This window comes from Bradyrhizobium sp. URHD0069, assembly GCF_000701345.1.
In the GTDB taxonomy this organism is placed as follows: Bacteria; Pseudomonadota; Alphaproteobacteria; order Rhizobiales; family Xanthobacteraceae; genus Bradyrhizobium.
The window spans coordinates 115,344-171,773 of the sequence record NZ_JNIJ01000012.1 but is presented as its reverse complement, the minus strand read 5'-3'; the positions used below and the strand labels follow the sequence as shown (position 1 = coordinate 171,773).

Annotated in this window: 55 protein-coding genes and 1 pseudogene (2 of these 56 running past the window's edge); 28 read left to right on the top strand and 28 right to left on the bottom strand. The window is 61.6% G+C overall.

Annotation, left to right across the window (positions count from 1 at the left end; all coding sequences use genetic code 11):
- Positions 1-859: the 3' end of a YhdP family protein gene (locus N554_RS0107420; protein WP_029582889.1), read on the top strand. The gene continues 2,855 nt to the left of window position 1, outside the view; the window shows 859 of its 3,714 coding nt (coding positions 2,856-3,714); its start codon lies beyond the left edge, outside the window; it ends in the stop codon at positions 857-859.
- 18 nt (positions 860-877) lie between these two features.
- Here N554_RS0107420 and N554_RS0107415 read toward each other — a convergent pair whose 3' ends face one another.
- Both N554_RS0107415 and tyrS read right to left on the bottom strand, forming a co-directional pair.
- On the bottom strand, positions 878-2,125 hold the full coding sequence (locus tag N554_RS0107415; protein ID WP_051677366.1) for an MFS transporter: 1,248 nt from the start codon (positions 2,123-2,125) through the stop codon (positions 878-880).
- A 54-nt stretch (positions 2,126-2,179) separates the two neighbouring features.
- A complete protein-coding gene (gene tyrS / locus N554_RS0107410; protein ID WP_029582887.1) occupies positions 2,180-3,433 on the bottom strand; it encodes a tyrosine--tRNA ligase in 1,254 nt (417 codons plus the stop codon).
- Between the two features lie 164 nt (positions 3,434-3,597).
- On the opposite strand from tyrS, the gene N554_RS0107405 reads away from it, so the two are divergent.
- Both N554_RS0107405 and N554_RS0107400 read left to right on the top strand, forming a co-directional pair.
- A complete protein-coding gene (locus N554_RS0107405) occupies positions 3,598-4,701 on the top strand; it encodes an anhydro-N-acetylmuramic acid kinase (protein WP_029582886.1) in 1,104 nt (367 codons plus the stop codon).
- 93 nt (positions 4,702-4,794) lie between these two features.
- Positions 4,795-5,469, top strand: a complete 675-nt coding sequence (locus N554_RS0107400; protein WP_029582885.1) for a glutathione S-transferase family protein — start codon at positions 4,795-4,797, stop codon at positions 5,467-5,469.
- A gap of 82 nt (positions 5,470-5,551) precedes the next feature.
- Here N554_RS0107400 and N554_RS0107395 read toward each other — a convergent pair whose 3' ends face one another.
- A complete protein-coding gene (locus N554_RS0107395; protein ID WP_029582884.1) occupies positions 5,552-6,199 on the bottom strand; it encodes an alpha/beta hydrolase in 648 nt (215 codons plus the stop codon).
- A gap of 326 nt (positions 6,200-6,525) precedes the next feature.
- On the opposite strand from N554_RS0107395, the gene N554_RS0107390 reads away from it, so the two are divergent.
- From N554_RS0107390 to N554_RS0107360, 7 genes are all read left to right on the top strand, one after another.
- On the top strand, positions 6,526-7,689 hold the full coding sequence (locus N554_RS0107390; protein WP_029582883.1) for a cysteine desulfurase family protein: 1,164 nt from the start codon (positions 6,526-6,528) through the stop codon (positions 7,687-7,689).
- A gap of 84 nt (positions 7,690-7,773) precedes the next feature.
- Entirely contained in the window at positions 7,774-9,264 is a 1,491-nt protein-coding gene (gene sufB / locus N554_RS0107385; RefSeq protein ID WP_029582882.1) for a Fe-S cluster assembly protein SufB, read from the top strand.
- Between the two features lie 123 nt (positions 9,265-9,387).
- Positions 9,388-10,140: a Fe-S cluster assembly ATPase SufC gene (gene sufC / locus N554_RS0107380; protein WP_029582881.1), complete on the top strand. Its 753-nt coding sequence runs from the start codon at positions 9,388-9,390 to the stop codon at positions 10,138-10,140.
- Between the two features lie 19 nt (positions 10,141-10,159).
- Positions 10,160-11,485, top strand: coding sequence for a Fe-S cluster assembly protein SufD (gene sufD / locus N554_RS0107375; RefSeq protein WP_029582880.1), 1,326 nt, complete (start codon positions 10,160-10,162; stop codon positions 11,483-11,485).
- A complete protein-coding gene (locus N554_RS0107370; protein ID WP_029582879.1) occupies positions 11,482-12,729 on the top strand; it encodes a cysteine desulfurase in 1,248 nt (415 codons plus the stop codon). The genes sufD and N554_RS0107370 overlap by 4 nt, the downstream gene beginning before the upstream one ends.
- Positions 12,726-13,097, top strand: a complete 372-nt coding sequence (locus N554_RS0107365) for an SUF system Fe-S cluster assembly protein (RefSeq protein ID WP_029582878.1) — start codon at positions 12,726-12,728, stop codon at positions 13,095-13,097. The genes N554_RS0107370 and N554_RS0107365 overlap by 4 nt, the downstream gene beginning before the upstream one ends.
- Before the next feature lie 67 nt (positions 13,098-13,164).
- On the top strand, positions 13,165-13,569 hold the full coding sequence (locus N554_RS0107360; RefSeq protein ID WP_036052601.1) for a HesB/IscA family protein: 405 nt from the start codon (positions 13,165-13,167) through the stop codon (positions 13,567-13,569).
- Between the two features lie 196 nt (positions 13,570-13,765).
- On the opposite strand, the gene N554_RS0107355 is transcribed toward N554_RS0107360, so the two are convergent.
- Complete coding sequence (locus N554_RS0107355) at positions 13,766-15,256, bottom strand: DEAD/DEAH box helicase (protein ID WP_029582876.1); 1,491 nt, start codon at positions 15,254-15,256, stop codon at positions 13,766-13,768.
- A gap of 1,350 nt (positions 15,257-16,606) precedes the next feature.
- Between N554_RS0107355 and N554_RS0107340 the strand changes: the two genes are divergently transcribed.
- On the top strand, positions 16,607-17,830 hold the full coding sequence (locus N554_RS0107340) for an FAD-dependent oxidoreductase (RefSeq protein WP_081851157.1): 1,224 nt from the start codon (positions 16,607-16,609) through the stop codon (positions 17,828-17,830).
- Here N554_RS0107340 and N554_RS0107335 read toward each other — a convergent pair.
- From N554_RS0107335 to N554_RS42645, 9 genes are all read right to left on the bottom strand, one after another.
- On the bottom strand, positions 17,820-18,590 hold the full coding sequence (locus N554_RS0107335; RefSeq protein WP_029582874.1) for an SDR family NAD(P)-dependent oxidoreductase: 771 nt from the start codon (positions 18,588-18,590) through the stop codon (positions 17,820-17,822). The genes N554_RS0107340 and N554_RS0107335 overlap by 11 nt on opposite strands.
- 255 nt (positions 18,591-18,845) lie before the next feature.
- The gene (locus tag N554_RS0107330) at positions 18,846-19,031 is read right to left on the bottom strand and encodes a hypothetical protein (RefSeq protein WP_029582873.1); all 186 of its coding nucleotides are present in this window, start codon (positions 19,029-19,031) and stop codon (positions 18,846-18,848) included.
- A gap of 207 nt (positions 19,032-19,238) precedes the next feature.
- Entirely contained in the window at positions 19,239-20,015 is a 777-nt protein-coding gene (locus tag N554_RS0107325) for an outer membrane protein (RefSeq protein WP_029582872.1), read from the bottom strand.
- Between the two features lie 227 nt (positions 20,016-20,242).
- Positions 20,243-21,802 (bottom strand): outer membrane protein, encoded by a 1,560-nt coding sequence (locus tag N554_RS0107320; protein WP_029582871.1) that lies wholly within the window; start codon positions 21,800-21,802, stop codon positions 20,243-20,245.
- Between the two features lie 234 nt (positions 21,803-22,036).
- Entirely contained in the window at positions 22,037-22,855 is an 819-nt protein-coding gene (locus N554_RS40865) for an outer membrane protein (protein ID WP_051677370.1), read from the bottom strand.
- 404 nt (positions 22,856-23,259) lie between these two features.
- A complete protein-coding gene (locus tag N554_RS42905; RefSeq protein WP_197033469.1) occupies positions 23,260-23,601 on the bottom strand; it encodes a hypothetical protein in 342 nt (113 codons plus the stop codon).
- Positions 23,602-23,837: 236 nt separating this feature from the next.
- Positions 23,838-24,638 (bottom strand): outer membrane protein, encoded by an 801-nt coding sequence (locus tag N554_RS0107305; protein ID WP_029582870.1) that lies wholly within the window; start codon positions 24,636-24,638, stop codon positions 23,838-23,840.
- Between the two features lie 246 nt (positions 24,639-24,884).
- Positions 24,885-26,942, bottom strand: coding sequence for a DNA topoisomerase IV subunit B (gene parE / locus N554_RS0107300; protein ID WP_029582869.1), 2,058 nt, complete (start codon positions 26,940-26,942; stop codon positions 24,885-24,887).
- Positions 26,943-27,200: 258 nt separating this feature from the next.
- The gene (locus N554_RS42645) at positions 27,201-27,332 is read right to left on the bottom strand and encodes a hypothetical protein (protein ID WP_256378724.1); all 132 of its coding nucleotides are present in this window, start codon (positions 27,330-27,332) and stop codon (positions 27,201-27,203) included.
- A 183-nt stretch (positions 27,333-27,515) separates the two neighbouring features.
- Between N554_RS42645 and N554_RS0107290 the strand changes: the two genes are divergently transcribed.
- Positions 27,516-28,046, top strand: a complete 531-nt coding sequence (locus N554_RS0107290) for a DedA family protein (protein WP_029582868.1) — start codon at positions 27,516-27,518, stop codon at positions 28,044-28,046.
- Between the two features lie 182 nt (positions 28,047-28,228).
- Positions 28,229-29,218, top strand: coding sequence for an MBL fold metallo-hydrolase (locus N554_RS0107285; RefSeq protein ID WP_029582867.1), 990 nt, complete (start codon positions 28,229-28,231; stop codon positions 29,216-29,218).
- 102 nt (positions 29,219-29,320) lie between these two features.
- On the opposite strand, the gene N554_RS0107280 is transcribed toward N554_RS0107285, so the two are convergent.
- A complete protein-coding gene (locus tag N554_RS0107280) occupies positions 29,321-30,313 on the bottom strand; it encodes an MBL fold metallo-hydrolase (RefSeq protein ID WP_029582866.1) in 993 nt (330 codons plus the stop codon).
- A 442-nt stretch (positions 30,314-30,755) separates the two neighbouring features.
- Between N554_RS0107280 and N554_RS0107270 the strand changes: the two genes are divergently transcribed.
- Positions 30,756-31,460, top strand: a complete 705-nt coding sequence (locus N554_RS0107270; protein WP_029582864.1) for an FMN-binding negative transcriptional regulator — start codon at positions 30,756-30,758, stop codon at positions 31,458-31,460.
- Entirely contained in the window at positions 31,460-32,509 is a 1,050-nt protein-coding gene (gene argC / locus N554_RS0107265) for an N-acetyl-gamma-glutamyl-phosphate reductase (protein ID WP_029582863.1), read from the top strand. The genes N554_RS0107270 and argC overlap by 1 nt, the downstream gene beginning before the upstream one ends.
- 72 nt (positions 32,510-32,581) lie before the next feature.
- On the opposite strand, the gene N554_RS0107260 is transcribed toward argC, so the two are convergent.
- On the bottom strand, positions 32,582-33,328 hold the full coding sequence (locus N554_RS0107260; RefSeq protein WP_029582862.1) for an SDR family oxidoreductase: 747 nt from the start codon (positions 33,326-33,328) through the stop codon (positions 32,582-32,584).
- Between the two features lie 135 nt (positions 33,329-33,463).
- On the opposite strand from N554_RS0107260, the gene gcvA reads away from it, so the two are divergent.
- Positions 33,464-34,375 carry a transcriptional regulator GcvA gene (gcvA, locus tag N554_RS0107255; protein WP_029582861.1) on the top strand — a complete coding sequence of 304 codons (912 nt, stop codon included), beginning with the start codon at positions 33,464-33,466 and terminating at the stop codon, positions 34,373-34,375.
- Positions 34,376-34,439: 64 nt separating this feature from the next.
- Here gcvA and N554_RS0107250 read toward each other — a convergent pair whose 3' ends face one another.
- Positions 34,440-34,838 carry an MAPEG family protein gene (locus N554_RS0107250; protein ID WP_029582860.1) on the bottom strand — a complete coding sequence of 133 codons (399 nt, stop codon included), beginning with the start codon at positions 34,836-34,838 and terminating at the stop codon, positions 34,440-34,442.
- A gap of 77 nt (positions 34,839-34,915) precedes the next feature.
- Positions 34,916-36,721: a PHA/PHB synthase family protein gene (locus N554_RS0107245; protein ID WP_029582859.1), complete on the bottom strand. Its 1,806-nt coding sequence runs from the start codon at positions 36,719-36,721 to the stop codon at positions 34,916-34,918.
- Between the two features lie 276 nt (positions 36,722-36,997).
- On the opposite strand from N554_RS0107245, the gene N554_RS0107240 reads away from it, so the two are divergent.
- The 7 genes from N554_RS0107240 (at position 36,998) to recJ (ending at position 44,422) form a co-directional block, all read left to right on the top strand.
- Positions 36,998-37,291 carry a hypothetical protein gene (locus N554_RS0107240; RefSeq protein ID WP_051677365.1) on the top strand — a complete coding sequence of 98 codons (294 nt, stop codon included), beginning with the start codon at positions 36,998-37,000 and terminating at the stop codon, positions 37,289-37,291.
- A gap of 186 nt (positions 37,292-37,477) precedes the next feature.
- Positions 37,478-38,698, top strand: a complete 1,221-nt coding sequence (locus tag N554_RS0107235) for an LL-diaminopimelate aminotransferase (protein WP_029582857.1) — start codon at positions 37,478-37,480, stop codon at positions 38,696-38,698.
- A gap of 24 nt (positions 38,699-38,722) precedes the next feature.
- A complete protein-coding gene (locus tag N554_RS0107230) occupies positions 38,723-40,042 on the top strand; it encodes a homoserine dehydrogenase (RefSeq protein WP_029582856.1) in 1,320 nt (439 codons plus the stop codon).
- A 78-nt stretch (positions 40,043-40,120) separates the two neighbouring features.
- Positions 40,121-41,119: a class II fructose-bisphosphatase gene (gene glpX, locus N554_RS0107225; RefSeq protein ID WP_029582855.1), complete on the top strand. Its 999-nt coding sequence runs from the start codon at positions 40,121-40,123 to the stop codon at positions 41,117-41,119.
- 8 nt (positions 41,120-41,127) lie between these two features.
- Positions 41,128-41,580 (top strand): GNAT family N-acetyltransferase, encoded by a 453-nt coding sequence (locus tag N554_RS0107220; protein WP_029582854.1) that lies wholly within the window; start codon positions 41,128-41,130, stop codon positions 41,578-41,580.
- A gap of 41 nt (positions 41,581-41,621) precedes the next feature.
- The gene (locus N554_RS0107215; RefSeq protein WP_029582853.1) at positions 41,622-42,341 is read left to right on the top strand and encodes a haloacid dehalogenase type II; all 720 of its coding nucleotides are present in this window, start codon (positions 41,622-41,624) and stop codon (positions 42,339-42,341) included.
- A 239-nt stretch (positions 42,342-42,580) separates the two neighbouring features.
- Positions 42,581-44,422 carry a single-stranded-DNA-specific exonuclease RecJ gene (recJ, locus tag N554_RS0107210; RefSeq protein WP_029582852.1) on the top strand — a complete coding sequence of 614 codons (1,842 nt, stop codon included), beginning with the start codon at positions 42,581-42,583 and terminating at the stop codon, positions 44,420-44,422.
- A gap of 110 nt (positions 44,423-44,532) precedes the next feature.
- Here recJ and N554_RS0107205 read toward each other — a convergent pair whose 3' ends face one another.
- The 3 genes from N554_RS0107205 to efp form a co-directional block, all read right to left on the bottom strand.
- Positions 44,533-45,768 carry a lytic murein transglycosylase gene (locus N554_RS0107205; protein ID WP_029582851.1) on the bottom strand — a complete coding sequence of 412 codons (1,236 nt, stop codon included), beginning with the start codon at positions 45,766-45,768 and terminating at the stop codon, positions 44,533-44,535.
- 198 nt (positions 45,769-45,966) lie between these two features.
- On the bottom strand, positions 45,967-47,589 hold the full coding sequence (locus N554_RS0107200) for a M23 family metallopeptidase (RefSeq protein WP_029582850.1): 1,623 nt from the start codon (positions 47,587-47,589) through the stop codon (positions 45,967-45,969).
- Between the two features lie 33 nt (positions 47,590-47,622).
- Positions 47,623-48,189: an elongation factor P gene (efp, locus tag N554_RS0107195; protein ID WP_029582849.1), complete on the bottom strand. Its 567-nt coding sequence runs from the start codon at positions 48,187-48,189 to the stop codon at positions 47,623-47,625.
- A 159-nt stretch (positions 48,190-48,348) separates the two neighbouring features.
- On the opposite strand from efp, the gene epmA reads away from it, so the two are divergent.
- The 3 genes from epmA to N554_RS0107180 all read left to right on the top strand — a co-directional run bounded on the left by epmA (position 48,349) and on the right by N554_RS0107180 (position 50,830).
- Positions 48,349-49,401: an EF-P lysine aminoacylase EpmA gene (gene epmA, locus N554_RS0107190; protein WP_029582848.1), complete on the top strand. Its 1,053-nt coding sequence runs from the start codon at positions 48,349-48,351 to the stop codon at positions 49,399-49,401.
- Positions 49,398-50,495, top strand: a complete 1,098-nt coding sequence (locus N554_RS0107185) for a lysine-2,3-aminomutase-like protein (RefSeq protein WP_029582847.1) — start codon at positions 49,398-49,400, stop codon at positions 50,493-50,495. The genes epmA and N554_RS0107185 overlap by 4 nt, the downstream gene beginning before the upstream one ends.
- A gap of 68 nt (positions 50,496-50,563) precedes the next feature.
- The gene (locus N554_RS0107180; RefSeq protein WP_029582846.1) at positions 50,564-50,830 is read left to right on the top strand and encodes a hypothetical protein; all 267 of its coding nucleotides are present in this window, start codon (positions 50,564-50,566) and stop codon (positions 50,828-50,830) included.
- Between the two features lie 88 nt (positions 50,831-50,918).
- Here the strand turns inward: N554_RS0107180 and N554_RS0107175 are convergent, their stop codons facing one another.
- The 3 genes from N554_RS0107175 to N554_RS38020 all read right to left on the bottom strand — a co-directional run bounded on the left by N554_RS0107175 (position 50,919) and on the right by N554_RS38020 (position 53,207).
- Positions 50,919-51,491 carry an HdeD family acid-resistance protein gene (locus N554_RS0107175; RefSeq protein WP_029582845.1) on the bottom strand — a complete coding sequence of 191 codons (573 nt, stop codon included), beginning with the start codon at positions 51,489-51,491 and terminating at the stop codon, positions 50,919-50,921.
- Between the two features lie 118 nt (positions 51,492-51,609).
- On the bottom strand, positions 51,610-52,647 hold the full coding sequence (locus tag N554_RS0107170; RefSeq protein ID WP_029582844.1) for a PrsW family intramembrane metalloprotease: 1,038 nt from the start codon (positions 52,645-52,647) through the stop codon (positions 51,610-51,612).
- Between the two features lie 182 nt (positions 52,648-52,829).
- Positions 52,830-53,207 (bottom strand): hypothetical protein, encoded by a 378-nt coding sequence (locus N554_RS38020; protein WP_081851160.1) that lies wholly within the window; start codon positions 53,205-53,207, stop codon positions 52,830-52,832.
- 109 nt (positions 53,208-53,316) lie between these two features.
- On the opposite strand from N554_RS38020, the gene N554_RS39695 reads away from it, so the two are divergent.
- Positions 53,317-53,838, top strand: coding sequence for a hypothetical protein (locus N554_RS39695; RefSeq protein WP_156041831.1), 522 nt, complete (start codon positions 53,317-53,319; stop codon positions 53,836-53,838).
- Here the strand turns inward: N554_RS39695 and N554_RS41810 are convergent.
- Together N554_RS41810 and N554_RS0107155 are read right to left on the bottom strand one after the other, a co-directional pair.
- On the bottom strand, positions 53,725-53,961 hold the full coding sequence (locus N554_RS41810; RefSeq protein WP_029582842.1) for a hypothetical protein: 237 nt from the start codon (positions 53,959-53,961) through the stop codon (positions 53,725-53,727). The two genes, N554_RS39695 and N554_RS41810, sit on opposite strands and share 114 nt — an antisense overlap.
- A 498-nt stretch (positions 53,962-54,459) precedes the next feature.
- Complete coding sequence (locus N554_RS0107155) at positions 54,460-54,714, bottom strand: hypothetical protein (RefSeq protein WP_029582841.1); 255 nt, start codon at positions 54,712-54,714, stop codon at positions 54,460-54,462.
- 296 nt (positions 54,715-55,010) lie between these two features.
- Here N554_RS0107155 and N554_RS0107150 point away from each other — a divergent pair, with 296 nt between their 5' ends.
- On the top strand, positions 55,011-55,247 hold the full coding sequence (locus N554_RS0107150; protein ID WP_029582840.1) for a hypothetical protein: 237 nt from the start codon (positions 55,011-55,013) through the stop codon (positions 55,245-55,247).
- A gap of 166 nt (positions 55,248-55,413) precedes the next feature.
- On the opposite strand, the gene N554_RS0107145 is transcribed toward N554_RS0107150, so the two are convergent.
- The 3 genes and pseudogenes from N554_RS0107145 to N554_RS38015 form a co-directional block, all read right to left on the bottom strand.
- A complete protein-coding gene (locus N554_RS0107145) occupies positions 55,414-55,656 on the bottom strand; it encodes a hypothetical protein (RefSeq protein ID WP_036052594.1) in 243 nt (80 codons plus the stop codon).
- Positions 55,657-55,820: 164 nt separating this feature from the next.
- Positions 55,821-56,138: pseudogene (locus N554_RS0107140) on the bottom strand (xanthine dehydrogenase family protein molybdopterin-binding subunit); the annotation flags it as partial.
- A gap of 163 nt (positions 56,139-56,301) precedes the next feature.
- On the bottom strand, positions 56,302-56,430 hold the final stretch of the coding sequence (locus N554_RS38015; RefSeq protein WP_371259466.1) for a CAP domain-containing protein. It continues 300 nt past the right edge of the window; only the last 129 of its 429 coding nucleotides appear in the window; its start codon lies beyond the right edge, outside the window; the stop codon is at positions 56,302-56,304.

The window sequence follows — 56,430 nt, the reverse complement described above, 5'->3', positions numbered from 1 at the left end:
GTTCGACGGCCGCGGCTTTCTCAAATCCGCCATTTCCGGTAAGGAGGCCGACGCCAAAAGCAAAACCAAGAACATCGATTTTGATATCGACCTGAAGCTCGGCGCCGTCGCAGGCTTCTTTGGCGAGGCGTTGCGCAGCGTCGATTGCAAATTGTCGCGGCGCAATGGGACGATCAGAAGCTTTGCGCTCAGCGGCAAGCTGGGACGCGATACCCCGCTGACAGGCGATCTGCGCGGTCGCGCGCAGGGCCGGGACGTGGTCTATCTCGAGACCAATGATGCCGGCGCGTTCTTCCGCTTCACCGATATCTACTCCAAGATGCTTGGAGGTCAGCTTGCATTGGCGATGGATCCTCCGACGGTTGAACCCAGCGCCAAAGAGGGATTGCTCAACGTCCGCGATTTCGCGGTCAAAGGCGAGGCTTCGCTTGATCGCATCGCCGCGGGCGGACAGGTCGGGGTGCAGAATGGCATTTCGTTCTCGCGATTGCGTGCGGAGTTTACCCGGCACAATGGACAGCTGACGATCCGGGAAGGCGTCGTGAAAGGCCCGGCGGTCGGCGCGACCATCGAGGGCAGCATCGACTTCCCCGGCAATCAGGTGCGGATGAGCGGCACCTTCGTGCCGATGTACGGGCTGAACAACATGTTCGGCCAGCTTCCGATTGTCGGACTGTTTCTGGGCGGCGGCAGCAACGAGGGACTGATCGGCGTGACCTACGAAGTCGTTGGTACGCCCGGCCAGCCGGTGCTTCGCGTCAACCCGATTTCGGCGATGGCGCCCGGGGTGTTGAGGAAAGTCTTCGAGTTCAATACCGGCAAGCAAAACAATCCGGTGGAGTTTCCGCCAAACAACTGACCCGCGTTTTGTTGCTGTCTAGCGCCGCAGCGCGGGCACCACCAGAAACGGGATCATTCCCAACAGCACGCTGACCAGCGAAAACGCGATCAGCGGATTATAACTGTGGGTCCAGTCGTGGATCAGGCCGCCGCCCCAGGAGCCGAACGCCGATCCCAGGCCGCTCCCGATCGAAATGGTGCCGTAGATTGTTCCGACGCGCTCGCCGCGAAAGATCTTCATGGCGGTTGCGGTCAGCAGCGGGCCGCGTGAGCCGATCATGCTGCCGAAGCAAATGACGAAACCCGTCAGCAGCCAAAAGTTCGGGTACCACTGCAACAGCCACAGCATGACAATGCCGACGATTGAAACGGCATAGCTGAACAGCACCGACGGCCTTCGGCCGACGATGCCGTCGAGCCAGGAGACGCCGAGCATGCCGAACAGCAGCACGACGCCGCTGAAACCCCAGGCGGTCGCGGCCTGCAATGGCGGGAATCCCGCATCGATCAGATAGGCGACGACTTGAGCGGCAATCGCATACATGCCGATGGCGGTGAAGAAGAACGTCGAGAACAGTGCCCAGAACGCGTGGTGGCGCATCGCGCTCAGCAAGGTCCAGCCTTCATCGATGAAGTCGCCGGACGGGCCCTTTGCCAGATGCGGCGAACCGGTGGAGAACAAGCGCCACGGCAATACCAGTAGCGGCAACAGCAGCAACAGCGCGGCGGTACCAAAGATCTGATAGGCCCCGCGCCAGCCGTAATGATCGATCAGCATTTGCGACGCAGGCAGCAGGATCAACACGCCAGCGCCGGTCGCGGAATAAACGATGGCCATCGCGGTCGGCAATCGCGGACCGAACCAGCGGCCCAACAAAATTGAATTCGGAACGTTGCCGATAAAGGCAATGCCGAGACCGACGCAAAGACCGAGGCTCAGCTGGAACTGCCAGAGGTGTTGCGCATGCGCCGCGACCAGGAGCGCTCCGCCCAGCAGGAGCAGCCCGAGCGAATAGACCGTGCGCGGCCCCGAGCGGTCGAACAGCCGTCCAACCAGCGGCGCGGCCAATCCGCCGGCGAGCGCCGACAGCGAGTAGACCGACACGACCTCGGCGCGGTCCCAGCCGAAACTTTCCGAAATGGGTTTAAGAAAAACCGTAAAACTCTCGCCGAGGCCGCGGCCGAGCACGGATAGGGCAAAGCACAACGCAAGCACGTTAAGCGCCACGCGCGCAGGTTTCAGCGGCTTGGTCGCGGGAGGTTCGCTCGCGGCGTTCTGGTCCATCACCCCAAGGAACGCTTTTCTGCCGCAAGGAGCAGGGGTCTAAAGCGAATGCGCCTATGCAGGCTTGAGCAGGACGTGGCGCTTTCTGCCGAGAGACAGCTTGATCACACCTTCCGGCGTGAGGTCGCTAAGCTTCAGCACCATCTTCTCGTCCGAGACCGCGACGTCGTTGACGCGCAGCCCACCACCCTTGATCTGGCGCCGCGCCTCGCCATTGGATGCGACAAGGCCGGCCCTCACGAACAGCGCCGGCACGCCGATGCCGGCTTGGAGTTCAGCGCGCGGAATCTCCACCGTCGGCAGATTTTCGGCGATTGCGCCTTCCTCAAAGGTTTGCCGCGCGGTTTCCGCCGCGACCTTGGCTGCATCAGCACCGTGCAGCAGCGCGGTCGCCGCATCCGCCAGCGCCTTTTTGGCTTCGTTGATCTCGGCTCCCTGCAACGCGGCCAACCGTTCGATCTCGTCCAGCGGCAGCGTCGTGAAGAGCTTCAGAAAGCGCTCGACATCGGCGTCGTCGGTGTTGCGCCAGAACTGCCAGTATTCGTAGGGGCTCTTCATGTCGGCATTCAGCCAGACCGCGCCGCTGGCGGTCTTGCCCATCTTCTCGCCTGAAGAAGTCGTGATCAGCGGCGTCGTCAGCGCGTGCAATTGGGGTGTGCCCATGCGGCGGCCAAGATCGATGCCATTGACGATGTTGCCCCACTGGTCGGACCCGCCCATCTGCAGCCGGCAGTCGTAGCGCTGGTTGAGCACAACGAAATCATACGCCTGCAGGATCATGTAGTTGAATTCGATAAAACTCATCTCCTGGTCGCGCTCGAGCCTGAGCTTGACCGAGTCCATCGCCAGCATGCGGTTGACGGAGAAATGCCGGCCGATATCGCGCAGCATCTCGATCCAGTTGAGCCTGGTCAGCCATTCGGCATTATCAGGCATGATCGCGTCGTGCTTGCCCTGGCCGAAGCTCAGGAAGCGCGAGAACACCTGCTTGATGCCCTCCTTGTTGCGCTCGATGTCCTCGATCGAAAGGATTTTGCGCGTCTCATCCTTGCCGGAGGGGTCGCCGACGCGGGTGGTGCCGCCGCCCATCAGCGCGATCGGCTTGTTACCGGTCTGCTGCATCCAGTAGAGGCACATGATCTGTACCATGGAGCCGACGTGAAGCGAGGGTGCGGTGCAGTCGAAGCCGATATAGGCGACGAGCTCGCGCCGCGCCGCCAGCGCATCCAGCGAGTCGGGGTCCGAAATCTGATGAATAAAGCCGCGACTCTGCAGCACATTGAGAAAATCAGATTTAAAGGCAGTCATTTCTGTGCGACTCTGATCATTCTTAGTTCACGCTATTCTTCTGGAAGTCGGAATAATTGGCGGAACACGCTGCCGCCGCCCGGCGCGCTGTGGCATTATAAGATGTGCTTGTTTGACACAAGCCGGGCGTCAAGGGCAGGGCGTCTCGCGAAGGCACAATGGCGATGATGATGACGGCCATCGGTCTGATGAGCGGCACCTCGCTCGACGGGGTTGACGTCGCCGTGATCGAAACCGACGGCAAGCAGGTGAAGGCGTTTGGACCGTCCGGATACCGGCCTTACACCGAAAAAGAGCGCAGTCTCTTGCGACAGGCCCTGGCCGAGGCCGTCAACCTGCCGCAGCGCGACGCGCGGCCGGGCATCCTGCGCGAAGCCGAGCGCGCTGTCACGATCGCGCATGCCGAGGCCGTCGCCACCTTTACCGCGCAGAACCGCATCTCACGCGAGGATGTCGATATCGTCGGCTTTCACGGCCAGACCGTGCTGCACCGGCCGGCACAAAAAATGACTGTGCAGATCGGCGACGCCGTCGCACTCGCGAAGACCATACATATCCCTGTCATGCATGATTTCCGCGCCGCCGATGTCGCAGCCGGCGGGCAGGGCGCGCCGTTTGTGCCGGTCTATCACCGCGCGCTCGCCCAGTCGCTGGAGCGCGAAGGGCCGATGGTCGTGGTCAATATCGGCGGCGTTTCCAACATCACCTACATCGATGGCGCCGATACGCTGATCGCCTGCGACACCGGGCCGGGCAACGCGCTGCTCGACGATTACATGTTCCGCACGATGAGCCGGCCGTTCGACTGCGAAGGCCGCGTGGCGGCCCAAGGTGCCGCGGATGAGGCGTGGATCGCGCGCGCACTGGAGCATCCGTTTTTTGCGCTGGCGCCCCCCAAATCGCTGGACCGCAACGATTTTGCATCGCTGGCGCTGCGCGAGATGCCGCCGGCCGACGGCGCGGCGACCCTCACGGCGTTTACGGCCGCGGCGATCGCCCGCGTCGTTCCGCTGCTGCCGAAGGTGCCGCGGAGCTGGATCGTTGCCGGCGGTGGCGTCCGCAATCTCACCATGCTGCGGATGCTGCGCGAGCGCCTGGCGCCGGCTAGCGTCGAGGCCGCCGATGCGCTGGGCTGGTCGGCGGACGCCATCGAGGCGCAGGCCTTCGGCTTCCTGGCGGCGCGGGGCCTGAAAGGCCTGCCGCTCAGCTATCCCGCCACGACAGGCGTGCCGATCCCGATGACTGGCGGCGTGATCGCCCGGCCCTGATCGAAGGTTCATTAATGCAGTTGCATTGATCTTGACAGTCTCATGCAGATGCATGTAAGTATATACATCTGCATGCAACTGCGAGATATTGATATGGCCGCGCCACTGCGACTGATCAGCCATAAGCTTTGTCCCTATGTGCAGCGCGCGGTGATCGCGCTGAGCGAGAAGGGCGTTGCCTTCGAGCGGATCGATATCGATCTCGCCAACAAGCCGGATTGGTTCCTGGTGATCTCTCCGCTCGCCAAGACTCCGGTGCTGCAGGTCGGCGACACCGCGATTTTCGAGTCAGCGGTCATTCTGGAATACCTTGAGGAAACCCAGCGGAAGCCGCTGCATCCCGCCGATCCGCTCGCACGCGCCGAGCATCGCGCGTGGATCGAATTTGGATCCGCGGTGCTGAACGACATCGCTGGATTCTACGCCGCGCCGGACGAGGCGACATTCAAAGCCAAGACGTTGCAACTCGAACAGCGCTTCGCGCGGTTAGAGGCGCGCGTCGCAGCCTCGCCATGGTTTGACGGCGAGAGCTTCTCGCTGGTCGATGCGGTATTCGGTCCGGTGTTTCGCTATTTCGATGTGTTCGACGAGATTGCAGACTTCGGAATTCTCGCGGGCAAGCCGATTCTTGCGCGCTGGCGCAAGGCTCTCGCGGCGCGGCCATCGGTGCAATCAGCCGTGAGCGTCGACTATCCTGCGCTGCTTCGCGATTTCCTCAACCGGCGCAATTCCTGGCTATCAGGCTTGCAGGTCCGCGCCGCCGCCTGACAGTCGGGGCGTTGCGCGAATTGTTGTCTTGACGCGTTTTCCTTACGCGAACCGTCACGCACTTCGCTCGAAAACGCTTTGGTCAGCGAACGTTGGCGAGCCGCATGTCGAGATAGCCCGTCACCGTTTCCATCAGCGGCTCCAGCTTGTCCTCGAAGAAATGGTTCGCGCCGGGAATGGTCTGCTGGTCGATCACGATACCCTTTTGGGTTTTCAGCTTTTCGACCAGCGTCGTGACGTCTTTCGCCGGAGCCACGATATCCTTGTCGCCGTGGACGATCAGGCCGGACGAGGGGCACGGCGCGAGGAACGAAAAATCGTAGCGATTGGGTTCGGGCGCGATCGAAATAAAGCCTTCGACCTCCGGGCGGCGCATCAGCAATTGCATTCCGATCCACGCGCCGAACGAAAAACCCGCGACCCAGCAGGCGCGCGCCTCCGGATTGATAGTCTGCGCCCAATCGAGCGCGGACGCGGCGTCCGAAAGTTCGCCGGTGCCGTGGTCGAACGCACCCTGGCTGCGACCGACGCCGCGGAAATTGAACCGCAACACCGAAAAGCCGCGCGCTACAAAAGCGTAATAGACCTGATAGACGATCGGATGATTCATGTTTCCGCGAAACTGCGGATGTGGGTGCAGAACCATCGCAATCGGCGCGTTCTTCTGCTTCGCCGGATGATAGCGGCCTTCGAGGCGGCCTGCGGGGCCGGTGAAAATGACTTCAGGCATCAGTGATCCTTGGCAAGATCAACCGACTTTGTGCGAGCTTCGTCTAGCTCTTGCGCTGACGGAACTCGCAAAGAAAGGGGTGATCGGGGCGACGTTGGGCGCTAAGCGAACGGCGCTCGGTGAACTGGAGGCCGGGTTCTAGCATGAGGCGAGGGGCAAAAAGCAAGGGTTTTGAACATCTGGCAGCGCATTCAAGATGTTAGGGATCCGATTGCCGGCAGGCGGGTGGATCACCAATTGCCATAAGATCAGACATGACCGACAAGTTGCCGTCAGCCGCGCTCCCGCGTTCAAAGGCAGGGGCTCTTAAGGTATTATCATACGCGATGCCTGACCGTACCTATCTCGACTGGAACGCGACCGCGCCGCTTCGCCGCGAAGCCAGGGAGGCAATGGCGGCGGCATGGGATTTGGCCGGCAATCCCTCATCGGTCCACGCGGAAGGCCGTCAGGCCCGCAGGCTGGTGGAAGACGCCAGAGTCTCGGTCGCCGGCGCCATGGGCGCCCTGCCTCGAAACGTCGTCTTTACGTCAGGTGGCACCGAAGCCAATGTACTGGGGCTGACGCCTGGGCTTCGCCGAGCTTCCGGGCCTCCGGTGAAAAGGCTGGTGGTTTCGGCGATCGAGCATGCCTCGGTTCTCGCCGGCGGCCGGTTTCCTGCCGATGCCATCAGCACCGTCGGCGTTACGCGTTCCGGCCTGCTCGATCTGGACCATTTGCGTGCCGCGCTCGAGGGTAGTCCTCCGGCGCTGGTTTCGGTGATGCTGGCCAACAACGAAACCGGCGCGGTGCAGCCGGTCATGGAAGCTGCCGAGATCGCCCATGCCGCGGGCGGATTGCTGCATGTTGATGCAATCCAGGCTTTCGGAAAAATACCCTTTGATATCAATGCGATCGGTGCAGATCTGATGACGCTTTCGGCGCACAAGATTGGCGGGCCCAAAGGCGTGGGCGCCCTGATTCTGGCCGAAGCCTTACAGGGACCTGAACCGCTGCTGCGCGGCGGCGGCCAGGAACGAGGGCACCGGGCGGGAACCGAGAATGTAGCGGGAATCGCAGGCTTGGGAGCCGCCGTAAAAGCCGCTATCGGGGCCCTGGAAGGTGATGCAATTCGGCTCGAAAGCTTGCGCAATCGGCTCGAGAGCGGCTTGCGCGAGACGCGGGGCCTGATCGTGTTCTCAGATGACGTGCGCCGGCTGCCGAATACCACGCTGTTTTCGGTTCCCGGCCTCAGGGCCGAGACGGCCGTAATAGGCTTCGACCTCGCCGGTATTGCGGTTTCCTCGGGCTCGGCCTGTTCTTCGGGGAAGGTGCAACCATCCCACGTGCTGGAAGCCATGGGATTCGGCGAATTCGCGCAAGGAGCGGTGCGGCTCAGTCTAGGCTGGTCCACGTCTGACGCGGATATCAATTGCTGTATTGAGGCTTGGCGAAAGCTCTCACGTACCTTACTTAAAGAGAACGACGAAACACAGCTTGAACGGTTCTAAGCAGGTGATTTCCTCGAAGAAACATCGTAATAGTCTTTAGGAATTGATCCACCGCGGTCCTTGAAACCGCGAGCGGAGGATGGAATGGCGGCTGTACAAGAGACCGTCGACCGGGTGCGCCGGATCGACGTCGATCAATATCGATACGGGTTTGAGACTGTAATCGAGTCCGACAAGGCCCCGAAGGGGCTATCGGAAGATACGGTCCGCTTCATCTCAGCGAAAAAGAATGAACCGGCCTGGATGCTGGAGTGGCGGCTCGAGGCCTATCGCCGTTGGCTGACCATGGCCGAGCCGAAATGGGCGCGCGTCAACTACCCGAAGATCGATTACCAGGACCTCTATTACTACTCGGCGCCGAAGAGGAAGGAACTGGCCTCGCTTGACGAGGTCGATCCGGAAATCCTGAAGACCTATGAGAAGCTCGGCATTCCCCTGCGTGAGGTCGAGATTCTCGAAGGCGTGGTGCGCAAGGACGGCGAGGGTGCCCCCGAGCGGCGCATTGCCGTCGATGCTGTGTTCGATTCGGTGTCGGTTGCGACCACCTTCCAGAAGGAACTCAAGCAGGCCGGCGTGATCTTCATGCCGATCTCGGAGGCGATCCGCGAGCATCCCGATTTGGTGAAGAAGTATCTCGGCACGGTGGTACCGACCTCGGACAATTTCTTCGCCACCTTGAACTCGGCGGTATTTTCCGATGGCTCGTTCGTCTACGTGCCGCCGGGCGTGCGCTGCCCGATGGAGCTGTCGACCTATTTCCGCATCAACGAGCGCAACACCGGCCAGTTCGAGCGTACTCTGATCATCGCCGACAAGGGCGCCTATGTCAGCTACCTCGAAGGCTGCACCGCGCCGCAGCGCGACGAAAACCAGTTGCACGCCGCTGTGGTCGAACTCGTCACGCTTGACGATGCCGAAATCAAATATTCGACGGTGCAGAACTGGTATCCCGGCAATTCCGAAGGCAAGGGCGGCATCTACAATTTCGTCACCAAGCGGGGCGATTGCCGCGGCAACAATTCGAAGATTTCGTGGACCCAGGTCGAGACCGGCTCGGCGATCACCTGGAAATATCCGAGCTGTATCCTGCGCGGCGATAATTCGCGTGGTGAGTTCTACTCCATCGCGATTTCGAACGGTCACCAGCAGGTCGATTCCGGAACCAAGATGATCCATCTCGGCAAAAACACCACGAGCCGGATCATCTCCAAGGGCATCGCCGCCGGCGTTTCGCAGAACACCTATCGCGGCCTGGTCACCGCCCATCGCAAAGCGACCGGCGCGCGCAATTTTACGGCCTGCGACTCGCTGCTGATCGGCGACAAATGCGGCGCGCACACCGTGCCCTATATCGAGGCCAAGAATTCGTCCGCGCTGTTCGAGCACGAGGCGACCACCTCAAAAATTTCCGAGGACGTGTTGTTCTACTGCGTGCAGCGCGGGCTGTCGCAGGAAGAAGCGGTCGGTCTCGTGGTCAATGGGTTTGTAAAGGACGTGCTGCAGCAGTTGCCGATGGAGTTCGCTGTCGAGGCGCAGAAACTGATCTCGATCTCGCTGGAAGGTTCGGTTGGATAACGCCTCACCCTGAGGAGGGCCGCGTAGCGACCGTCTCGAAGGGTGAGAAAGAAAAATTGTCGGATCCGTCCTTTGAGACGCGCCTTCAGCGCTCCTCAGGACGATAAAATACGGAAGAATGTGATGGCACTACTCGAAGTCAAAGATCTGCAGGTCCGTGTCGATGATCGTGAAATCCTTCACGGGCTTTCGCTCACCGTGAACAAGGGCGAAGTGCACGCGATCATGGGGCCGAACGGCTCCGGCAAATCGACGCTGAGCCACGTCATCGCCGGCAAGCCGGGCTACGAGGTCACCGGCGGCGAAATTCTGTTCAACGGCGAAGACCTGCTCGAGATGTCGCCTGACGAGCGCTCCGCAAAGGGCGTGTTCCTCGCGTTCCAGTACCCGGTGGAAATTCCGGGTGTGGCGACCATGACGTTTCTGCGCACTGCGCTGAACGCCCAGCGCAAGGCGCGGGGCGAGAGCGAATTCTCCACGCCGGATTTTTTGAAGAAGGTGCGCGCAGTGGCGGCAAGCCTGAACATTCCGCAAGACATGCTGCGTCGTGGTGTCAATGTCGGGTTCTCCGGCGGCGAGAAGAAGCGTAACGAGATTCTGCAGATGGCGCTGTTCGAGCCGAGCCTGTGCATCCTCGATGAGATGGATTCCGGCCTCGACATCGACGCGCTGCGGATTGCCGCCGACGGTGTCAATGCCCTGCGTTCGCCGGATCGGGCGATGGTGGTCATCACGCATTATCAGCGGCTGCTAAATTACATCGTGCCCGATTTCGTGCACGTGATGTCCAGAGGTCGCGTGGTGAAGAGCGGCGACAAGGAACTGGCGCTGGAACTCGAAGCTTCCGGCTACACGCAGTTCGAAGACGCGGCCTGATGCCCGAACGGATTTTACGATGAATCTTGCACTGGCAAAAACCGAGACCGGACGTGCGCTGAGCGATGCATTCGCCCTCGCGCGCGATCGGCTGCCCGGCGCGGGCAGCGTCGCCGACGCGCGTCAGCAGGCGTTCGAGGCTTACGAAGGCGCAGGCCTGCCGCACCGGCGGATAGAGGACTGGAAATATACCGATCTGCGCGTTTTGATGCGTGAGGTGTTGCCATTAGCGGCTGCACCGGATGCGGCGGCGCTGACGCGCGCGGGTGCTGCGTTGAAGCTGCACGCCATTGAAGGTGTGCGCCGGCTGGTGCTGGTGGACGGGGTGTTCGCGCCAAAACTGTCCGAAACCGCCAATCTGGAAAAAGGCCTCGGCATCCGCACGCTGCGCGAAGTGCTGCAAGCCGGCGATGCCGCGCTGCAGGCGCAATTGTTCGCACCCGACAGCTCCAATCCCCTGGTGGCGCTGAACAGCGCGATGATGACGGATGGCATCGTGATCGATGTCGCCGATGGCGCCGTGCTCACACAGCCCCTGCATATCGTCCACATCGCCAGCGGCGCCCAGTCAGCTGCGATGTTTACGCGCTCGCTGCTGAATCTCGGCCGCGCCGCGAGCGCGACGCTGGTGGAAAGCTATATCGCCGCCGATGGCGCGAAAGCCTATCAGGCCCATGACTCGCTGATCCTTTCAATCGGCGATAACGCGCGGCTCGACCAGGTGCGTTTGATCGAAGACGGCCGCGAAGCCTTCAACATTTCCTCATCCGTAGTGACGTTGGGCGCCGCCGCCTATCTCAATACCTTTGCCATCACCAGCGGATCGTATGTGAGCCGCTACCAGGCTGTTATCGCGTTTGCCGGCGAGGGCTCCCGCGTTGAGACCAACGGTGTCAACCTGCTCAATGGGCGCCAGCACGCCGACAGTACGCTGGTTCTGGATCACGCGGTGCCAAACTGCACGAGCCGTGAGATCTTCCGCTCCGTGGTCGATGACCGCGGACACTCGGTGTTTCAGGGTCGCATCATCGTTCGCCCGGACGCGCAGAAGACCGACGCCAAGATGATGACGCGGGCGCTGCTTTTGTCCGATGAGGCCGAAGCCGATAACAAGCCGGAACTCGAAATCTTCGCCGACGACGTTACCTGCGGTCACGGTGCGACCACCGGCGCGCTCGACGAGAGCCTGCTGTTTTATTTGCGGGCGCGAGGCCTTTCCGAGAAGGAAGCCCAGGCGCTCTTGATCCAGGCGTTCGTCGGTGAAGCGATTGAATCGATCGCCAATGATGCCTTGCGTGAGATCGTGATCTCCGCGGCGGAGCGCTGGCTGGAGGCAAGGGGTTGACCATGCATCCGGCAGTCTCAAACGGTGCGTATGACGTGGCCCGGGTGCGGGAAGACTTTCCAGCGCTCTCGCTCAAAATCTACGGAAAGTCGCTGGTCTATCTCGACAACGCCGCCTCCGCGCAGAAGCCCATTGCGGTGCTCGAGCGCATGACGGAAGCCTACAAGACCGAATACGCCAACGTGCATCGCGGGCTGCACTACCTCGCCAATGCGGCCACCGAGGCCTATGAGGGCGGCCGCGCCAAGGTCGCGAAATTTCTCAACGCGGGGCGCACCGAAGAGATCGTCTTTACCCGCAACGCCACCGAGGCGATCAATCTGGTGGCGTCGTCCTGGGGTGAGCCGAACATCGCCGAGGGCGACGAGATCGTGCTCTCGATCATGGAGCACCATTCCAACATCGTGCCGTGGCACTTCCTGAGGGAACGTCACGGTGCCGTCATCAAGTGGGCGCCGGTCGACGATGAAGGCAACTTCCTGATCGACGAATTCGAAAAGCTGCTGACGCCGCGCACCAAGCTCGTCGCGATCACGCAGATGTCGAATGCGCTCGGCACCATCGTGCCCGTCAAGGACGTGGTGAAGCTCGCCCATGACCGCGGCATCCCGGTGCTGGTCGACGGCAGTCAGGCCGCGGTTCACCTCGCGGTTGACGTCAGGGATATCGACTGCGATTTCTACGTCTTCACCGGCCACAAGCTCTATGGCCCGACCGGAATCGGCGTGCTCTACGCCAAGCACGAACATCTGGTGGCGATGCGCCCTTACAACGGCGGCGGCGAGATGATCCGCGAAGTCGCAAGGGACTGGGTCACCTATGGCGATCCGCCGCACAAGTTCGAGGCGGGAACGCCGGCGATCGTCGAGGCGGTGGGGCTTGGTGCCGCGATCGACTACGTCAATTCGATCGGCAAGGAACGCATCGCCGCCCATGAGCACGGGCTTTTGACCTACGCCCAGGACCGCCTGCGCGAAATCAATTCGCTGCGCCTGATCGGCACGGCGCGCGGCAAGGGACCGGTGATCTCTTTCGAAATGAAGGGCGCCCATCCGCACGATATCGCGACGGTGATCGACCGGCAGGGAATCGCGGTGCGCGCCGGTACCCATTGCGTGATGCCGCTTTTAGAGCGGTTCAATGTTACGGCGACGTGCCGCGCCTCGTTTGGAATGTATAACACCCGTGAAGAAGTCGACCATCTGGCACAGGCGCTGATCAAGGCGCGGGAACTGTTTTCATGAGCGACACCGCCGAAATCAAAATCAGCAATATGGAAACGCATTCGGCGCTGCCGCCGGAGGAGACCGAGCGGCTGGCCGGCGAAATCGCCGCCGCGCTCAAGACCGTGTTCGATCCAGAGATTCCGGCCGATATTTACGAACTCGGCCTGATCTACAAGGTCGACATCAAGGATGATCGCGCCGTCGACGTCGTAATGACGCTGACGACGCCGAACTGTCCGGCGGCCGGAGAGTTGCCGCAGATGGTGGAGAACGCGGTGGCGAGTGTTCCCGGCGTCGGCGTAGTCAACGTCAATCTGGTCTGGGAGCCGGCGTGGTCGCCCGACCGGATGAGCGACGAGGCGCGCCTCGTCCTTAACATGTGGTGAAGCGTTAGAGCATCAGGGCTTAGCTGTACGAAATGACGGGCATTGATTTGCCTTTTGGATTGACCACATGACTGACATGACACCCGCCTCACCAACACCGGCCTCCAAGCCGAAGCCGCGGCCCCGCCCGCAAGTCATGAAACTGACTGACGCGGCGGCGCAGCGCATTGCCGAACTGACCAAACGCGCCGATTCCGAGATCGTCGGCTTGCGGGTTGGCATCAAAAATGGCGGCTGCGCCGGGCAATCCTACACCGTCGAATACGCCCACGACGTCCGTCCGACCGACGAGGTCGTCGAGGACAAGGGCGTGAAGATCCTGGTCGATCCCAAGGCCGTGCTGTTTCTGCTCGGCACCGAAATGGACTACAAGGCCGACAAGATGTCGGCGCAGTTCATTTTCAACAATCCGAACCAGACCGGCGCCTGCGGCTGCGGCGAGTCGGTGCAGTTGACGGCTGCAAAGGTCTAACCACCGCGTGGTGACGGCCTCGAGCCGGGACCCCAGACCGCCATTGTTGCTTTGGCGATGGTGTTGACCACTCTGCCCAAACGAGATGACACGGCATGGCCTTATCCTGAAGGGGCGCGCTTGCGCGCGTCTCGAAGGAGGGCGACGTCAATCCCGTAACCTAATGGTTCGAGATGCGCGAGGCAGGTATCGGCGGTCAGACTCGGGCGCGAATCGGCCGCAGCAGGAATGCCGGAAGATGGGAGTGATCGCCAGGTTCTGACGATGATTCACCGGAGGGTTGCGGTGCGGGTGCCCGACCGATCGAAGGCGTGCGGGAGGCCGGAGCAGCTGATGGCTGCGCGAACGCAGTCACCGCGGCCTGCGGCTGTGGGCTGGAATTGCGACCGCCGCCCCCCGAGCGCCGCGGCTCGCGTTCACGGCGCGGCTTACGGCCGCCGCGTGAGCCTTCCCGCGATCCTTCACGTGAGCCTTCTCTTGCACCTTCTCTCGTCCGCGGCTCGCGCGGTTCTCGTGCTTCGGCAGTGGAGGGCTCTGCCGGGCTTTCGCCCGACTCTGCCCTGGCGCCGCCTTCGGCGCGCGGAATGGCTTGGCCGATCAGCTTTTCAATCGCGACGATGGATTTCTGATCGAGCGGGGTGACAATGGAGATGGCGGTGCCGGCGCGCCCGGCGCGTCCGGTGCGGCCGATGCGATGGACGTAGTCGTCGGCATGATGCGGCACGTCGAAATTGAAGACGTGGCTGACCGCCGGAATATCAAGACCGCGCGCCGCGACGTCGGAGGCGACCAGCAGCGGAATTTCGCCCTTGCGGAATTGATCGAGTGCAGCCGTGCGCGCTGATTGATCCATGTCGCCGTGCAGGGCGCCGACGCTGAAGCCGTGCTTCTGCAGTGATTTGTACAGCAGCGCCACTTCGCGCTTGCGGTTGCAGAAGATGATGGCGTTCTGGAGGTCCTTGGCGTCGCGCAGCAGGCGGCGCAGCGTGTCCCGTTTTTCGTGCGGCTCGCGGCCGACACTGACCTGGAACTGGGCCACACCCGCGGCGGTCGTCGCCGGCCTGGAAACTTCGATCTTTTCGGGATTGTGCAGGAAGGTTCCGGTGATGCGGGCGATTTCGGGCGGCATCGTCGCCGTGAAGAACAGCGTCTGGCGGGTGAACGGAACGAGCTTGCAGACGCGTTCGATGTCAGGAATGAAGCCCATGTCCAGCATGCGGTCGGCTTCATCGATCACCAGCAATTCGACGCCGGTGAGCAGCAGCCCGCCGCGCTCGGTGTGGTCGAGCAGCCGGCCGGGGGTTGCGATCAAGACGTCGACGCCGCGCGTCAACTTGGTGTCCTGGTCGCCGAACGAGACGCCGCCGATCAGCAGCGCAACGTTAAGTTTCTGCCCCACTCCGTATTTGTCGAACTGTTCCTTCACCTGGGCGGCGAGCTCGCGGGTCGGCTCGAGGATCAGGGTGCGGGGCATTCGAGCCCGGGCGCGGCCCTTTTCCAGCATGGTGAGCATCGGAAGGACGAAGGCAGCGGTCTTGCCGGTGCCGGTCTGGGCGATGCCGAGGACGTCTCGGCGGGCCAGAACGTGAGGAATCGCCTGTTCCTGAATGGGGGTCGGGGTGGTGTAACCGGTGGCCGCGACGGCGGCGAGCACCTTATCGGACAAGCCGAGATGGGAAAAAGACATTGAGCCTCTGGTAGAAACCGCCGCTTGGAATCTCGGATAAGACTGTCGCGCTCAACCCCGGAACGGCACGCAGATTTGCACGGGATTTTCGGATACGCAGGCAGGCGGCTTATCAAGATATCGCGTTTCGATACCGGGCCGCGTCAGGCCGGAACATAGGGGCGAATTGGCCAAAGTCAATGGAGCAGGCGCGGGAAGCGCCGAAAAAGCTTAATGTTTTTCCATAAATGCCGGATTGTTCCCCCTTCACCGCACCGCTGATCCGGCGTTGAAGCGAAGCCGCAGGAGCATGCGGGGTATCCAGTACGCTGCGGCTTATCGATTCCATCACTGATGTCTCTGGAATACTGGATCGTCCGCCTTCGCGGACGATGACGACTGTTTCCGTCATTGCGAGCCAACGGGTCGCGCGAATGCGCGCCCGATGACAGGCTCCGCGAAGCAATCCACGTCACGGCACAAGGAAAGAATGGATTGCTTCGTCGCTACGCTCCTCGCAATGACGGCTGGATACAGTTTCGCGATCTCGCGGCGCGATGCGCCCGAGGTTTGCATGAACCTTGTCCCTCGATGAGAGGGAGCAGGGAATGCCGGGTGCTTGCTGCACCCGCGGTCTCGCGTGCAAAGATGCACAAAAAGAAACGCACACGAGCATACAGGTACAGACGGAGCAATCCGGCATTCCCTGCGCAATGGCTTTACGGCTTATGCCGTGCTCTCCCCGGTGAGCGAATTCGTCTTGTCACCGTCATCAGCGGATCAATGGCTCGTCAATCCGGTTGGACTGATTTCGCCTCCGCGGACTTGCACCAGCAACGGGTGTCAGGACCACACGGTTTTGCCGTACGCGAGATGCGCCGTTCGTCTCGCGCGCTGCGAACCGCTCACGAGTTTGACCTCGCCCTGCGATTGCCTTGCGCGCCGACGCGCTCGCGTCCACCACATCCCGTCCCGCGTTCGTGACGACGCGCGATCGCCCCTCTTGTTGGGTCGGAACAACGCGATGGAGCCACTGATTTGGGCTGGTTGGAAAGCGTTATATCTTTGCGAGGAGGACTGGACGACCCAAATCAGCTTGAAATGGTTCAGCAATTCGCAATTTGCGCGCAACGATGTTTTGATCCCCTTGAGCCGAGTTGAGGGATTTTGAGACCGTCATTGCGAGCCAACGGGTCGCGCGAATGCGCGCCCGATGACAGGCTCCGCGAAGCAATCCAGAGGATTTAATTAATATGGCTGTTACTGGATTGCTTCGTCGCTTCGCTCCTCGCAATGACGAGAAGTGGCCTATTCTACTGGCCGTATTTTGAGTCAGACCCTCAGGTGCATTTCGGAAAAAGGGGTCGCATCATGAAAGTACGTTGCTGCATCGTCGGCGGCGGGCCCGCCGGCATGATGCTCGGTTATCTGCTCGGGCGCGCCGGAGTCGATGTCGTGGTGCTCGAAAAGCATGCGGATTTTTTTCGCGATTTTCGCGGCGATACCGTGCACCCTTCGACCCTGCAGGTGATGGACGAACTCGGGCTGATCGACGGCTTCCTGAAACTGCCGCATCAGCGCTTGCAGAAGATGCAAGGGATGTTCGGCGGGGAATTGGTGCGGATGGCCGATCTGAGCCGGCTCCATGTGAAATATCCCTTCATCGCCTTCATGCCGCAGTGGGACTTTCTCAATTTCCTGCGTGAGAACGGCAAGCGGTTTGCTTCGCTCAAAGTGATGATGTCAACGGAAGCGATCGATCTCATCCGTGACGGCGATCGCATCGCGGGCGTGAAGGCAAAGACGCCGGATGGCGTCATCGATATCGAAGCCGACCTGACCGTTGCCTGCGACGGCCGCCATTCTTTGATGCGCGAGCGTGCCGGACTCGAAGTCGAGGAGATCGGTGCGCCGATGGATGTGTTGTGGTTTCGCGCCGGCAAGCGGGAGACCGAAAGCGAGCGCCTGTTTGCGCGCGTCGATCCGGGAAAGATGATGGTGACCTTCGATCGCGGCGACTACTGGCAATGCGCCTATGTCATCGCCAAGGGGCAGTATGATGCGGTGAAGGCGAGAGGATTGCCGGCCCTGCTCGACGACGTCGCGCGCATGGCGCCGGTCCTCAAATCAGGACTCGCCGATGTGAGCAACTGGGATGACGTAAAGCTGCTGACGGTGGCGATCAATCGGCTGAAGCGCTGGACGCGCCCCGGTCTGCTCTGCATCGGCGACGCCGCGCATGCGATGTCGCCAGTCGGCGGTGTTGGCGTCAACCTCGCGGTCCAGGACGCGGTCGCGGCCGCAAATCTGCTGGCGGCGAGGCTGATGAGCGGCTGCCCAACGGAGGATGAACTCGGCGCGGTGCGGCGGCGTCGGGAATTTCCGGTACGGATGACGCAGGCCATGCAGGTCGTCGCCCAAAACAATATCGTCAGCGCCGCGCTCAAGCCGGGCAACCAGCCGCTGAAGGTCCCGCTGGTCATGCGGCTGGTGACTGCCGTGCCCTGGCTGCAGGGCATCACCGCGCGGTTTATCGGTCTCGGCGTCCGCCCCGAGCATGTGCAGTCGCCGGAGGCAACGGCGTTCAGCCCATGATGGAGTAGCCCCCGTCGATCGGAATGGCGGTGCCGGTGACGAAGTCCGACGCGCTTGATGCGAGAAACACTGCGATGCCCACGAAGTCGCCGATCGCGCCCCATCGCGCCGCCGGCGTGCGCGCCAGAACCCGGTCGTGCAAGCCGTCGATTTCCACTCGCGCGCGCTTGGTCAGATCGGTGTCGATCCAGCCCGGCAGCACCGCGTTGGCCTGAATGTTGTCGGCGGCCCAGGCGCAGGCGCAGGAGCGGGTGAACTGCACGATGCCACCCTTGCTTGCGGCGTAAGCCGGCGTGAAGCTGACGCCGAAGATCGACATCATCGAGCCGATGTTGATGATCTTGCCGCCGCCGGCGGCCTTCATGGCCGGATAGACCGCCTGCGAGCACAGGAACGCACTGGTGAGATTGGTCTTGATCACGCTGTCCCATTCCTCGATATCGAGCACGTGCGGGGGTTTTCGAATATTGATGCCGGCGTTGTTGACGAGGATGTCGATGCGCCCGAGCTCGCGCGCCACGAGCCCGGCCATGGTCACGACGGCGGCCTTGTCGGTGACGTCGGCGACGACGGATATCGCTTTGCCGCCGCATTGTCTGATGTCATCGACCGCCGCATTCGACTTCGCCTCGTTGCGCCCGACGATGGCGATATCGGCGCCGGCTTCAGCTAATCCCCGCGCCATGCCGAGGCCAATGCCGCCATTGCCGCCGGTGACGATGGCGACTTTGCCGCTGAGATCGAAGAGTTCTGATGCCATGATTGGTATCCGCTTTGAGTTGGGTGGGCAAAGGCGCGCTTCGTGCCGTGTCCGCCGTCTTTCAGAGATTTGATACGAGGCGTTGGTTGGTGGGCACGCTTCGCTTTGCCCAGCTTTTAAATCGGAGATCTACTAAAGTCTTTTCCGTTTGGTAGAATCGAAACGGGGCTGGATTCTTGATTTGACGCGTTTTCTTGACGCGAACCGGGCTCCACTTCGCTTGAAAGCGCTCTAGCCGGGTTTTCATCGTGTCCTCTAGCGCTGGCACTGCCAGATCAGGATCAGCCCGAGGGCGGCGAGCGCCGCGCCGTATCCGGCCCACTGGATCTGGCCGATCATGAAGCTCGATTGCGGCCAGGGAAGCGCACCGGTGCCTTGGCCGATCCACAATAGCCCGACGGCGAGCGCGAGAAGACCAAGGATCAAAAGCAACTTGCTCATGCTTGTCGCTCGCTCTCGCGAGGTGCGGCGCGGCAATCGCGCAACCCCGCCCAGACTGGCGTGCTTGCGCGCCGGGGGCAAGAGGGAGGGACCCTTAAGAGCAGGGACCATGCTTCTCCGTGTTGGACCTTGTCACCATCGGCCAAAGCACAAAAAAGCCCCGGACGATGCCGGGGCTTTTGAGTTGTCGGAGCGCAGCAGCAAAGATCAGTACTTCGCGACGGCGGGACCGCCCCAGTTGAAGCGGTAGACCAGCTCGGTGCGAACGGTGTGGAGGAACTTCTTGGACTCGACCGAAGCGCCGGCCAGCCCGCCGGTTGCAAAAAACCGGAGCGGATCGGTCCGGACATCATACTCCGAGAAGCGGTACTCGGTCTTCCAGAACAAGCCCGGCAGAAAGCTCAGCGCATATTCGTCGCCGGCACCTAGGAACCAGCCTTTAAAGGTTCGCTTGTCGAGGAAATAAAAGGGCGAAAGGACGCCAGGAGAGAGATTAACCCGGTCAAAGGTGGCCTCGGTATAACCACCGGAGAAATAGGTCAGGAGGCCTGGCAACGCCACCCAGCCGACCCGACCGCCGACCGACCAGGCCGAACTCATCTTCTCCTCGCCCCTATAGCCGCCGACCGGGTCTACAGTGCCCTTGAGGCTGCTGAAATCATAGTCCCCGAAGGCGCCCACGACGAAGCTCGTGCCCATCGCCGGGAACTGATAGTCGCAGCCGCCCTGCACCGTTCCGAAATAGCCGCGGCCGCCCGCAGTCGTCGTCGGGAAGAGCACAGTCCCGGGCAACGCAGCACTGAAAAGCGTGTTTTCCTGGTTCCATAGCCCATAGCCGCCGCCGCCGCCGACATAGCAGCCGGTCCAGGACGGAGCATAAGCAACGGGAGCCGCTCTCAACGGGGCTTTGGCGGCGATATCGGCTGCAAAAACCGGGGCGGTGAGGGCCGCGATGGTCGTCAATGCGATGACCAATTTTTTCATCTTGAATCTCTCAACAAAAGCGTTCGGACCCGATCTCGTGACAAGGGTGAGGTCCCGATTCCCCAAACCCATTGCGGTGACCATAGCGGGTTCCAGCCAAAAGGCTGTTGCCGGGCGGGCACACCCGAAACAATTACGCGCGCCCTTCGGCAACGCTCGGGTGCAGAGACACGCAAAAAAGCCCCGGACGATGCCGGGGCTTTTGAGTTGCTTGAGTTCAGCCGAGATCAGTACTTCGCGACGATCGGACCACCACCCCAGTTGAAGCGGTAGACCAGTGACGTGCTGATGGTCTGCACCCAGGGCTTGAAGGTAACTGCTTCGCCCGTCAGGCCCACACCGCCAAGAAAATTACCCGCTACAAAAGTCGTGGGCAGGGCAATGCGATCATAGAATGCCGAACGGTATTCGGTCTTCATGAACCAGCCCGGCGCCGTGATTCCGAAAATGTTCAGGTTGTTCTCGACGCCGCCGCCAATGAACCAGCCATCACGACGGAAGGAAGGGGTGGTGGTGAGCGCCGCGAATGGGGGTATGGCGAATGCCTGAGTAGTCCCTGACCACTCCGAACCGGAGTAACCAGCGTTGACGTAAGACAGCACTTGGGGCGCAACGAGATAACCTAGTCTCACGCCCGCGGCATAGCTGGTCCGAAGCTTTTCACGGCCTTCAGCGACGAAGGCGGGATCGATCAGGGAGCCCCGAATGTCACCGAATTGGCCATCACCGAAAATGCCGGCCACCCATGGACCGTTGAACTGCCAGTCGTAGCCGATACCGACCGTTCCGAACCAGCCGCTGCCGCCCAAGCGTTGATCGCGGGTAAAAGCAGTGCCGGCGGGGCCAAAGTTGAAAAATCCAGCGACGCCTGTGCTCTGCACGTTGCTGTCCGCATTCCACAGCCCGCCGCCGGCGCCGCCAAAGATGTGGAAGCCGGTCCAGTTGTAGGCAGGAACCACGGGGGCCTTGGAGTAGCGGACGGGAAGGTCAGCCGCCATGGCCGATCCGGTGCCACCCCCGTTGAAACGATAGACCAGCGAGGTGCTGATGGTCTGCACCCAGGGCTTGAAGGTAATGGCACGGCCGGTAGGTCCACCGGGAGCGCCAAACGGCGGGGCGAACGTCTCGGGCAAAGTCTCGCGGTCATAGAAAGCCGAGCGATATTCGGTCTTCATGAACCAGCCGGGCGCCGAGATTCCGAAAATGTTCAGGTTGTTCTCGACGCCGCCGCCAATGAACCAGCCGTCACGACGGAAGGAAGGCGTGGTAAATCTAGTCGGCCCGCCTGGGGTTTCCAAGGTCGAGAGACTGCTGCCTGACCACTCCGAACCGGAGTAACCGCCATTGACGTAGGACAGCACATTCGGCGCAACGAGATAACCCAGTCTCACGCCAGCCGCATAGCTCGTCCGAAGCTTTTCACGACCTTCACCAGCAGCGACATCGACCAGGGAACCACGGATGTCTCCGAACTGACCATCACCAAAAATGCCGGCCACCCATGGACCGTTAAACTGCCAGTCGTGCCCGATACCGACGGTTCCGAACCAGCCGCTGCCGCCCATCCGCTGGTCGCGACTAATTGCAACAGCTCCTGGGAAGGTCTCCAAATTGCTGTCGGCTGCCCACAGCCCACCGCCGGCGCCGCCGAAGATGTAGAAGCCGGTCCAGTTGTAGAGCGGAGCCACCGTGGCTGGAGCCTTGGTGTAACGGCCGGGAAGGTCGGCCGCGTTGGCTGATCCGGTGAAGGCCGCAACCGCGGTCAGCGCGAGCACCAATTTCTTCATCGTCAATTCCTCAGTATCCAAACGCGTTCGAAGTTGGGTCGCTTGATGGGGTGCGTGTGCACCGATTCCCCAAACCCTTTGCGGTAACCATAGCGGGTTCCAGTCAAAATGCTGTTGCCTGGCGGGCACACCCGAGACAATTGCGCGCGCCCTTCGGCAACCCTCGGGTGCAGGGGCACGCAAAAAAGCCCCGGACAATGCCGGGGCTTTTGAGTTGCTTGATTTCAACCGAGATCAGAACCGCGCGCCGGCCGGGCCACCCCAGTTGAAGCGGTAGACCAGTGACGTGCTGATGGTCTGCACCCAGGGCTTGAAGGTCGTCGCGGTGCCCGTCAGGCCCGCACCGCCAAAAGGATTACCCGCTGCAAACGTCTCCGGCAGGGTAATGCGATCATAGAAAGCCGAACGGTATTCGGTCTTCATGAACCAGCCCGGCGCTGTGATTCCGAAAATGTCCAGGTTGTTCTCGACGCCGCCGCCAACGAACCAGCCATCACGACGGAAGGAAGGTGTGGTAAATCTAGTCGGCCCGCCTGCGGCCAGCGCGGTCGAGAGACTGCTGCCTGACCACTCCGAACCGGAGTAACCGCCATTGACGTAGGACAGCACATTGGGCGCAACGAGATAACCCACTCTGACGCCAGCCGCATAGCTGGTCCGAAGCTTTTCACGACCTTCAATGCCGTCGCCGTCGGCCAGGGAACCACGAATGTTTCCGAACTGCCCATCACCGAAAACGCCGGCCACCCATGGACCGTTGAACTGCCAGTCGTACCCGATACCGGCGGTTCCGAACCAGCCGCTGCCGCCCAAGCGTTGATCGCGGGTCAGCGCAGTGCCGGCAGGACCGAAAACGCCGATAACACCTGTGCTCTGCAGGTTGCTGTCGGCTGCCCACAGCCCGCCGCCGGCGCCGCCGAAGACGTAGAAGCCGGTCCAGTTGTAGGCCGGAGCCACCAGGGCTGGAGCCTTGGAGTAACGGACGGGAAGGTCAGCCGCCAGGGCCGATCCGGTGCCACCGGAGTTGAAACGATAGACCAGCGAGGTGCTGATGGTCTGCACCCAGGGTTTGAAGGTAATTGCCTCGCCCGTCAGGCCCACAGGAGCGCCAAAAGGATTACCCGCTGCAAACGTCTCCGGCAGGGTAATGCGATCATAGAATGCCGAACGGTATTCAGTCTTCATGAACCAGCCCGGCGCTGTGATTCCGAAAATGTTCAGGTTGTTTTCGACGCCGCCGCCAACGAACCATCCGTCACGACGGAAGGAAGGTGTGGTAAGGACGGTCGGCCCGCCTCCGGCCACCAAGGTCGAGAGACTGCTGCCTGACCACTCCGAGCCGGAGTAACCACCGTTGACGTAGGACAGCACATTGGGCGCAACGAGATAACCCACTCTCACGCCCGCGGCATAGCTGGTCCGAAGCTTTTCACGACCCTCATCCCCCGCGACATCATTCAAGGAACCACGGATATCTCCGAATTGCCCATCACCGAAAATGCCGGCCACCCATGGACCGTTGAACTGCCAGTCGTACCCGATACCGACGGTTCCGAACCAGCCGCTGCCGCCCATCCTCTGATCGCGGGTGATCGCAAGCCCGCCGGGGTTCTCACCACGTTGCTGTCGGCTGCCCACAGCCCGCCGCCGGTGCCGCCGAAGATGTAGAAGCCGGTCCAGTTGTAGAGCGGAGCCACGGGGGCTGGAGCCTTGGTGGTGTAACGGCCGGGAAGGTCGGCCGCGTTGGCCGATCCGGTGAAAGCCGCAACCGCGGTCAGCGCGAGCACCAACTTCTTCATGGTCAATTCCTCAGTATGCAAACGCGTTCGAAGTTGGGTCGCTTGACGGGGCGCGTGTGCACCGATTCCCCAAAACCCTTGCGGTGACCATAGCGGGTTCCAGTCAAAAGGCTGTTACCGGGCGGCCACACCCGAGACATTTATGCGTGCCCTTCGGCAACCCTCGGGTGCAGGGGCACGCAAAAAAGCCCCGGACGATGCCGGGGCTTTTGAGTTGCTGAAACCTGAACGGAAGATCAGTACCGCGGGGCGACCGGCGGGCCACCCCAGTTGAAGCGGTAGACCAGCGACGTGCTGACGGTCTGCACTATTGGTTTTGCGGAAATCGCCAAACCGGTAAGACCGCCGCCGACGAAAGTTTCCGGGAGCTCGACCCGTTCATATTCAGCAACGCGATATTCGGTCTTCATGAACAAACCAGGAACGGAAAAGCCGAAGATGTCTAACGTGTTTTCCACGCCGCCGCCGACGAACCAGCCATTACGTTGGAATCTTGGAGTTGTCGCGATCGCAAGGCCAGATACGTTGTCGAGCAGCGTCGAGCCCGAGAACTCTCCATAGCTGTAACCGCCATTGACGTAAGACAGCACTTGGGGCGCAACGAGATAACCGAACCGCACGCCCGCAGCGGCGTTAGTCCTGTTCTTCAGCTGACCGGAAGTGCCAAAGGGGCCCAACAATGGATCTGTGAGCGAACCTTTTATGCTGCCGAATTGGCCGTCGGCGAACACGCCCGCCACCCAGGTGCCGCCCCACATGCCGCTGAACTGCCAATCGTAGCCGACGCCCACCGTGCCGTAAAACCCATCACCACCGTCTTTATGTCCGATCGTCAGCGGCGCGCCGCCGGGAAAGGCGTCTGTGAAATTGTGAGAGTCGAACATGCCATAGCCGCCGCCGCCGAAGATGTAGAAGCCGGTCCAGTTATAGACCGGCGCCGGCGGGGGCGCCGGAGGAGCCTTAGTGGGAAGATCAGCCGCGATCGCCGATCCGGTAACGGCGGCGAGCGCGGACAACGCGAGCACTAGTTTCTTCATGTTGAATTCCCCGGTGTTTAAGCGTTCGAACCCGACCGCATGACAAAGGTGCGTGCACCAATTCCCAAACCCCAAGTGTCGGCACTATAGCCGCTTCCGCTTAAAATGCTGTTGCGGGCCAAGCACACTCGCCGGAAAACGGTCGGGGCGAAAAGGCCATAAAAAGCCACAAAGGGCTTGGCCTCAAATCCGCTGCCCCAGGTCGCGGAACTCCCGCGGCGGCGATGCCGGCGGCCGGCCCGCGACCTAGACGTCCAGCAAATCGTCGCTGGCGAATTCCGCCTTGTCGGAAATGAAGGCAAACCGCGCCTCGGCCTTGGTGCCCATCAGCCGTTCGACGGAATCGGCAGTGCCTTCGCGCTCGTCGGCCAACAGCACCACGCGCAGCAGGGTGCGCTTGGCCGGGTCCATGGTGGTTTCCTTGAGCTGTGCCGGCATCATTTCGCCCAGACCCTTGAAGCGGCCGACATCGACCTTGGCGTTGGCGTTGAATTCGCTCTTCAGGAGCGCGTCCTTGTGGGCGTCGTTGCGCGCGTAAATCGTTTTGCTGCCGTGGGTGAGGCGGTAGAGCGGCGGCACCGCGAGATAGAGGTGGCCCTCGTCGATCAGCCGCGGCATCTGCCGGTAGAAGAACGTGATCAGAAGCGAAGCGATATGCGCGCCGTCGACATCGGCGTCGGTCATGATGATGATACGGGCGTAGCGCAAATCCTCTTCGCGATAATGCGCCCCGGTGCCGCAGCCGATCGCCTGCATCAGATCAGCAAGCTGCGCGTTGGCGGTGAGCTTGTCCTTCGTCGCGGAGGCGACGTTGAGGATTTTTCCGCGCAACGGGAGAATGGCCTGGGTTTTGCGGTCGCGCGCCTGCTTGGCGCTGCCGCCGGCGCTGTCGCCCTCGACGATGAACAGCTCGGAGCCTTCCGCGGCCGTATTGGTGCAGTCCGCGAGTTTGCCGGGCAGGCGCAGTTTCTTCACCGCGGTCTTGCGCGAGATTTCCTTTTCCGCGCGCCGGCGCAGCCGCTCGTCGGCGCGCTCGATGACGAAATCCAGCAGCTTGTTGGCCTGCAGAGGATTGCCGGACAGCCAATGGTCGAACGGGTCCTTGATCGCCTGCTCCACGATGCGCTGCGCTTCGGCGGTAGCAAGGCGGTCCTTGGTCTGGCCCTGGAATTCCGGCTCGCGCACGAACACCGAGAGCATCACGGCGGCGCCCACCATGACGTCTTCCGAGACGATGCCGGCGGCGCGCTTGCCCTGGCCGACGCGCTCGGCGTGATCCTTCAAGCCGCGCAACAGCGCGCTGCGCATGCCCGATTCATGGGTGCCGCCATCCGGCGTCGGCACGGTGTTGCAATAGGAGGATAGAAAGCCGTCCGCGTCCGCGGTCCACGCGACAGCCCATTCGCAGGCGCCGTGCGCACCGTTGCGGCCTGACTTTCCGGCGAAGATATCCGGATGCACCAGGGTATCGGCATGGATCGCGGCGCCGAGATAATCCTTCAATCCGCCTGGGAAGTGAAAGCTGTCCTCGGCGGGTACATCCTCGATGCCCTTGAGTAACGCAGGGTCGCAGCGCCAGCGGATTTCGACGCCGCCAAACAGGTAGGCCTTGGAACGGGCCATCTTGAACAGGCGCTGCGGCTTGAAGGCGGCCTTGGCGCCGAAAATCTCGGCGTCCGGCTTGAAGCGAATTCGCGAGCCACGGCGGTTGTTGATCTTGCCGAGGTCTTCGAGCTTGCCCTTGGGATGGCCGCGCTCGAACGCCATCCGATAGAGCTTCTGGCCACGGGCAACTTCCACCTCGAGCCGGGAGGAGAGGGCGTTCACGACCGACACGCCCACGCCGTGCAGACCGCCGGAGGTCTCGTAGACCTTGGAGTCGAATTTGCCGCCGGAATGCAGCGTGCACATGATGACTTCGAGCGCGGATTTCTTCGGAAATTTCGGATGCGGATCGACCGGAATGCCGCGACCATTGTCGGTGACGGTCAGGAATCCGTCGGCTTCCAATTCCACTTCGATGAAGGAGGCATGGCCCGCCAGCGCCTCGTCCATGGCGTTGTCGATGACTTCGGCGAACAGGTGATGCAGCGCCTTTTCGTCGGTGCCGCCGATGTACATGCCCGGCCGCCGGCGCACCGGCTCGAGGCCTTCGAGCACCTCGATATCCCGCGCGGTGTAGCCGGCTTCGGCGCTGGAGGCGCGCGACGCGACCTTGAGTGAGGCGCGGCCTTTCGGCTCCGAGGCGCCGAACAGGTCGTTCGCTGCTTTAGGTTTTGCGTTCGTTTTCAATGGTTTGGGCATGTCTTTTCATGTTTGGCGCGCGAGCAGAGCGCAGCGAATCGGTTTCCCTGACTATGCCACGGATGAGCTCAAAAGGTGACGGCGGGGCTGGCGTTCTGCGCTCGGCAGAGTTCCAACTCAAGGCGGGGCACGACCAACCCTGCAACCGCTCGCACCGGCGCCGCCGCGCGCGGTAAGGCCGCGACCGCCAAAACGGCTGCCGCCGCCGCAGAGCTGAGTGTCGCTCGATGGTTCAGGCGCGCGAGGTCCGGAACACGATCACTGTGAACAGTTGGGATGGGCGTGCGCCGGCGCGAGCACAAAGTTTTGCTGGATGCCCATCACGATGCCGGCGAGCATCCCGACCAGTAGAACCACAACGCTCAGGCACATGATCAGCGATCCGATCATCGGTCTTTCGCCGTTTCGGTTTGTGGGTTGAACAGCCATTCGGAAGAGCCGGAGCTCACGCACTATCCCCCGGCTTTGTGACTTGATGTCGAGGAAGGGGCTGGCTTACCTGTTCTTAGGCACGGAACCCGTTAAAAGGTTTAAGGCCTGAACGGGGGCAACGGCGGGGGAAGGGCGTTCGGAATGGAAGATTTTGCGCGCGCCCTGGCGGACTTCGTGCGCGACCACCAGGCCTGGGCCGCACCGATCGTTCTGGTGCTGGCGTTCGGCGAATCGCTTGCGTTTATTTCATTGCTGGTCCCGGCCTGGGGTGCGCTGGTGGCGATCGGCGCGCTGATCAGCGCGAGCGGCATCAGCTTCTGGCCGGTCTGGCTGGCCGGCGGACTCGGCGCCGCACTGGGCGACTGGGTTTCCTACTGGTTCGGCTTCAAATTCAAAGAACACGTCGCCGAGATGTGGCCGCTGTCGCGTTACCCGGACCTGCTGCCGCGCGGCGAAGCGTTCGTGGAGAAGTGGGGCGTACCGAGCATATTCATCGGACGTTTTTTCGGACCGCTGCGGGCTTCCGTGCCGCTCGCTGCCGGAATATTCGAGATGTCATTTTGGCGCTTTCAAATCGCCAACTTCGTATCCGCGCTGGTCTGGTCGGCGGCGCTGCTGCTGTTCGGCGACGTGATCGCGCATATCGCCGAATGGCTGTGGCGGGTGGTCTGACGCTTGCTTTCCGCGAACCCGGAATAAAGCGCGGAGGCAGGGGTTAATCCCCTCAAATGCGATCCGCAGCCGTCGCATCGGTGTCATCGTATAACGGACAAAATGCTGGTAAGAGCAGCCGCGACGAAAAGGAAGCGGGGTATGCCGCACGGAAGTCATCGCCTCACTGGGAGCACATCGCCATGGAACTGACACGACGTCATGCACTTGCCGGAGCAGCAGCGATCGCTGCCTCGCCTTTGTTGAAGACTTCGGCTGCGAACGCCGCGGCGCCTCTCGCCGACAAGCAAGCGCCGAGCTTCTACCGCTATAAGGTCGGCGATGCGCAGGTGAACGCTATTTCGGATGGCATGAATACGTTTGCGCTGGCCGATACCTTCGTGCTCAACGCGAAGAAGGACGCGGTCAACGCCGCCCTCGAAAAGGCGTTTCTGCCGAAAGACAAGGTGAGCATCCACTTCGCACCGCTTGTGATCAATACGGGCGGCAAGCTTGTCGTCGTCGACACCGGCAACGGTCCTGGTGCCTTCGCATCGAGCAAAGGCAATGTCGGGCAGTTCGCCAACAATTTGGCGGCGGCCGGGTTTGATCCCAAGAACATTGACGTGGTCGTGATCTCGCACTTCCACGGCGACCACGTAAATGGCCTGCTCGCCGCGGACGGCGCGCCGGCATTTCCGAACGCCGAAGTGCTGGTGCCGGCGGCGGAGTGGAAATACTGGATGGATGACGGCGAGATGAGCCGCGCTACTGGCGACCGGATGCAGGGCCTATTCAAGAACAGTCGCCGGGTGTTCGAGGCTGGCCTCAAGAAGAAAGTGACGCCTTATGAGTGGGGCAAGGACGTGGCACCGGGATTGCTCGCGGTGGAATCGATCGGCCATACGCCGGGGCACACTTCCTTTGTCTTGTCATCCGGCTCCGACAAGGTGTTTATCCAATCCGATGTAACGAACCTCCCCGCGTTGTTCGTTACCAATCCCGGCTGGCATCTGATGTACGATCAGGATCCCGCGCTCGCTGAAAAGACCCGCCGCAAGGTCTATGGCATGCTCGTCGCCGACAAGATGCGGGTCCAGGGCTTCCACTATCCATTCCCGGCCAACGGATATGTCGAGAAGGATGGCAACGGCTATCGCTTGGTGCCGGCGCCGTGGAATCCAACGACCTGACAGTCGCGTCATTTCGGGGCGATGCGTAGCATCGAGCCCGGAATCCATAACCGCGACCGGGCAATTGGATTCCGGGCCTGTGCCATCCACGTCGGCTGTTGACTAGAGCGAGGTATTCCAGAGCGCTGGGACCCAGCGATAGCCATTACCGTCCTTCTCAACTCGCACGTGCCCGGGGAAACCTGCATGGAACGCCTGTATCGGCATCTTTTCCGCGATCGCCATGTCGTAGAGCTTGCGTCTGGTTTGTACCGCGAGTGGCTTATCTACATCAAAGAGTAGCTGCCAGTCGGGATTCTTCACGAACAGAAATGCAGCGCCGGCAGTGATATCCACCTGCACCAGTAATTTGTCGGAGCCGGATGCGACGATATAGGAGGTATGACCCGGCGTATGACCGGGGCTTGCGACGGATGTGATGCCGGGAGCAATCTCCTTGCCGGCGTCATATTGCGTTACCTTGCGGCCGAGGGCATCGAAGACGCGCCGGGCATTCTTGAAGTTGCCCTCAAGAATAGGGTTTCCCGTCCCCTTGCTCATTTCGCCGTCGTCCATCCAGAATTTCCACTCTGCGGACGGCACCATGATCTCGGCATTTGGATAAGCGGACTTGTTGTCGGCAGCCAAAAGCCCGTTGATATGATCACCATGGAAATGGGAAATTATCACCGTGTCTACGCTATTGCGGTCGATTCCTGCTGCAGCGAGATTGGTCTGAAACTGTCCGACCCTGCCTTTGCTTTGTTCAAAATTGGTGGGGCCGAGACCGGTGTCAATCACGACAAGTTTGGACCCGGTATTGACGACGATCGGGCTGTAGCTTTGGGTGGCCTTGTCAGCCGGCATATAATTGTCGGCAAAAACCTTGCTGACTTCATCCTTCGATGCGTTGGCGACATAGTTGTCCGGCCGTGAGACAACTGTGACACCATCGCAAACGACGGTGATCTGGTGAGTGCCGACGTTGTAACGATAAAAGCTGGGCGCCTGTTTGTCGGCTTGCGGTGCGTTAGCGCGCGCGGGTGTCATAGAGAGCGGCATAAGCGTCGTTGCAGCGACGCCCGCCAGCGCGGCCCGGCGAGTAAGTTCAGTCATTGCGATCTCCTGATGTTGGGAGGATATTGATTGCATGAGGGTATGGATCCGCACAAACGGGAAGATTCGGCATGTGCTTAAACCCCGCCCTTGTGAGGAAATTCCGACCGGATTTGGTTGATTTCGAAACCGGAGCGCCGCTTGAGCCGCGATCGGACGCGCCGAAGCAACTCGGTTATCGCCGATATCCAATCGAGGGGTGGACCGGGTTGGGGCGGCCTTGGTGTTTTGGCTTGACCGTGGAACCGCGCGGCCTTATAGCCCCGCCCATGATCAACGCCGCGACCACCTTCATCGCTCGCCGCCGCCGCATCATTGCGGTATGGGCGGACGTCAGCATTTAAGATCGTCGCCTCTGCCGCCGGATCCGGTCCGCGGCATTTCCTCAATCAAAGCAGCGCGATCTGATCCGGCGGCTCCCCAGAGCAAGCAGGAGACCGCCATGTTTACCCGACCCTTCTTCGAGCCCGATCGAACCGCGAGCCTTGCCTTTGTGGCGGCGCGCGGTTTTGGCGTGGTCTGCGCCCATGACGGCGGCAAGCCGGTCGCTTCCTCGCTGCCGTTCTGCCTCGAATACTCAAGCGACGGCACGCCTTGCGTGTCGTTCCATGTCGCGCGCGGCAATCCACTGGCGGCACTCGCGGGCGACAAATCATCTGGCAGCTCTTCCAAATCTTCCTGGCTGCTCGCGGTGAACGGCGCGGATGCGTATGTCTCGCCGCATTGGTACGCCTCGCCGGATCAGGTACCGACCTGGCTGTATCAGGCCGTACATCTGTCGGGCCCGGTTCGCACCATGACCGGGCAGCAACTGGCTGACCATCTTGACGCGCTCAGCGCCAAGTTTGAAAGCTGGCTGGCGCCGGAGCCGCCATGGACGACATCCGAGCTGACCACCGGACGGCGCGAAGCGATGATGCAGGCGATCGTGGGTCTGGTGATGACGGTCGAGGAGATCGAGGGCAGCTTCAAGCTCAACCAGCACAAATCCGATGTCGATCACGTGGCGGTCGCGACGGCGCTGGCGCGGCAACCGGACGCCGCCGCGCAGGCGGTGGCGAGCGAAATGCGTGCGCTGCGGCCGCAACTGTTTGCAGCGCAGACGACACAACTGAATGCTATGGCAATTCCTGAAGGAACGATGTGATGAACGCAAAGAAGAAGATCGGCATCCTCGGTGCATCCGGTTACACCGGCGCCGACGCGGTGCGCCTGCTGGCGCGGCATCCGAATGTCGAGATATCGGCGCTTACCGCCAATACCCATGCCGGCAAGGCGATGGGCGAGGTGTTTCCCCATTTCTTCATGCTGGACCTGCCGAGGCTCGTGGAATGGGAAAAGGTCGAGTGGGCAAAACTCGATGCGGTGTTCTGCGGCCTGCCGCATGGCACGACGCAGGAGATCATCGCCGCGGTGCTGGCCGCCAATCCGGCGATCAAGATCCTCGACATGTCGGCGGATTTCCGGCTCCGCGACATGAGTGTGTACGCGCAATGGTATGGCCACGAGCACCGCTCGCCGAAGCTTCAAGGCGAAGCCGTCTATGGCCTCACCGAATTCTATCGCGAGAAAATCGCCGCGGCGCGGCTGGTCGCCTGTCCGGGCTGCTATCCGACGGCGGCGCTTCTTGCTCTCGTCCCGATCGCAAAGGCGAAGCTGATCGATGTCGACGATATCGTCATTGACGCAAAATCAGGCGTCACCGGCGCGGGCCGCGGCCTCAAGCAGAACACGCTGTTCAGCGAAGCAGGAGAGGGGCTTTCACCCTATTCGGTCGGCACCCATCGGCACGCGCCGGAGATCGAGCAGGAAATCGGCGCCGCGGCAGGCACCAAAGTGACGGTAAACTTCACGCCGCATCTCATTCCGATGAGCCGGGGCGAACTTTGCACGTCTTACGTCAAACTCAACGGTGCCAGCGCGGACGATTTGCGCGCCGCGCTGGAGGAAGCCTACCGCGACGAACCGTTCGTACATGTCGCGAACAAGGGCGTGCTCCCGCAGACGCAGAACGTGCGCGGCTCGAACTATGTACAGATCGGCGTGTTCGCCGATCGCATCAAGAACCGCGCGATCGTGATCTCGGTGCTCGATAACCTGGTGAAGGGCTCGGCGGGACAGGCGATCCAGAACATGAATTTGATGCTCGGATTTCCGGAAGTAACTGGGCTGGAGCAGATCGCGCTGTTTCCGTGAATCTTAAAACCTCTCCCAGGCAACAAGCAGAACCTCTGCTTGTTGCCTCCCGGCGGGGCCTGCCTGACGGCCTCAGAATTGTGTCAATCCGCCATCGACGACAATTTCTGATCCGGTGATGAATGATGCATCTTCGCTGGCCAGAAACAACACCGCCTTGGCGACTTCGTCGGCTTCACCAAAACGGTGTAGCGGAACCCGCGCTTGGATTGCTCCGGCTGCTTCCCTCAACTCCTTTTCCGAAAGTCCGAGCTTGCTGTGGAAGGGCGTGCTGATCGGGCCCGGGCTAACCGCATTCACGCGAATACCACGCGGAGCCAGCTCTGCACCGAGCGATCGCGCCAGCGATCGTACGGCTGCCTTGGTGGCGGACAGGATCGAGAGCCCGGGGGAACCGACCGCGTTCAGGAACGATGTGGTCAGCACGATGCTCCCGCCTTTCGCCATCAGAGGCGCTGCTTTCTGAACGGTGAAGAAAATGCCTTTGAAATTGACCGCGAATTGTTCGTCGATCTGTTTTTCGGTAACGGCGTCCAGCGTGGCCGCGAGGCCGACGCCCGCATTGGCAAAAAGGACGTCCAGACGAGCGAATTTCTGCCGGATCTGATCGAAGACCTTGTCCAGTTCGCCGGCCAGCCGCAGGTCTGCGCGCAACACCAGAACGCCGCCGCCGAGTTCGCGTGACGCCGCGTCGAGGCGGGTCTGATCGACACCCGTGACGATAACGCGCGCACCCTGGTCGCGGAACAGCTTGGCGACTTCAAGCCCGATTCCGGATGTGCCGCCGGTGACGAGTGCAATTCTATTTGAAAGCTTCATGTTCATTCTCCTGGTCCGAAGATTTGTTTCGTGCCCGGAGCGCGCGTTCCGTGAGCGCGACCATGATCGTTGACGTTCGATCCCACAACAGAGATGATCTGTGCGGCCGAGATAGACAAACTTCGTCGGAAATCAATGAGAGCGCCCAACCACTTAAACGCGCTTCGCGCCTTCGAGGCCGCCGCGCGACATTTAAGTTACGTTGCCGCCGCGGATGAGCTGAATGTAACGCCTGCCGCCGTTGGCCAACTCGTGCGCGGCCTTGAGGAGGTTCTCGGGATTGAGTTGTTCCACCGCTCTCAAAGCGGGCCTGCACGTCTTGTCTTGACCGAGCAGGCGCGGGCGGCGATCCCCGATTTGCAGGCGGGTTTCGACCGGCTGACAATGGCGTTTGAACGATTGAAGGCAGATCAGACCCGGATCGCGATCAACGTCACCGTGCCCCCGGCATTCGCGGACAAATGGTTGCTGCGACGCGTCGAGCGGTTCGGGGCACGATATCCCGCATACGATTTGCGGATCGATACCAGCGGGCGGCTGGTGGATTTCACTGCGGAGCGCATTGACGTGGGAATCCGCTACGGCGCCGGGCGCTGGCCGGGACTTGAGGCAACATTTTTATTGCAGGATGCGTTTTTTCCGGTGTGCAGTCCGGCGTTGCTTGAGGGCACACGACCACTTCGCGGTCCGGCCGATTTGCAATACCATCCGCTGATCCACGACAAGTCGATGGCCTTCGAAAGCACCTTTCCGACATGGCGCTCGTGGCTGCAAGCCGCGGGCTTTCCGAACATCGAATGCGAACGGGGCTTGCAGATCAACGATTCCGCGGCCGTGATTCAAGCTGCCATCGCAGGAACCGGAGTAGCGCTCGGCAGAACCACACTCGTTGCCAGCGATCTAGCCGAGGGTCGGCTGGTTCGACCGTTCGGCGATGATCTCGCGTATGACTTTGCCTATTATATTATTCATCGGCCGCACGCGGACAAAGAGCCCGGCATCGCGGAATTGAAGGAATGGCTGCTCGCCGAAGCCAACAGTCAGTAAGGTTTGCCGGTGCGGCGGCAACGAAATCGCGGCTGAGGGCCAAGTGACAGCAAGCGACAGGAAGTCAGAAAACCCTGAAAATCGCCAGCGCCAGCACGGCCTGCGCCAGAAAGCCGATGGTGAAAGCCAGCGTGCGGAACACCGGCAGCCCGACCGTGTAGACAATGACGTGAGCGACGCGCGCCCAGAAACACACCGCGCAGGCATAGACGGTCCAATTTGTGGAATAGTCGATCAGGTTAAGGATCAATACCAGCGGCGCGAAGATGATCAGGCTCTCGACCGCGTTGTCATGGGCGAACATCAAGCGGTTGGCCCATTCCGCCTGCGGCTTGTCGTTACGCGACGGATTGGCCATCGCCCCGCTGAGGCCGCGAACCTGACAGCGGTTCACCATGTACGGTATCCACAGCAGTCCGGTTAAAATAACCGTCAGCGTGAGCCAGAACAATTCGCGCGTCATCGGTTCCCCCCCTCAATTCAGATTTCGAGTCTCGTCCCGGCAGGACGGCCTGTTATATTCAAATGCTGGTCATCGCGCTACGCGCGGACCTGGACGTAGCTGCCGGGCGCGTCTTCGATCGGAGGCAACGCGTCGGTGCCGACCGCGCGCGCGGGCACTTCCTCGGCGTCGATGCTCGCAAGCCATTCGCGCCAATGAGGCCACCACGAGCCCCGGTGCTCCTGCGCGCCCTTGAGCCAGTCGACCAGCGTAATGTCGCTGATATTGTCGTTGGTCCAGTACTGGTATTTGCCTGACGACGGCGGGTTGACCACACCGGCAATATGACCGGACCCGGCCAGCACGTATTTCACCGGGCCGCCGAAAAACTGCGAGCCGTAGAGCACCGAATCCGCCGGCGCGATGTGGTCCTCGCGCGTCGCCAGATTGTAGATCGGCACCTTCACCTTCGACAGATCGAGCAGCGTATTGTCCAGCACCATGCTGCCGGTGGACAGCCGGTTCTCCAGGTAGCAGTTGCGCAGGTAATACGAATGGTTCGCCGCCGGCATCCGCGTCGCATCCGAATTCCAGTGCAAGAGATCGAACGCCGACGGCGATTGTCCCTTCAAGTAATTGCTGACCACGTAGGACCAGATCAGATCGTTCGAGCGCAGCATGTTGAAGGCCATCGCCATCTTGCTGCCTTCGAGCACGCCCGCTGCCTGCATGTCGCGCTCCAGCGCCGAGATCTGGCCTTCGTCGACGAACACCAGAAGATCGCCGGCGTGAGTGAAATCGACCTGCGCTGCCAAAAATGTCGCCGAGGCCACCCGCACGCGGCGCTTTCCCGCAAGCCACGCCAGCGTCGAGGCAAGTAGGGTTCCGCCAACGCAGTAGCCCATGGTGTGGACTTTCAACTCGCCGGTGGCCTTCTCGATCGCGTCCATCGCCGCCAGCGGGCCTTCCTTCATGTAGTCTTCGAAGGTTTTCGCACCCAGGCTCTTGTCCGGGTTGACCCACGAAATCACGAACACCGTGATGCCCTGATCGACGCACCACTTGATGAAAGATTTTTCCGGCTTGAGGTCGAGGATATAGAATTTGTTGATCCATGGCGGAACGATCAGGAGCGGCGTGCGCAGCACGTTTTCCGTGGCCGGCTCGTACTGGATCAGCTGCATCAGCTCGTTCTGGAAGATCACCTTGCCCGGCGTCGTCGCCAGGTTGGCGCCAACGACAAGGTTGGAAGGGTCGGACTGACGGATGCGCAGCATGCCGCGCCCGGCCTCGATATCTTCCGCCAGCATCTTCATGCCGCGAACGAGGTTGTCGCCGCTGGACGCCAGCGTCTCGCGCAATACTTCCGGATTGGTCAGAACGAAATTCGATGGCGCGAGCGCGTTGGCGATCTGCTGGACATAGAATTCGGCCTTTTTGCGGGTACGCGGATCGAGGCCTTCGGCGTTGTGCACCAGCTCCTGCGCCCACTGCGTCGAGAGCAGATAGAGTTGCAGCATGAAATCGAAAAACTGGTTCGACTTCCACTCAGGATCTTTGAATCGCTTGTCGCCCGCAGACGGCGCGATCACCGGCGGCGTTTCCTCGCCGGCAAAGCGGCGCATCGCCGAGCCCCACAGATCGAGATAGGCTTTGCCGATCTTCATCTGCAGTTCTGCCGCCCGCTGGTTATCCGACAGCCAATATTCCGCGACCGTGCTGAAAGTCTTGATCACCTCGGCGAGTTCGCCGGGCGTCTTGTCCTCGAGTTCGCCGCTCTGGCGCGGCTTGAGATAGGCTGCGAGCGCCTGGCCGCTGCTCTCCATCGCCCGTGCGAGGTTGAGCGCAAAGGCTTGGGGGTCGAACTCTTTCGCAACTTTGGTTTCCGTCGGCACGTCGCTCATATCCGAACCCTACAGATTCATTTCAAGTTCGTCACCGCGCTGATCGACCGTGGCAAGTTCGAGGGTTAATCTCGACGTGCGGCGTGTTGCACTGCGACAAAACATCCTGGTCCTGACATAACATCTTGGTTCTGACATATTGAAGCCGCAACGGTCCGGTTTGCTCATTAGGCTCTAACCATTTGCGGCGACAATGGTTTGAATGATGCTAAAGAATCTGAAGAACTAGACCGTTGTCGCTGCAGGGCTCATACCAGCGACGTGGGGACGTCGGGGATGTCAGTGGATCGAAGGAAGAGAGCGCTGGCCGTGGCCGCGCTGCTGGCGTCGGCGCTCGCGCTTGGCGGCTGCTCGATATCGATCGCGGATTTGCCGTTGGTCGGCTCGCCGGCCGACGCGCCCGACCGTCCGAAGGAACCCGGCGGCTATCTTCCGGTTCATGATTTGCCGCCGGATCGTGAAGAGTCCGCGATGGAGCCGGCGGAGCGGGCCAAAATCCAGAACGAACTCATCGCCGCACGGGACCGCCAGGCCTCCACCGCTGCCGCCAAAGGCACAGCCGCGAAGTGAACTCAAGCGCGCTATTACGGCTGGCGCAGGCGGACGTGCGTGGTAAAAGTGGCCCAATCAACGATTTAGCGCTTGAATTTACCCTAAATCATTGATTCGGCGTGTTTTCTCGGCGGAATCGGGTTCCGCTTTACGACAAGGCGCGCTGGCGACTCTGCCGTCACCGGCATCCGGAGCTTGAGACCGATGGAAGAATTCTACCGCATCCGCCGTTTGCCGCCTTACGTGTTCGAGCAGGTCAACCGGGCCAAGGCGGCCGCGCGGAATGCCGGCGCCGATATCATCGATCTCGGCATGGGCAACCCCGATTTGCCGACGCCGCCCCATGTCATCGAAAAGTTGAAGGAGACGCTGGGCAAGCCGCGGACCGATCGCTACTCCGCATCGCGCGGCATTACCGGGCTGCGCAAGGCGCAGGCGGCGTATTACGGCCGTCGTTTTGGCGTGAAACTCAATCCGGAGACCCAGATTGTTGCAACGCTGGGCTCGAAGGAAGGCTTTGCCAACGTAGCGCAAGCGATCACCGCGCCCGGGGACGTGGTGCTCTGTCCCAATCCAAGCTATCCGATCCATGCCTTTGGATTTCTGATGGCCGGCGGCGTGATCCGCTCGGTACCATCGGAGCCGACGCCGCAATTCTTCGAGGCGGTCGAGCGCGCGATCGTCCATTCGATCCCGAAGCCGCTCGCGATCGTCGTCTGTTATCCCTCCAATCCGACCGCCTATGTCGCGAGCCTCGATTTTTACAAAGACCTGGTGGCGTTCGCGAAAAAGCACGAGATCCTCATCCTGTCGGATCTGGCCTATGCGGAAGTCTATTTCGACGACAACAACCCGCCACCCTCGGTGCTGCAGGTTCCCGGCGCCATCGACGTAGCCGTGGAATTCACCTCGATGTCGAAGACGTTTTCGATGGCCGGCTGGCGCATGGGATTTGCGGTCGGGAACGACCGTGTCATCGCGGCGCTGGCGCGGGTGAAGTCCTATCTCGACTATGGTGCGTTCACGCCGATCCAGGTCGCCGCGACGGCCGCGCTGAATGGTCCGGACGATTGCATTCGCGAGATGCGCGACACGTACCGCAAGCGCCGGGATGCGCTGGTGGAGTCATTTGGCCGAGCCGGGTGGAATATTCCGCCGCCTGACGCCTCGATGTTCGCGTGGGCGCCGCTGCCCAAAGCTTTCCGCGAGGTCGGCAGCATGCAGTTCGCAACCCTGATGGTTGAGAAATCCGGCGTCGTGGTTTCGCCCGGTGTCGCTTTCGGCGAGCATGGCGAGGGCTATGTCCGGATCGCCATGGTGGAAAACGAGCAACGTATCCGCCAGGCCGCACGCGGCGTGCGCCGCTTCCTTGAAAGCGGCATTGAAACGTTGCACAACGTGGTTCCTCTCGCCAACCGGCGATAATCCCTCCGGCAGGTCATTTTCGTCATGGTCGCACCCCTGAAAGTGGGTATTGCGGGGCTCGGCACTGTTGGCGCCGAAGTCGTTCGCCTCATCGAACAGCAGGGCCGCGCTTTATCGGCGCGCAGCGGGCGCGGCGTACGCGTCGTCGCCGTGACGGCGCGTTCGAAGGCAAAAAAGCGCGGTGTCGACCTGCGCGGTATCGCCTGGGCCAAAAATGCCCTCGATCTCGCCAACGATCCCGGCATCGATTGTTTCGTCGAGTTGATGGGCGGGTCCGGCGAGCCCGCGCTGTCGGCGATCGAGGCGGCGCTGAAATCCGGCAAATCCGTGGTTACCGCCAACAAGGCGCTGATCGCCAAACATGGATTGCGGCTGGCGAAGTCAGCCGAGAAATATGGCGGCGCGCTGAATTTCGAGGCGGCTGTCGGAGCTGCGATCCCGGTCATCAAGACCTTGCGCGAAGGTCTTACAGGGACCGACGTCAATCGCGTCTACGGCATTCTCAACGGCACCTGCAATTACATCCTGAGCCGGATGGAACACGAGGGCTTGTCGTTCGCCGACTGCCTGAAGGACGCGCAGCGCCTTGGCTATGCCGAGGCCAACCCGTCGTTCGACGTCGACGGCCATGACACCGCGCAGAAGCTTGCCATTCTTGCGAGCCTTGCATTCGGCACCAAGGTCGCGCAGAGCGCGGTTTATGTCGAAGGCATATCGTCCATCACGCCGCAAGACCTGCGCGCCGCTGAAGAACTCGGCTTTCGCGTCAAGCTGCTCGGCGTCGCGGTGCGAACCGCCAAAGGCATCGAACAACGCGTGCACCCGACCATGGTGCCGAAATCATCGTCAATCGCGCAAGTGATGGGCGTCACCAATGCCGTGACCATCGACGGCGAAGGCATTCCTCCGATCACGCTGGTGGGTCCCGGCGCGGGAGGGGCTGCGACAGCATCGGCCGTGGTCGCCGACATCGCCGATGTAGCGCGCGGCATCCGCGCCAAGCCCTTCGGACGTCCTGTAGAGCGGTTGCGCGCGACCAAAAAGGCGCCAATGGAACGCCATGAGGGTGGCTATTATATCCGCCTGATGGCGCGAGATTTGCCGGGCACCGCCGCTGCTATTGCCACCCGACTTGCCCAGCAGAAGATTTCGATCGAATCGATCGTGCAGCGCCATCCGGACGGCGTTGACGCGAACGGCGCGGCGAGGAAAGCTTCGCCGGTGCCGGTCATTCTGATCACCTATGCCACCAGCGAAGATGCGGTGTATCGGGCGCTGGAGGCGGTACAGCGCGACAAGGTGATCAGCGGCCGGCCGCAGGTGATACGGATCGAAAAAAACTAGCGCCTGGTCTGAACGGACGATGCGCGAAACCATATATCCCGACCAAAAAACCGCAGTGACGTCTTAAGGAGTGCGCCGATGTCGACACATATTTCTGTTCCGCCGCAGCTATTGCTGGAACGCATCCTGACGCTCGAGATCGTGCGTGTGACGGAACGCGCGGCGGTCTCGGCGGCGCGATTGCGGGGCCATGGCAACGAAAAGGCAGCCGACCAGGCCGCTGTCGATGCGATGCGCCGCGAACTCAATAAGTTGCCCATCGAAGGCACCGTCGTGATCGGCGAGGGCGAGCGCGACGAGGCGCCGATGCTCTTCATCGGCGAGAAAGTCGGCATCAATGCCGGCCCGCAGGTCGATATCGCCGTCGATCCGCTCGAGGGCACCACGCTGTGCGCCAAGAACATGCCGGGCGCGATTGCGACCATGGCGATCGCGGATGGCGGCACGCTTCTGCACGCGCCCGACGTTTACATGGAAAAGATCGCCATCGGCCCCGGCTACGCCAAAGGCATCATCGAGCTTGATGCATCGCCGGCCGACAACGTTCGCCGGCTGGCCAAGGCGAAAGGTGTTGATGCATCCGCCATCACGGTGCTGGTGCTCGATCGTCCGCGGCATGCCGATATCATTCAGGGCGTGCGCAGCACCGGCGCGGCGGTACGCCTCATCACCGATGGTGATGTCGCGGGCGTGATCCATTGCGCCGATCCCGAGAATACCGGCGTCGATATGTATATTGGTACCGGTGGCGCGCCCGAAGGCGTGCTGGCGGCGGTCGCGCTGCGCTGCATCGGCGGCCAGATGCAATGCCGGCTGATCCTCGATACCGACGAGAAGCGCGAACGCGCCCGCAAGATGGGCGTCACCGATCCGCGCATGGTTTACGGCATCGAGGACATGGCGAGGGGCGACTGCCTGTTCGCGGCAACCGGAGTAACGACGGGCTCGCTGCTGTCGGGCGTCAAGTTTCGCAAGGATGTCATCGAGACCGAGACCGTGGTGATGCGCTCGGTGACCGGCACCGTGCGCTACATCAAGGCCGAACACCGTCAGCTCGAAAAATTCCACCTCGATTGAGGCCGCCGATGATGCCAGGCGAAACCGTCGTCAGAGCCTTGCAGCCCGGCGATCGCGAGGCATGGGAGCCACTGTGGCAGGGCTATCTGACTTTCTATAAGGCGACCCTTGCTTCTGATGTCACCGACGCGACATGGCGGCGGTTCTTCGATCCACTCGAACGCCTCGGCGCTTTCGTCGCCGAGCGCGACGGACGATTGATCGGGATCGCGCACTATCTGCTGCATCGCTCGACCTGGGCGCCGCTGTGCTACTGCTATCTCGAAGACCTTTTCGTCGAACCGTCGGCCCGCGGAAGCGGAGCAGGGCGTGCGTTGATTGCAGCGGTTGAGGCAGCCGCTCGCGAAGCCGGCGCAAGCCGCCTCTACTGGATAACGCACGAAACCAACCAGACCGCACAAAATCTCTACAATCAGGTCGCCGAGCGGCCGGGCTTCGTGCAATACCGCAAGAAACTTTGAACGCGCCTCTTCGGTCAAGAACGACAATAGCAGGAGCCGGCATGTCTGATATTTCGGCGGTGAAAGCCCTGGTGTTCGATGTGTTCGGCACCGTCGTCGACTGGCGCTCGAGCCTGATCGCGGATTTCAGCAAATGGGCCGACAAGCGAGGCGTCAAGGCGGACTGGACCGCGCTGGTCGATGCCTGGCGCGGCGTCTATGCCGCGTCGATGGATGAGGTAAGAAAGCATCCGGAGCGCGGCTACGTGATCCTCGATGTGCTGCACCGCCGATCGCTGGAAAAACTGGTCGCGCAATTTTCGATTTCGGGCTTGAACGAGGATGACCTGCATCACCTGACCATGGGCTGGCACCGGCTCCATCCCTGGCCGGACAGCGTCTCTGGACTTGCGCGGCTAAAGACAAATTACATCATCGCTCCACTCTCGAACGGCAATGTCGCGCTCTTGACCAACATGGCGAAATTCGCGGGCCTGCCGTGGGACCTGGTGTTGTCGGCGGAATTGTTCGAGCACTATAAGCCAGATCCCGAAACCTATCTTGGGGCCGCGCGGCTGCTCGGTCTGTCGCCGCAACAGGTGATGATGGTCGCCGCGCACAACAGCGACCTCGAGGCCGCGCAGAAACTGGGGTTGAAAACCGCCTTCGTCGCGCGGCCGAGCGAATACGGCCCGCTGCAGAAGCACGACTTCGAGGCGACGGGCGATTGGGATGTCGTCGCCAAGGATTTTGGGGAAATCGCGGACCGAATGGGGTGTTGAGCTGACGCCGCCGTCATCCCCGGATGAGCGCATTGCGCTCCTCCGTGGTAAGCGCCCTTGCGCACGTATCGAAGGATGGGCCACGGATTGGTCGCCGTCATCCTTTCGAGGCTCGCCGAAGAGGCTCGCAGCTCCAGTGGTAACGGCAAGCCGTCACGCGGGGATGACGGGTATAAGTTGTGATCGCCGTGAGCGAATCATTGAACCCGCGCCTGCCTCGCGTATCTTCCAAAAGCATCATGACGCTCCCTGCATCCGCCTTGCCCATTGAAGCGCCACCGGCGTTTCTCGGCGTTGCGCGATCGGCGACGGGTAAGTTGTGGCGCGACCGGCTCGATGCGCGCGGCGCCGCGCGCGCTCTTGCGATCACGCAGCGCCATCAATTACCGGAGATGCTGGCGCGGGTGCTCGCGGGGCGCGATGTCGGGATCGATGCGGTCGAGGATTATCTCGATCCGGCTATCCGCAAATTAATGCCCGATCCCTACACGGTGACGCAGATGGAGGCCGCCGCGAAGCGCATCGCGGATGCCGCCACACGCGGCGAAAAAGTTGCTGTCTTCGGCGACTATGATGTCGACGGCGCCACTTCCGCGGCGCTGCTCGCGTGGCACCTGCGGCATTGCGGACTCGATCCGCTGATTCATATTCCCGACCGGATTTTCGAAGGCTATGGCCCCAATGTCGAGGCCGTACGCGCACTTGCGGGCAAGGGCGCCACGCTCTTGGTGACGGTGGATTGCGGCACCACCAGCCTCGAGCCGCTGGCAGAGGCGCGACGGCTCGGGATGTCGGTGGTCGTCATCGATCATCATCAATGCGGCGACGAATTGCCTGATGTCGATGCGCTGGTTAATCCGAACCGGCCCGACGACCTCTCAGGTCTCGGCCATCTTGCCGCGGTCGGCCTTGTGCTGGTCACCCTGGTCGCGGTGAACCGGGAATTGCGCACACGCGGATTCTGGACCGGCGAAATGCCGGAGCCGGATCTGCTCGGCATGCTGCATCACGTCGCGCTCGGCACCGTCGCCGATGTCGCGCCGTTGACCGGCCTCAACCGCGCCTTCGTGGCAAAGGGCCTGATCGCGATGCGGCGCCGCGATCATGTCGGCCATACCGCGCTGATGGACGTGTCGCGGCTGAACGGCCCGCCCGAGGCCTGGCATCTCGGCTTCATGCTGGGACCCCGCATCAACGCCGGGGGGCGGATCGGGCGCGCCGATCTCGGCGTGCGGCTCTTGCTGGAGGGCGACGTCTCCGAAGCTGCACGTATCGCCACGGAGCTTGATCGCCTCAACACCGAGCGCCGCGTCATCGAACAGATGGCGGAAGCGCAAGCGGAAGCCGAGGCGCTGGCCTCGCTCGGGCTCGAAGATAAGGGCTCGGTGATCGTCACGGCATCGGAAGGCTGGCATCCCGGCGTGGTCGGTCTTGTCGCCTCGCGGCTGAAGGAAAAATTCGCGCGTCCCGCCTTTGCCATTGCACTGGAGCCGGGCGGCATCGGCACCGGCTCGGGCCGCTCGATTTCCGGCGTCGATCTCGGCAAGGCGGTGCGGCAGGCGGTGAAGGAAGGATTGTTGATGAAGGGCGGCGGCCACGCCATGGCCGCAGGCGTGACGCTGCGCAAAGAGAGATTGGCCGAATTCCGCGCCTATATGGAAAGCGCGCTGGCGCAGGATGTTGCGAACTCGCGGCACGAAAATGAGCTGTTCATCGACGGCGCTTTGAGTGCACGGGCGGTGACGCCGGAACTGGTTGCAACGCTCAATCGCGCGGGGCCGTTCGGCAGCGGCAATCCCGAACCGGTGGTGGCGCTGCCCTCGCATCAATTGGTTTATGCCGATGAAGTGGGACAAGCGCATTTGCGCGTGCGGTTCAAGTCCGGCGACGGCGCGATCGTCAACGGGATCGCCTTTCGCTCGATCGGACAAAAGCTCGGCAATGCGTTGACGGGAAATCGCGGGCAGCCGCTGCATGTGGCGGGATCGCTCGCGGTGGATCGCTGGCAAGGCACCGAGCGCGTGCAATTGCGCGTGCTCGATGTTGCCGTGCCGGATCAGGGACCGGCGGTGATCAGGTAATAGCGAGCCCAGAATTCATAACCACGATCGGGAGTATGGATTGCAGGCCTGCGCCAACAGGCGCATCCCGGAACGACGAAGTCAAAAAGTCAGCCTATGCTCGGCGACGGCTAGCCGCCCTGCCTCAGCCGCGCCAGCACCTTCAGCCCGCCATACCCATCCGCCGGCAACAGGCCCGTTTTAGTCTGATAATCCTTCACCGCTTTCATGGTGTCGTTGCCGACGCGGCCGTCGGTGCCGCCGGTGTCAAAGCCCGCCTTTGTCAGTCTGGTTTGCATTTCCTGCACTTCCGCGAGCGTCAGCGCACGCTCGGAGCCGGGGAACGGCTGAATGAAGGGCGGGGCGCCCAAAATGCGGTCGCCGAGATGGCAGATCGCCAGCGCGTAGTTCATCGAAGGGTTATAGCTGCGCACCGCATAGAAATTCGGACCCAGCAGGAACGCCGGTCCGCCTTGCACCGGCACCCACATCTGCGCGGAGGCGTTCGGTTGCTGGAACGGCTGACCGTCGGCGCGCGAGACGCCGGCGCTGGACCACGCCGCATAGGTTCGGCTGCCGCTCGCGGCTGCGCCCGGCGCGCGCACCTCATAGCCCCAATGTTCGCCGCGGTGATACTTGCCGCGATTGACCAGGTATCGCGCGCTGGAGCCGAGCGCATCGTCCGGCCTGCCGAACGGCGACACCCGGCCGTCCTTGTCGTAATCCATCCCGACATTGAGCCAGACTTCCGGCATCCACTGGGTATGTCCCATCGCGCCGGCCCACGAGCCCCGCATCTCCTCCGGCGTGCTCCAGCCGCGATCGACGATCTTCAAGGCATTGATCAGTTCGGTCTCCCAATAGGCGCGGCGGCGCGGCTCGTTCCAGGCGAGCGCCGCGAGCGAAGGGAATACCGGCCGCATATGATTCTGCTGCACCAGCGGATCGCCATAGGCGGACTCGACGCCCCACAGCGCCAGCAGCGTGCCGCGTTCGACGCCGAAGTCCCGTTCGATGCGCGTAAACAACGCCTCGTTCTTCCTCAGTGCCTCCTTGCCCGCGATGATGCGCCAGTCCGAGACGCGGCGATTGATGTATTGCCAGACCTGCTCGTTGAACTCAGGCTGCTTCTGCATCTGTTTGAAGACGGTCATGTCGGGTTCGATGCGGCCCATCACGCGAGTCCAGGTCGCATCCGAAATGCCTTTCGCCAGCGCCCGCGCGCGAAAGCTGTCGCGCCATTGGTCGAAGCCGGGCGGCGCCGCAGCAAATGCCGCAACCGGCTGCGCGAGCAGGGCGCCAGCGCCAAGACCAGATCGCAGAATTGCGCGGCGCGTCGGCGTTCTCGGAGAATCAGATTGTTTCATCAGCGCAGTCTAGCGGGGCGGGGAGGGGCGGGGCAAAAGGCATAGCCTTTGGGAACTAGCCATCCTGCTGCAGGTCTGCGGCAATTTTGGACAGCCAGCGCCGGATCGTCACCCGATCAATGTCTGGAACAGGCCTGGCGCCGCCCATCGCTGGACCCCGCCGGCGCAGCAAAAGCCGTTCATGCGGCGTCGTAAAGATCAGTCGTCGCCGTCTTCCTCCCGCTCGGGACGAAGCGCATCCTTCGGCGATGCGTGGGCCACGGCGGGCAATGAGACGGATTCGGGCCCGATCTCGCGCCCGCGTCCGCGGATCAAGCGCTCATAGGCCGCGATCAGCGTGACGTAGGGATTGACCCAGAGCCAGCCGTCGCGCGTGAACACCTGCACGTCGAAATGCAAGTGCAGGCTGGTGCCATTGGGACGGTCCAGGTAATTCGAAACCAGGCCGATTTTCTCGCCTTCATTGACGCGGCGTCCATTCAGAATGCCGTCGGCATCCATGCTGGCGGGGTTCATATGCATATAGCGAAAGCGGATATGTTCATTGTAGCTGTTGATCTGGAGCGTTGCCGCCTGCTGTTTCGCTGAGCGGATCAGCACACCATCGCGGACGGCAACAATCGCCTGCTGATTGCGATCGCAGCGCTGGGGACCTGCGGTTGGCGGACACGCCCCGGGGCGGATATCCTGCCCCTGATGACCGAATCCGCTGGCGCATTGCCCCACCCCAAAACTGCGGGCTTCGCAAAAATTATCCTGCCATAGATAGCCGGAATTGCCGCCGACCAGCTCGTCGAGCATCAGCGGCTTGTCGTTCGATCTGCGCTCCCGAAACGATTGCGAGTGAGCGAAGGCCGGAGCTTTTTCCAGTGGAAATCGAATTTGCGAGTAAGTGGTAAAGTCGGTGCGGCCGCCCTGCTTGCGAAAGCCGCTGTTGGCGATGATGTCGCCACTGGGGCGATAGGTAAAATCAGGCGACCGCGCCACCGGCCGCTCGGCAATTCCGGACGGAATATCCATTCCCGGCCGTGAGGGCAGGCCGCCGGCGATCCGCAGTGCTTTGAGGAAACGCTCGGCGACCGGGTAGGCCTCGCGGCAGGCGAGCCGTAGCGGGCGCGGGGTGCTGTCGAGACACTGGATCGACACCACATAAGGTACGCCGAAGCGCGTGAAGGCATAGCGCACATAGCCTTCGCGGATGAAGCGGCGCAGGTCGGGATATTGTGCGGCCAGCCCCCTGACCGGTTCGCCTTTGCCGCCGAGCGGGTCGCGGATGTCGTAGGTCAGGATCGAACCGGTGATCTGCACTTCGATGGGTTTGGCAAAAGTTCGCTGAGGCATGCCGTCGCCGGCGCCGGGCTCGAGGGAGAATACCGCGTCGTAGCCGGCAGGGCCGGCATCGAACAGGTCGGCGGGCCGGAAGTCCGCCTGATAGCGCGACAGTGACAGGCTCTCCGGCGCGCCGTTCAGTCGCGCGCCAAAAAATGCTGCGGTGTCGAGCGGCAGCAGCACCGGCACCGGACTGCGCGCGATACCGGTGAAGATCTGCGAGGTCACCGCGTTCAATTGCACCAGCGCGGGCGTCGAACGCGGATCGAACGGCCCGAGCCTGCGTCGGCCTAAAAACGTGAAGGCGGACGCGACGGCCGGCTGGGTGATGATCTCCGATCGCAGCTGATCGAGAGCCGCGCGCCATTCGACGCGAACGGCCGAGATCGCAGGCGTTCTGAATTCGTCGGCGCTAACGATAGCGGCGCTGGCGACGAGCAAAGGGAAGGCTGCCAGCAAGCGCAGAACATGCCGGACGGCTTTCGTACCCACCTACGTCGCCCCCGGCGCCCAAGCGTAGCCTGTCTAATCCTTGGCGCGCTCGACGTAGGAGCCGTCCTCGGTCATGACGACGATGCGCGTGCCCGTACCGATATGCGGAGGCACGGCCGTGCGCACGCCGTTGGAGAGGATAGCAGGCTTGTAGGACGACGATGCGGTCTGACCCTTGGTGACGGGCTCGGTTTCCACAACTTCCAGCGTCGCGCGCTGTGGCATCTGGATCGCCACCGGAACGACGCCGTGCAGCGACAGCTTGACGGTCATGTTCTCCTGCAGATACGGCGCGGCCGCGCCCACGACATCCTTGGGCACCTGAACCTGATCGTAGGTGTCGGCGTTCATGAAATGGAAGCCGTCGGCATCGTTGTACAGGTAGTTGAAGTTGTGATCCTCGATGGTCGCCTTCTCCACCTGGTCGGTGGTCTTGTAACGCTCGGAAATCTTTACCCCATCGCTGATTCGGCGCATTTCGATCTGGCTGACCGGCGTTCCCTTGCCGGGGTGGATGTTCTCGGCGGTCAGAACCACGTAAAGCTTGCCGTCTTGCTCGATGACGTTGCCCTTGCGAATAGAACTGGCGATGACTTTCAAAGCTGATTTTCCTGATATTCTGGCCTGGGCCCGATCCGGACAACGCTGTCCTGCGGCTTTTAAGGCGGTTTCGGGCTGCAACATACTGATTTTGTGCGTCGATACTAGTGCCGCCGACTTGATGTCCCTGCACCGGTTGCCTGGCGAGGCGGCAGGTTGATGGCCGGAAACGATCAGTATTCGCCATGGTGGTCCGCCGCGCGGCACGCCGACGTCAGGCCATTTTTGACGGCGCGAAGCGCTATCACCAGGGCCATTAGGACATGGTTCGACGAGCAGGGTTTTGCCGAGGTGGAAACCGGAATTTTGCAGGTGTCACCGGGGAATGAGACCCACCTGCATGCGCCACGGACTGAACTACAGCGCGCCAATGGCGAGCGCGCGACACGGTATTTGCGGACCTCGCCGGAATTCGCCTGCAAGAAATTGCTGGCCTCGGGCGAAACGAAGATTTTCGAGCTTGCGCGGGTGTTTCGCGACCGCGAGCGCGGCGATTTGCATCTTCCCGAATTCACCATGCTGGAATGGTACCGCGCCAACGCAACCTATGACGCCGTCATGGCCGACAGCATCGTCATCATTGCGCACGCCGCACAGGCGACCGGCATCGGACAATTCTCGTTTCGCGGCAACGTCGCCGATCCCTTCGCCGAGCCGGAGCTTTTGACAGTCGCGACGGCGTTCGAGCGCTTTGCCGGGATCGACCTGCTTGCAACCGTTGCGGACGGCAAGGGCGATCGCGATGGCCTCGCGGCGGCGGCAAGGAAGCGGGTGCGGATCACGGATGACGACACCTGGTCGGATATTTTCAGCAAGGTATTGGTCGAGCATATCGAACCGAATCTGGGGCAGGGACGTTTGACGGTATTGTTTGAATATCCGGTTCCCGAAGCGGCGCTGGCGCGCGCCAAATCGTCCGATCCACGCGTCGCCGAACGCTTCGAGGTCTATGCCTGCGGCGTCGAGCTCGCCAACGGATTTGGCGAATTGACCGATGCGCGGGAACAACGCCTGCGCTTCACGTTGGCGATGGACGAAAAACAGCGGCGCTACGGCGAACGCTATCCGCTCGACGAGGATTTTCTCGATGCGGTCGCAAAGATGCCGGAAGCGAGCGGCGTCGCGCTCGGCTTCGACCGGCTGGTGATGCTGGCGAGCGGCGCGGTCAGGATCGATCAGGTGGTGTGGACGCCGCCGGCAGGTGATGCATGAACAAGATCAATTTCAAGCCGGCCGCGACTTTGCGCGAGCCCGCCGAGCTGGTGGCTCGCGGCCTTGCGCCCGCCGCTGCGCTTCCCGATCTGGAAGCGGTCGCGGCGCGCTATGCAGTGGCCGTGACCTCGCACATTGCCGAGCTGATCGACCCCCATGACCCCGACGATCCGATCGCGCGACAGTTCATTCCGAGCGCCGAGGAATTGCTAACTCAGCCGGAAGAGAATGCCGATCCGATCGGCGATCACAGCCATTCGCCGGTCGCCGGCATCGTGCATCGCTATCCCGATCGGGTGCTGTTCAAGCTGGTTCACATCTGCGCGGTGTATTGCCGTTTCTGCTTTCGTCGCGAAATGGTCGGGCCCGGCAAGACGACCTCGCTCTCGCAGGCCGCGTACGACAAGGCGCTCGACTACATCCGCGCGCATCCGGAAATTTGGGAAGTGATCCTGACCGGGGGCGATCCCTTGATGCTGTCGCCGCGACGGCTCACTGAGATCATGGCGGACCTCGCGGCCATCGATCACGTCAAGGTTATCCGGATTCATACCCGCGTGCCGGTTGCCGATCCCGCGCGGATCAGCGCCGAGACGATCGCGGCGCTGAAGGTCACGGGCGCGACGACCTGGGTCGCGCTGCACGCCAATCACGCCCGGGAACTGTCTGGCAGGGCCCGCGCCGCTTGCGCCGAGATCATCGATGCTGGCATTCCCATGGTAAGCCAGTCGGTGCTGCTGCGCGGCGTCAACGATAACCCAGCGGCGTTGGAGGCTCTGATGCGGGCCTTCGTCGAATGCCGAATCAAGCCCTATTACCTGCACCACGGCGATCTCGCGCCCGGCACGGCGCATCTGCGCACCACGCTGGCGCACGGGCAGGAACTGATGCGCGCGCTGCGGGGGCGGGTTTCCGGATTGTGTCAGCCGGATTACGTGCTCGACATTCCCGGCGGACACGGCAAGGCGCCGGTCGGCCCGAGCTATTTGTCGCATGCAAATTTCTTGTCTGCGGACTGTCAACTGCGCCCGGAAACGCGTTATCGTATTGTCGATTATTGCGGCGACGTACATCTCTATCCTCCGAAGCCATGATCGAAGTGATGGGCGGAGGTTCCCGATCGTGCGCGATAGCTCATTTTTCCGAAAATGGGAGAAGCAAGATGAGAAAATTGTTCACGACCGCAGCGCTGCTGCTTCTGATTGGCGGCGGTCCTGGGGTGGCGCAGACAAAGAGCAACAAGGGAGCTTCGGACGCGGCAAATCAGTCGCAGATTCAGCGGCAGGTGCCGCTCGAAGCCCCGATCGGCCACCGTCAGCCACGCGCCGATCAGGTGCCCGACACGGACCTCGACGATCCGAACGATCCGCTCATCAAGGAAAACCGTGCGCTCGATCGCAAGATCAAGAGCATTTGCCGCGGTTGCTGAATGTCAGCCGCGTTCCGCAAAGGCGGCCCACGGTTTTGATCCGAGGGTGATACCGGTGTCGCGGACAGAATACGCGCAAATTCTGTGATCACCCCTTGCGGGCCGCGAGCGCCATTGCGATCAGCGAAGCACCGCCGAACAAGAGGTTGATTCCGACCAGGAGTCCGACAGCCCATTCGGCCGAGCCGGGAAGCCCGGTGATGATCAGGGCGGCAATCAGGATATCCATTATGCCGGCGAACAGCATCCAGCTCCAGCGCTCGGATAATTCGCGGCGATGCTCCAGCGCATACATGATGGTGGCGACGCCTTCGGCGAGGAAATAGGCGCCGATCACGATGGTGAGTGTCAAGACGCCCTCGGCCGGCCTCGCCAGCAGAATGATGCCGGCGCCGACGGCCAGCGCGGCCGAAGCCAGCGACCACCGGAAGCCCGGCATCCGTCGAGCCCAGAACGTCGTCGCCAGTCCCACGACGCCGCTGATCAGAAACATCCAGCCGAAGAAAATCGTGAAGGCGAGGCTCGCTATCAACGGCGCGATCACCGCCGCCAGTCCCAGGATCATAAGCAGGATGCCTTCAAACAAAAAGACCTTCCAATGCTCACGGACCGCAGCGTTCATTTCGGATTGCACTCTGGTGATGTCCTGGTGAAGGGTCATTGAAAATCTCCCGATACCGGCAGCGCAGGATGACGCCCTAGGCGTAAGTATAACTTGCGCCAACGTCGCCGGGTCAAATTAGTTCGCTGATACGCGGCTTGAACGCGGCACCGCTGCCCTAACCACGTCCGGGAGCAGACGAAAAACTATTCAATGTGATGCGCATCCGATTGCGACCGAGAATATAGATCGCCGTGGTGGCTGCCAGCAGCGCGGTGCCGATCAGTATCGAGACGAGGCCGATCGGGATCAGCACGAGCGCCATGTTGCGTTCGGGATTGACCAGCCAGTGATGGATCGATGTGAGCACAAAGGCCAGACCTGCAAATCCAGCGCCGCCGCCCACCACCAGTAACGCCCACATTCGTCGCAACTGACTTAGTCGTTCGCGCGCGACTTCGGTGCGAGGGGCGTGGTGACGGCCGACCCGCCGCACCAGCCGCGCGGCAAAGGCGATCGAACCGAAGCCGATCAGCACGCTGGCCGATCCCAGCATCATTCGGGTGGATGGATCGATGTCCGGGTTCTGTTGCAGCGTCAGCAACGGGAAATCAAAGGCTGCGTGCAGCGCGAGCGGCACAAACAGCATCAGAATGAAACTTGAGATGCGCGCCCAGTCGCGGTGATGCCGGTGCGCACCCAGCGCGGTGCCGGATCGCGCGATCGCAAGATAGGCGCCGGCGATGATGCCGAGGGCGCCGTGGAACGGCACGGTCAGGACGCTGCGCAACGCGGCCAGCGACTGCCAGATCTCCTCATGCCGCACCAAGTAGGCGAGATTTTCGTACGCCGCAAAACCGAGACCCACCGCCGCACCATAGACCACGGTGTCCATCGGATCAGCGAACGGCCGGCGCCGCGCCGAAACCGCGAATATGACGAGAATCTTGACGATTTCCTCGGGCGCTGCGACCCCGAATACCGAATGCAGGACCTGCGCGACCCAGGGATTTTCGGAGGTCGCCGATATCGAGGCAAACGGCGCACGCGCTACGCCCAATAGCGAAATGCTGGCGGCGCCAAGCAGAAAGGCGGCCCAGACTCTGGCTGGCGGGCCAGGGCGCTCACCCGCGGCGATCACAAGCCACAATATCAGCAAGGCGGGGGCCACCGCCGCGGTGCCGATCACGGTTGGGAGGGATTCAAGGAGAAGCATCAGGATGGCAGATAGGCCATTTTTCTCCGTTTATCTACGCTTCGAAGGGTGGCGAAGCGCGTCCGCCGCGGGCAGTTATTGCCGCGCCGACTCGCGGCCGATGCATTATATCTGCTCAACAGCCGCGATCGCGGGCGCTATCCGCTTGGTGTCCGCTCTAGATGTCACCAACGATTCCACCCTTAATAATACCGGGCGCCATAGAATCGAGGACCACCGTAATAGCCATATGCGGGACGAAACACGCGCCGGTACCGGTAGCCGTAATATCCTGAATATGGCGCGTAATATCCGCCGTAATAGGCGGGAGCATAGCCGTAATAGGGGGCGTAGCCGCCATAATACGGGCCATAGCCGCCATAGTAGCCGTAGCCCGGCCCGTAAGCATACGCGCTGGAGGCCAAGCCGCCGATTAGTGCCCCCGCGACCAACCCGCCCGCCAGGGCAGGTCCAAAACCACCCCAACCCCAACCACCTCGTGCTTCTGCGGGTGCGGGAACTGCTACCGCAGTCAAGCCGAGCGTGGCAGCGGTTGCCAAAGCCAATGCTGCCTTTCTCATGGTTCCAAGCTCTCCATTTTCCATAACTAACTAACTGGAGCGGCAATTGAAAGTTGCTTGAAAATTGTGATGGTCGGAGCCGCGATCAAAATTTAATTTTGATGAACGCTTGTTCACATCGATCTTGCCCGCTGCTCCGGACCATACCGCTGCTGATCTTCCCTTTGAGGCCGGCCGAACGTGGCGCACGCGCGTGCAGATGGTGAGTCTGACGCAAGAGCGCGAGATCACGCCCGGCAGGTCTGGTGCTTCCCGATCAAGAACCACGGTGCTAAATCGGATCACCCCCGGGATTTTTTGTTTCTCCCAACGATCCTTTGACCAGCCGCAGCACCATTCGTCGGTTAATTCGGTCGAGCGCGTGCACCAGATCGTTTCTGTCGAGCACAGCGAGCAGGCGCTCTACAGTCCTTGTTGCACTATGTGGACCCGGTTCGATGTATTCTCCGAGGATACGCCTCGCGTCCTCAACGGCTCGCAATACAACTTCCTGGTCGGGATTATTCATCGTGCCACATCAGGGATCTTCGTGAAAATGAGGTGGCTCGTCGTAGCCTCGGCGGCTGCTGTAGAAAACAAGACCCATCAATCCCAGGCCGACCAGCACGGTGGCGAGAGCGCCCAAGGCTAGCGCGACGTAGCCCTTAGTTGGCATGGGCTCACCGGGGCCCGCGAGACCAGCCCACGCGAACAGGCCGACGGCCGTCAACAGTCCCAGCAGAACAGTTACGATCAAAATGGTGCCAGTGCGCACGGCATTTCTCCATTGCAAGGCAAGCAACAGGAAAAGGTTTCGTTCCGCCGCCATCGCGACGTGAGGGGCAGGCCCCTGAAAGGCGGAAGCGGCGCTCCATACCGTGGTGCCGAAGGGTGGGCTAAGACGGTCATTCAGTCGACGAATGCTTTAAGCCTAGTCTGACGTTCCTCCATGGAAAGGCTACATGGAAAAGGCTGCCTGGAAATTCGCGAGGCGAGGAGGGAGTTCCTCAATCTGGAACAATAGAGATTCGTTTTGGGGCCGGAACCAATCGCCGGGCGCGCCACGCAGACGATCTCCCATGAGGGAACCACGGGGAATAAGGCCGCCGGTATATTTCAGCGGCACTACCAGGCCCAAATTTTTTTGGAATGAAAGCTACCCTTTAGCTGAAGGCCAATGCGAGAAGGCCAGAGCAGAGGCCTGTTTCGAGGAAGCAGCCTTGGGGGATCGCGATTGGCAGCAGCGTCGAGCGATTGCGGCGCGCGAGTGGGCTTATGCAAGAATTCGGAACTTCACTTCCTCAAAACGGCGGGGCTTTTCCGGCAAAGATTGCTTACGGGATCGGCTGCGTTCCGCTTCGATCAACTGGAGATGACGCCGCAATTCGGCAGTGTACTGGTTGATTTGGTTGCGCGCTTCGCGGCGGTCGAATGATGTGAGTAGCGGGTTTGCAAGATCGCGCCAGGCGACCCTCAGCAATTCCTTTAGCCCGTGTATGTTGCGGTCCAGAACTTCCAGCTCGGTCATCTCCGGTTCGCCTTCGCGACGTCAACGGGGCAACGTTGCGAAGATAACCCTGATTCTGCTCAACTTGACAGTCGATTATCCTGGGCCGACGGGAAGCCGGACCGGACCCGCGTCGACGGGAGGGTAGCGCGCAAAAGCGGGGAGTCTCGTCCGCAACTAAGTTACCCCCGGCGCCACGATGTAATTCCGAATTAACTCTTCCGGCTCACTCTGTGATATCTTCTAGCGAGCGATTGCGGCTGGAGCCGTCGTTTGGGGGCACCGGCGGTTGCTTGTTCATAGGGGCTGGGGACCCGATGAATTATCGAGCATTCACGAACGACAGCCTCACCATGATGTACGAGGGCATTCGTGGGGCGCTGGCGGCTGATGATTCGCTCCGCGGCCTTGACGAGGGACCCAGATTTCGCATTCGCGAGACGCCCGACTGGAAAAAGCACGCCGCTGATCTCGAAATCGAAATGCTCAGGCGCGGAATGGTTTTCGCGATCATCGACTGGTCAGAAGATCAGGCGACGCTGCCCTTTGAGTGATGAAGCACTCAGGCGTCCGTTAGCCGCCCCGCCTCGCGCCCTGCAACCGGTGGAGCGGCTCTGTTGTCTTCCGCGCAAGTCGTAAACATCCACCGATGACAGCGTGGTTGTTCACCTTTGCCGAGGGTTGAAGCACAAATTTCCCAAACAACTGGAGGGATAGATCCTATTTCACGGATACACCGCCCTGCTTTCCAAAGTTGTGGTGCGGGTTTTCTGATTTCCCCCAACCGGGGGGCGGCGGATTCTTGCGGTGATCGGTGAACTGCCTGGGGGGCTCTTTGGGCCTGTGGTCCCGCGTCACCTGGGCCTCCGCGCTCGCGAGCCCGACGGCGAAAGCGCCGCAGGCCAGCAGCGCCGTGAAGCCGCGCGACCATACGCGATATGTCGTCATAAAATACGTCGTCATAATATCCCTGCTCCAGATCATGTTCCCATCTGTTGCCTCTCATGATAGGCGGGCAGTTCGCGTCATCCGAACGGATGACAGGCCTTCACGATCTGGTGGCCGGCGCGTGATGAAAGGAAGAGGGCGCCGTGAGGTGCCCTTCTGCTGCGATATCCCGGATACCTCTACTCAAGCCGAGCTGAGCGCCGCGCCGGAGTATAAGGCACCGAGCGCAGGGGGATGCCGGTGGCATCGAACACGGCATTCGAGATCGCCGACGGCACCACCGCCGTCGACGGCTCGCCCGCGCCCCAAGGGCGTTCGTTCGGGCGGTCGATCAGGTCGTAGACCAGTTCCGGAATGTCCGCGAAGGTCAGGATCAGGATCGGATAGCTCGCCCAGTCGAGCGTAGTCACCATGGAGCGGTCCCATTTCACTTCTTCCATCAGGGTGCGGCTGATGGTCTGGATCACATTGCCATCGAGCTGACTCTTCACGCCGTCCAAAGGCGAATGAAAGAGGCGGCCAACTGAGGCGGCGTCGAAATTATAAACAAACTCAGGTTTTCAGGGGATTTGGGCGCACTGGTGGACGCACAAGGCATCGAACCTTGGACGTCTCACGTGTGACGGGAGGCGCGGGGATCCACAAACCTCTTCCGCTTTTTCACAGACAGAGGCCAAGAATTGTAATTCTACAGGCTTGGTGAGCCGGCCGTTTTGCGGACTTGGTCGGTGCCGTCGTGGGTTTGGACGCGACCGCGATCACCATTGCCCAATAGGTGGGGCCCGTGGA

Coding starts and splice junctions, on each gene's coding strand:
- N554_RS0107415 (WP_051677366.1), bottom strand. CDS start 2,125: ATGGACCAGAACGCCGCGAGCGAACCTCCCGCGACCAAGCCGCTGAAA.
- tyrS (WP_029582887.1), bottom strand. CDS start 3,433: ATGACTGCCTTTAAATCTGATTTTCTCAATGTGCTGCAGAGTCGCGGC.
- N554_RS0107405 (WP_029582886.1), top strand. CDS start 3,598: ATGATGATGACGGCCATCGGTCTGATGAGCGGCACCTCGCTCGACGGG.
- N554_RS0107400 (WP_029582885.1), top strand. CDS start 4,795: ATGGCCGCGCCACTGCGACTGATCAGCCATAAGCTTTGTCCCTATGTG.
- N554_RS0107395 (WP_029582884.1), bottom strand. CDS start 6,199: ATGCCTGAAGTCATTTTCACCGGCCCCGCAGGCCGCCTCGAAGGCCGC.
- N554_RS0107390 (WP_029582883.1), top strand. CDS start 6,526: ATGCCTGACCGTACCTATCTCGACTGGAACGCGACCGCGCCGCTTCGC.
- sufB (WP_029582882.1), top strand. CDS start 7,774: ATGGCGGCTGTACAAGAGACCGTCGACCGGGTGCGCCGGATCGACGTC.
- sufC (WP_029582881.1), top strand. CDS start 9,388: ATGGCACTACTCGAAGTCAAAGATCTGCAGGTCCGTGTCGATGATCGT.
- sufD (WP_029582880.1), top strand. CDS start 10,160: ATGAATCTTGCACTGGCAAAAACCGAGACCGGACGTGCGCTGAGCGAT.
- N554_RS0107365 (WP_029582878.1), top strand. CDS start 12,726: ATGAGCGACACCGCCGAAATCAAAATCAGCAATATGGAAACGCATTCG.
- N554_RS0107360 (WP_036052601.1), top strand. CDS start 13,165: ATGACTGACATGACACCCGCCTCACCAACACCGGCCTCCAAGCCGAAG.
- N554_RS0107355 (WP_029582876.1), bottom strand. CDS start 15,256: ATGTCTTTTTCCCATCTCGGCTTGTCCGATAAGGTGCTCGCCGCCGTC.
- N554_RS0107340 (WP_081851157.1), top strand. CDS start 16,607: ATGAAAGTACGTTGCTGCATCGTCGGCGGCGGGCCCGCCGGCATGATG.
- N554_RS0107335 (WP_029582874.1), bottom strand. CDS start 18,590: ATGGCATCAGAACTCTTCGATCTCAGCGGCAAAGTCGCCATCGTCACC.
- N554_RS0107330 (WP_029582873.1), bottom strand. CDS start 19,031: ATGAGCAAGTTGCTTTTGATCCTTGGTCTTCTCGCGCTCGCCGTCGGG.
- N554_RS0107325 (WP_029582872.1), bottom strand. CDS start 20,015: ATGAAAAAATTGGTCATCGCATTGACGACCATCGCGGCCCTCACCGCC.
- N554_RS0107320 (WP_029582871.1), bottom strand. CDS start 21,802: ATGAAGAAATTGGTGCTCGCGCTGACCGCGGTTGCGGCCTTCACCGGA.
- N554_RS42905 (WP_197033469.1), bottom strand. CDS start 23,601: ATGAAGAAGTTGGTGCTCGCGCTGACCGCGGTTGCGGCTTTCACCGGA.
- N554_RS0107305 (WP_029582870.1), bottom strand. CDS start 24,638: ATGAAGAAACTAGTGCTCGCGTTGTCCGCGCTCGCCGCCGTTACCGGA.
- parE (WP_029582869.1), bottom strand. CDS start 26,942: ATGCCCAAACCATTGAAAACGAACGCAAAACCTAAAGCAGCGAACGAC.
- N554_RS42645 (WP_256378724.1), bottom strand. CDS start 27,332: ATGATCGGATCGCTGATCATGTGCCTGAGCGTTGTGGTTCTACTGGTC.
- N554_RS0107290 (WP_029582868.1), top strand. CDS start 27,516: ATGGAAGATTTTGCGCGCGCCCTGGCGGACTTCGTGCGCGACCACCAG.
- N554_RS0107285 (WP_029582867.1), top strand. CDS start 28,229: ATGGAACTGACACGACGTCATGCACTTGCCGGAGCAGCAGCGATCGCT.
- N554_RS0107280 (WP_029582866.1), bottom strand. CDS start 30,313: ATGACTGAACTTACTCGCCGGGCCGCGCTGGCGGGCGTCGCTGCAACG.
- N554_RS0107270 (WP_029582864.1), top strand. CDS start 30,756: ATGTTTACCCGACCCTTCTTCGAGCCCGATCGAACCGCGAGCCTTGCC.
- argC (WP_029582863.1), top strand. CDS start 31,460: ATGAACGCAAAGAAGAAGATCGGCATCCTCGGTGCATCCGGTTACACC.
- N554_RS0107260 (WP_029582862.1), bottom strand. CDS start 33,328: ATGAAGCTTTCAAATAGAATTGCACTCGTCACCGGCGGCACATCCGGA.
- gcvA (WP_029582861.1), top strand. CDS start 33,464: ATGAGAGCGCCCAACCACTTAAACGCGCTTCGCGCCTTCGAGGCCGCC.
- N554_RS0107250 (WP_029582860.1), bottom strand. CDS start 34,838: ATGACGCGCGAATTGTTCTGGCTCACGCTGACGGTTATTTTAACCGGA.
- N554_RS0107245 (WP_029582859.1), bottom strand. CDS start 36,721: ATGAGCGACGTGCCGACGGAAACCAAAGTTGCGAAAGAGTTCGACCCC.
- N554_RS0107240 (WP_051677365.1), top strand. CDS start 36,998: ATGTCAGTGGATCGAAGGAAGAGAGCGCTGGCCGTGGCCGCGCTGCTG.
- N554_RS0107235 (WP_029582857.1), top strand. CDS start 37,478: ATGGAAGAATTCTACCGCATCCGCCGTTTGCCGCCTTACGTGTTCGAG.
- N554_RS0107230 (WP_029582856.1), top strand. CDS start 38,723: ATGGTCGCACCCCTGAAAGTGGGTATTGCGGGGCTCGGCACTGTTGGC.
- glpX (WP_029582855.1), top strand. CDS start 40,121: ATGTCGACACATATTTCTGTTCCGCCGCAGCTATTGCTGGAACGCATC.
- N554_RS0107220 (WP_029582854.1), top strand. CDS start 41,128: ATGATGCCAGGCGAAACCGTCGTCAGAGCCTTGCAGCCCGGCGATCGC.
- N554_RS0107215 (WP_029582853.1), top strand. CDS start 41,622: ATGTCTGATATTTCGGCGGTGAAAGCCCTGGTGTTCGATGTGTTCGGC.
- recJ (WP_029582852.1), top strand. CDS start 42,581: ATGACGCTCCCTGCATCCGCCTTGCCCATTGAAGCGCCACCGGCGTTT.
- N554_RS0107205 (WP_029582851.1), bottom strand. CDS start 45,768: ATGAAACAATCTGATTCTCCGAGAACGCCGACGCGCCGCGCAATTCTG.
- epmA (WP_029582848.1), top strand. CDS start 48,349: ATGGCCGGAAACGATCAGTATTCGCCATGGTGGTCCGCCGCGCGGCAC.
- N554_RS0107185 (WP_029582847.1), top strand. CDS start 49,398: ATGAACAAGATCAATTTCAAGCCGGCCGCGACTTTGCGCGAGCCCGCC.
- N554_RS0107180 (WP_029582846.1), top strand. CDS start 50,564: ATGAGAAAATTGTTCACGACCGCAGCGCTGCTGCTTCTGATTGGCGGC.
- N554_RS0107175 (WP_029582845.1), bottom strand. CDS start 51,491: ATGACCCTTCACCAGGACATCACCAGAGTGCAATCCGAAATGAACGCT.
- N554_RS0107170 (WP_029582844.1), bottom strand. CDS start 52,647: ATGCTTCTCCTTGAATCCCTCCCAACCGTGATCGGCACCGCGGCGGTG.
- N554_RS38020 (WP_081851160.1), bottom strand. CDS start 53,207: ATGAGAAAGGCAGCATTGGCTTTGGCAACCGCTGCCACGCTCGGCTTG.
- N554_RS0107155 (WP_029582841.1), bottom strand. CDS start 54,714: ATGACCGAGCTGGAAGTTCTGGACCGCAACATACACGGGCTAAAGGAA.
- N554_RS0107150 (WP_029582840.1), top strand. CDS start 55,011: ATGAATTATCGAGCATTCACGAACGACAGCCTCACCATGATGTACGAG.
- N554_RS0107145 (WP_036052594.1), bottom strand. CDS start 55,656: ATGACGACGTATTTTATGACGACATATCGCGTATGGTCGCGCGGCTTC.